This window comes from Pedobacter psychrodurus (genome assembly GCF_004331735.1).
Taxonomy (GTDB): domain Bacteria; phylum Bacteroidota; class Bacteroidia; order Sphingobacteriales; family Sphingobacteriaceae; genus Pedobacter; species Pedobacter psychrodurus.
Map to the genome: position 1 here is coordinate 1 of NZ_SJSO01000033.1, position 45,746 is coordinate 45,746.

Genomic DNA, 45,746 nt, shown 5'->3' on the forward strand with positions numbered 1-45,746 from the left:
TTGAAACATCAATCCCAATAAAAAAATTTGTAGAGACAATCATCCTGTTATTTTTTATGTTTGTAATAGTTACCTAATTTTTACCCCATCGATCCTAGTCCTTAATAATGGGTATTGCCCTAATTGTTATCTGGTCACTAAGGGAAAAAACGGTAGCGGATTGCATCATGCTATAGGTATAAAAACCTTGACGAAATATTAATGTGCCGCTACCGCTTTAGGTAATCTGATAATTAAGCTAAGTAAAATAAATATTAGATTTTCTTAAATAATATATCAAAACAAATCTAAAGGACGATGTGACTTAAGAAATAGTATAAAAAAAGTCAGTCGGATTCCTCCAAACTGACTTAAAATTAACTAAATAAACGAAAATTACTCTGCCGTTTTAACGGGCTCAAGGTCTTTTAGTTCTTCTTCAGAGAATAGTCTGTAATGAATTTTAAACGTTTTTTGTAGCGGGGTTTCCAAGGAAAAACCGCCCACGCCAAATCCATCCAGCACATCTAAAGTAAAATGTGAAAATTTCCAATACTCGAAAAGATCTCTATCTACCCAAAACTCGCAGCCTTCTATTTCACCTAAACAAACATCGCGCATCCGCAAGTAATAGCCTCCTTTCTCGAAACATTGCGGTTGTGTCCCTTCGCAACATCCACCAGCTTGGTAAAACATCAGTTCTCCATGCTTTTCTTTAAGTACGGTTATCAGCTCTTTTGCTTTTTCTGTACTGTCTATTCGTTGAATCATGATCGTTATTTTAGGTTTGAAATGGGTCTTTAGAAAGAAGATGTATAGAGTCAAATTCAACCCGAATTGTCACGTTGAGCTTGTCGAAACGCTTTGACAAGGTCATTTAATTTAGTCCTTCTACAGGCTCTCCGTAGGAGTCCTTTGGACAGGATGACAATTCTATACTTATGATACAGCCCCTTGTTCAACGGACTAAAAGAAACCTAATTTATTTTTATCGTAAGAAATAAGCATGTTTTTAGTCTGGCGATAATGGCCCAACATCATTTTATGGTTTTCTCTGCCCACACCCGATTGTTTGTAGCCACCAAAAGGTGCGCCTGCAGGATAAGCATGATATTGGTTTACCCAAACTCGACCCGCTTGAATAGCTCTTGGAACCTGATAAAGTTCATGGGCATCACGTGTCCACACACCAGCACCTAAACCATATAAAGTATCGTTTGCAATTTCAATGGCTTCTTCGACTGTTTTAAAAGTAGTAACGGCCAATACCGGGCCGAAAATCTCCTCCTGGAAAATCCTCATTTTGTTATGGCCCTTAAAGATGGTTGGTTTGATGTAATAGCCACCACCAAGTTCACCAGGTAGCTCGTTTACCTCTCCGCCAGTTAATACTTCGGCACCTTCTTCTTTACCTAACTTAATGTAAGCGGCAATTTTTTCGAACTGAATCTTGGAGGCCTGAGCACCCATCATCACGGTTCTATCCAGCGGACTTCCAATTTTTATCGCTTTGGTTCGCTCAATTACCTTTGCAATAAATTTTTCGTAAATATCTTCCTGGATCAATAAACGAGATGGGCAGGTACAAATTTCGCCTTGGTTTAAAGCAAACATTACGGCCCCTTCTACCGCTTTATCTAAAAAGGCATCATCTTCGGCCATTACAGAGCTGAAAAATATATTTGGCGATTTCCCACCAAGTTCGAGTGTAACCGGGATAATATTTTCGGTTGCATATTGCATTACCAATCTGCCTGTAGGAGTAGAGCCTGTAAATGCTGCTTTCGAAATTTTAGGATTAGTCACTAAGGCACGTCCAAGTTCAGCGCCGAAGCCATTTACCACATTTATTACGCCTGGAGGCAATAAATCGCCAATTAATTCCATTAAAACCATAATCGAAACTGGCGTGCTTTCTGCAGGTTTTAAAACCACACAGTTCCCTGCTGCTAGGGCAGGGGCTAATTTCCAGATACCCATTAATAATGGGAAATTCCAGGGAATAATCTGCGCCACCACACCAATCGGCTCATGTACAATTAACGAAACTGTATTTTGATCGAGTTCTGAAAGCGAACCTTCTTCTGCGCGGATTACGCCAGCGAAATACCTGAAATGGTCTACACCTAAGGGTAAATCGGCTGCTAAGGTTTCTCTAACCGCTTTACCGTTATCGATGGTTTCAACCGTTGCCAGGTATTCGAGGTTATCTTCCATCCGCTGCGCAATTTTGTTTAAAATGATGCTTCTTTCGGTAGAAGAGGTTTTGCTCCAGGTTTTAAATGCTTCATGTGCGGCATCAACGGCTAATGCTATATCCTCTTTGGTAGAGTGCGCGGCTTTTGTAAATACTTTTCCATCAATCGGTGAAATATTATCGAAGTAAGCACCTTTAACCGGTGCTACAAATTTCCCTCCGATATAGTTATCGTAATTAGGTTTGAATGATGGTTTCTCAATTAAATTTTCCATAATTATTATTGATTATTAAATTTTTAAAAGCCATCATGAGCAGTTTAGGTATAGGATTTTAATAGGATTGCTCATCATGATTTTTGCAGTTATAAGATTTGGTTAATACAAACCTAATGGCAAAGCAGATGGAGCAGATAGTATAATCGGATCAACTGATAGCACTATCGTTTCAGGTTGTGTAACCATATCGTGCTCTGTAGCCGATAAATGGAGATTGAGCCGTGTATCAGCTATAATAGGTTTTTGCCGTTACAATATAACTAGATGAAATAATTATATTTGATTCATAGCAGATATTTCTAACCAGATTATTTCGGTTTATGCAACATACATTAGATCAGGTAAAGCTAAGTGCTTCGGAAACGTTGCAAACTTTAGTAGAGAATAGAACCTCTTATACCTTAGAGCGCTGCGAATTAAACGTTTTCGAAACTTACACCGAATCTTATAAAGTTCCACTTACTTTTAACGATTTTGTAATTACGAGTATGTTAAGAGGTAAAAAAGTGATGCATTTATTTGATAAGAAAGGTTTTGATTATTTTCCTGGCCAAACCGTTATTGTTCCTCCTGCTGTTACCATGGAAATTGATTTTCCGGAGGCTACTAACCTTAACCCTACCCAATGTATTGCCCTGGCTATCGATCAGGAGCAGATTCAAAAAACAATTGCTTATTTAAACGAATTTTTTCCGAAAGAGGGAAGCAATGAGAAATGGCTGTTAAATTACGATGAATATCATTTTTATAACAATGAAGAAATTGCCTACCTGATTAATAAGGTGATCAGGATTTGCTCTGAACGAACAAAGGAAAAAGATGTTTTGGCTGATTTAACACTGAAAGAATTGCTGGTTCGCATTATGCAGACCCAGAACCTTAAAACCATTAGCGATGATGGCTATAACCTGAACCAAAACCCACTGGCATTTGTATTGAATTATATTAAAACTAACCTAAACGAAAAGATCAGCATAAACAGTCTAAGCGATAAGGCTTGCATGAGCAAAGCCACATTTTATCGATTGTTTAAACGCGAACTCGGTATCAGTCCAAATGATTTTATTTTAACCGAAAAGATTAACAAAGCCAAGCTTTTACTAGCACAGCCTGGAACTAAGGTAGCCTCAATAAGTTACGAGCTTGGTTTCAGTGATGCAAATTACTTCATTAGGGCATTTAAAAAGATGGTTGGTATTACGCCTGGGGCATATCAATTGCAGGTGGCCAATCAGTTAATCCATTAAATCGTTTATCTTTTCGTTAAGTTCTTTTAAAGGCTTAGCAAATATGCTGTCGTTCATTTTTTTTCCGATGTAGATAAACGGTATGCCAATTAGGATAAGCAATACCATCTGTATAAAAAAATGGGGTAAACTGAATACTTTTTCAAAAGTTTCATATACGTATAGTTTATATGCTAACCAGCCTGTTGGTCCGGCAAGTGGCAAAAAAATGTATCCATAAATGGTCTCACCTCTTAAAATTCTTTTAATTGCCTTTAGGTTATCGGTAAGTACTTGTTTGGTATTTGCATTATAATCTATACCGGTTTTAATTTTTCTGAAGCTGTTTACTCCCAAAGTCCTTGAAATTTCATAAGTGATAAATACAAAAAGCAAGAGGAATTTTAAATCTCCTTTTATAAAAAAGGCCATGGCCAAAATTGGTAAATCGATAATTCTGATCCACCTTAATTTCCATCTTAATTTAAATAATAAGTCCTGCAGAAGACTGTGCGATTTTTCATCGATTGTGATATTCGAAATATTTATTTTGTCTACCTTTGAGTCAAATTCTCCACTCAAATTTTGCCATTCTTGTTCTAAATTCATTTTACTTACGGGTTAGCAGTGTGGTTAATTGTTGTTTAATCCGATGTAACTTAACATTGGTGTTGTTTCTGGATATTCCTGTCATTTCGCTTATTTCTGTATTATCGAAACCATCGAGATGGAGCATAATTATACTCCGGTCGATTTCTGTTAATTGTTTGATACAGCGATACAGCCAATCGGCCCGTTCTGATAATTCGGGCGGTTCGAAGTAATGCTCAAATTGCCCCCGGTCTTTAACCTGGCTATGCTTTTTCTGTTTGCTCAAAAATGAAAGTGATACATTTAAACTGAGTTTATAAAGCCAGGTAGAAAATTTAGCATCGCCTTTAAACCGGCCATAAGCATTCCAGCTTTGAAAAACGATTTCTTGATACAAATCTTTGCGGTCCTCTTCATCATCTGCATAAAGGTTTACCATTTTATAGATAATGCCTTTATGTGCTTCCAGTTTGTCGAGATAAGATTTTTCAATCATATGCTATAGCTTATCTGCCTTTCGATAATTGATCCGCTTTGAATGCTTTCTGGTACTGATAAATTCCGATGATTAACGAGATCAATGCCACCGTTAATAAGAAATATTTGGTATAGCCTTGAACGCCCGTTGTATGAGCTACAATGCTTAAAAATGCAGCGATACCTAATTTTGAATTGTTGTTTTCCATTGCTAATTTAATTGATTTGAACAGTTAGTAAGCAGCAGATCGGAAAAATTACAGCATTGGAAAATTAATTTTCTAAATACCTTTTAGAGTAGGTAATCCCCATTAAATCGTAGCGTTTAAACTGTGTTTTTAGCCTTTTTTGAAAATCGGGATAATTCCGTTTTTCTTTCGGACTCCACAAAATTTCGCTTAAAGCATCTAACCGTGGAAAAAGCAGGTATTGTACTTTGGCTGGGTTGGTAATATATTCACTCCACAAACAGCCCTGTGCACCCCATATGTATTTAGCTTGCTTGGCATTTAATTCAGTTGGTATGGGCTCATAATTGTAAACATCAATTAAGGGCGAAAACTTATTTGCGGCTAAGCTATCTTCTTTTACAAACTGAGCATGATTAAAATACATTTTATTTTCGGGTGTCATAATGGCTTTATGATTTTGTTTTGCAGCATCGATACCACCTTTTTCGCCTTGCCAGCTCATCACAACTGCATTGGGTGCCAAGCCACCCTGTAAAATTTCGTTCCATCCAATAATGGTTTTCCCTTTGCTATTTACAAATTTTTCCATCCTGCGGATGAAATAACTTTGCAGCTCACTTTCATTTTTCAAACCATTTGCTTTCATAATCTGCTGTGAAACGGCAGATTGTTTCCACCATACTTTAGAAGCTTCATCACCGCCAATGTGAATATATGGTGAGGGGAATAGGTTCATTACTTCTGTTAACACATTTTCTAGAAATTTAAAAGTCGTGTCAGAAGCCTGAAGTACATTATTGTATTTGTTCATCATGCCCCATGTTTCGGCAACCTCGTATTTTTTATCTGGCATTGTACCTAACTCTGGGTAAGCAGCTAATAAAGCCATGCTGTGTGCAGGCATTTCAATTTCTGGAATGATGGTGATATAACGTTTAGCAGCGTAATCGACCACATCTTTAATTTGTTCTTGTGTGTAATAACCACCGTGACGGATACCATCGGTTTTAATAACAGCATCTTTTGGCATAATTTTTACTTCTGTTGGCAATACCTGATATTTTATATGCTCATTTCCTTGTCCGGGCCATAAGCCAATAATGCTGCCATTTCTCCAGGCCCCAATTTCAGTAAGCTTAGGGTATTTTTTGATTTCAATCCGCCAGCCATGGTCATCAGTTAAATGCCAATGGAAATAATTCATTTTATGCAGTGCTAAATAATCGATGTACTGTTTTACAAAGGCTACATCAAAAAAATGGCGACTTACATCCAGATGCATACCACGGTAATCGAAGCGGGGATGATCTATAATTGAAACCGATTTTATACTTAACTTTTCTGCTTTTGAGGTCGGCAAAAGTTGTATTAATGATTGTATACCGTAAAATATCCCGGGTTTTGAGGTGCCGATAATGGATACTCCATCATCTAAAGTGTTTAGAAAATAAGCATCATCAAATTCACTGACACGCGTATTTAAAATTAAGCTAATGAAATTTTTAGTTGGGGTAACACTTGTTATGTTTAGCTTCAGATTATAATACTGTTGAACATAATTAATTAGAAAATTAGCTGAATTCAATAATGAAGAATCAACAATTACAATTTGAGTTTTTGAATCTATCGTAAATGATTTTTTATTTGATTCAACTTTAATATAAACTGGTTGCGGAATGATATTAATTTCCTGCGCAGAAAGTTTGAGGGAAATAATTGTTAAGAACAAAAGGATGATTTTTCTCATGCTGAAAAGGCTTGGTTACGCTTTCCAAAAGTAATAATTATAGGCGGATGAAAGTAAAGGGTTTGGTAGAACGAACTACTTATGTTACATAAACCCGATAGGATGAATGCCGTTTTTCACGGCAGAAAGTATAGCGGGGCTGTAGCCATCCACTGGCTGTTACTTTCGTTTTCTAATTATTATTTACCATTTAAGGCATTTAAGAAAATATAAAAGTATGTTGTAAAACTTAAGTGTACTCAGGTGGTCAAAATCCATTGAGGAGATTGCTTCGTCTCTCAGACTGAAGCAAAGCGTCATCTCGACTGAAACGTAGTGGAATGGAGAGATCTATCACAGTAAGATTTCTCGACTTCGTTGCACTCCGCTCGAAATGACGTTAACTCGAGCACAAAAAAAATCCCGATAACTTTCGCTATCGGGATTAATATGATCAGTTAAAAAGAACTAGCCTTTTTTAGCTTTGCTTTCTTCGCCTTCTAATTGCGATTTCAATTGAGCCAATACGTCTAAATCTCCTAAAGTAGATTTCTCTACAGAATCTTTAACTTTTTTAACAGCAGTTACAGCAGCTTTAGCTTCTTTTTTCTTAGTTGCTCTTTCTTCAGCAACAGCTTCAGCTTTAACCTCTTCCCAGATACGGGCGTGAGATACTACAATGCGTTTTGCTTCTTTGTTGAATTCAATGATTTTGAAGTCATTGGTTTCTTCAGCTTTAACTGATGTACCATCTTCTTTAACCATGTGTTTAGTTGGTACGAAACCTTCTACACCATATGGTAAAGCAATAACAGCACCTTTATCAGTTACTTTAACAACAGTACCTTGGTGAACCGAATCTAAAGTGAAGATCGTTTCGAAAGTATCCCAAGGGTTTTCTTCCAATTGTTTGTGACCTAAGCTTAATTTACGGTTATCAACATCAAGTTCTAAAACAACAACATCTAATACATCACCAACTTTAGTGAATTCGTTAGGGTGGTTTACTTTTTTAGACCATGATAAATCAGAGATGTGGATTAAACCATCAATACCTTCTTCGATTTCAACAAAAACACCGAAGTTAGTCATGTTTTTAACAGTAGCTGTATGCTTGCTTCCAACTGGGAATTTAGCAGCAACTTCTTGCCATGGATCGTTAGATAATTGTTTAATACCTAAGCTCATTTTACGCTCGTCTCTGTCTAAAGTTAAAACTTCAGCTTCGATCTCATCACCAACTTTTAAGAATTCTTGTGGATTTCTTAAGTTTTGTGACCAGCTCATTTCAGAAACGTGGATTAAACCTTCAACACCTGGGATAATTTCTAAGAAAGCACCGTAATCTGCAACAGTTACGATTTTTCCTTTTACTTTAGAACCAACTTGGATGTCGGTGCTTAAGTTCTCCCAAGGGTGTGGAGTTAATTGTTTTAAGCCTAAAGCGATACGTTTTTTCTCATCATCAAAATCTAAAACAACCACGTTGATTTTTTCATCTAATGATAATACTTCTTTTGGATGCTCTATGCGGCCCCAAGAAATATCAGTAATGTGAAGTAAACCATCAACACCACCTAAATCGATGAACACACCGAAATCAGTAATGTTTTTAACAGTACCTTCTAGTACCTGACCTTTTTCTAATTTAGAAACGATCTCTACTTTTTGGCTTTCTAAATCGTCTTCGATTAACACTTTATGAGAAACTACTACGTTTTTAAACTCATGGTTAATTTTAACAACTTTGAATTCCATTGTTTTACCCACGTATACATCGTAATCGCGGATAGGTTTAATATCAATTTGAGATCCTGGTAAGAAAGCTTCAACGCCCATGATATCAACAATTAAACCACCTTTAGTACGGCTCTTAACGAAACCGTTGATGATTCTATCATTTTCAAGAGCCTCGTTAATCGCTTCCCATGATCTTTGGGTTTTAGCTCTTTTGCGAGAAAGGATCAATTGACCGTTAGCGTCTTCTGGTGCTTCAACGAAAACGTCAACTGAATCGCCGATTTTAAGATCTGGTGTATCACGGAATTCTGAAGTAGAAACTAAACCGTCTGATTTGAAACCTACGTTTAATACTACGTCTTTGTTGTTAATTGAAACAACGATACCGCTAATGATTTCACCTTTAGTGATCTGATTGAATGTTCCAGCATACATATCTTCAAACTTTTTACGGTCTGCGTCATTGTAATTACCGAAAACTTTTTCATCTGCATCCCAATCGAAATCTTCGGTTGGTGTTGCTAATGATGATTTGATCGATTCGATCGAAACTGAATCAGCTTCTGATTCAATCGTTTCTTTTTCAGTCAGGCGTCCGCCTTCTCCCTGAAGTTCAGCTGTTTTAGCTGCTAATTCTTTTTCTGCTACTTGTTTTTTAGCCATTAATTAATTATCTCCTTTTTTCCCTATTTAGGGACTGCAAAGGTAAAAATATTTTAATTAATAGAAAAGATTTTTTTAATAAATCTTGCTGATTTTTAGCGCTTTATAATTTCCCTCCCTTGGAGAGCCTGCTCCGATTCCTTCGGAGGGTGCCTGAAAGGCGGGGTGGTTATTTCAATTTGCCACATGTTTTTCCAAAATGTAGCTGGTTTATTTTAGAATTAATCGCCTTGTTATTCATAATTATTTGAAAATGAGCGCCCATATTTCATCGGAAACAGCAGTCCTGCTATCGCTTATAGTCCTCACTACGTTCCGGGCTATTCCGCTCTATCAGGTTTAAAAACAAGGGCTGTGCACAAATGCCTGCCAAACGTTCTTACGGAACGGTTTATTAAATTAAGGCGGAAATAATAAAATATTGTCATCCTGAGGGATAATTTATTGCATAAAAATCAGGATATCACAGAGGATTTTTAGTGCAGTGACAGGTTGCGCGGAATCGTCATTCCCAACTTGATTGGGAATCGTAATGCAATAAGCTTTAAGATTCCCGCCTGCGCGGGAATGACGATCATTCTATTGGATCTGTCAATGATAGCCTGTCGAAGGATAATCTCTTGCCTTTTAAAAAGATTCTGAAACAAGTTCAGAATGACGAATAAATAAAGAGTATCTAAAATGATAAACTTCTATTTTTTCGTAAAAGTCCCTCTGGTAAAACCTTCACCAATTAATGTTTCATCATCTCTGATTAATAGCATTATCGTGTTCTGCTGATCGTAAAGTTTGATCATGTCCCCCTCAATAACGTATTTTGAGGTGAAAATAGAATCGGTATAGGCATCGGTAACAGTCACCGAATCTTTCGATTTAAAATTAAAGGTTTTGTACTGTATATCTTCGTCGCTTGCAAAGGTGCCTGTTACCACTTTTGCCTGTATAAAGGTAATGAAGCAGAAATAGCCAATTACCAAGATTACAACTACAGAAAAACCGATCAAAAATTTATTGCCACTGGCATATTTAATCGAAAAGTATAATATGGTAATCAGTATTAAGGCTACAACCACAAAAAAGATGATGTTCGTATAATCTTTGTTTTCTTGAGGTACCGATGCCGCAATGCTTGTTTTTTCGGCTGCTGCTTTTACCGGAGAAATCCTTACTAAAAATTCTTTACTCACCCATCCTTCTCCATTGGTGACCTTAATTTTATAGAAACTTGTGTTTGATGAATCGATCACGGCAACATTTTCATTTTTAGGCAGGTACCCAACAATTTTGCTTTTCGGATCAGCTTGTTGCCTAACCCGTAAATCGTCGGCAGTTACGCGATATAGGTCGGTGCTTGTTGCCCTTTGTGGGCTGGCATCGGGCTGTGCGGTATTTGCCTGAGGAGTTGATGGTTTAGCTGCCGGTGCAATTTTTTCGATGAAATCTTTGCTTACCCAACCTTCGCGGTTTTTAAACTTTACTTTGTAAAACTTGGCATTGCTTGCATCTAAAACCGTAATATTTTCATTTTGAGCAATATTTCCAATAACCTTACTTTTCGGATCGCTACTTTGCCTTACACGCAATTTGTCAGCTTTAACACGATACAATTCTTGTGCATTTAAACGGTAAGCAAAAATAGAAAGAGCGATTAGGAGGAAGAAAATTCTAGTCATAAGTATAGGATTCTGCGAAACAGTTTTAATAGGTAATTGCAAACACGCTATAAGCAAACACCGTGCTAAGTGTTCAAAATTAGAAAATACTTTTAATAGGTGGGGATAAGATTGAAAAAAAGGTGCTGCTCCTTTCCTTAAAAAATCTTCTTGAGCAAGGTCAAAGCATCTTATAAAATAGATAAGCTGAACTACCAGCTTCCTCCAGAACCACCACCGCTGCTACTGCCACCACCCCAGCTACTCCTTGATGATGAAGATGAAGAGCTGCTACTGGACGAGGAGGAACTTGATGAGGAACTCGATTCAACTAACATGGCAAGTGTTATCCATTTTATAAATTCTGTTTTTTTACAAAAGCCACATTCGTTTATCAGCTTCGCCTGGCCTTCATGACTGTAAGTGGCCTGTTTAACCGTTACGCGTTCATTCAGTTTGTATGTCCTAAAAGCACACCCAGGACATTCAGTATAACTATTGTATTCTTCCGCAGGCCATGCCTTAATAATATGTTCATTATGGTCTGCACTTTCCCAAATATCATAATCGTACGCCAAAACAACTTCTTCCTTACGTTGCCCTGCTGTTAAAAATGGTTTTCCTTCAGTGTTGATATCACGATCTACCCGAATCATTGGCTTCTTTTTACTATCCAAAATTGGCTTGAAACGATCAATTGTTTTAACACGCTTGATGAGGTGGAGTATAATTGCTATTAAAATTATAGGAGAGAATAGTATTAACCACCAGTTCTTTTTGTGGAAAGCCACAACGGCATCAAAGAAATTTTTGTCGTCCTGATGTGCTTTTCTTAATGTCGACAAATAGAAAAGATACCGAAAGAAAAGGGCTATAGCCAGTATAGTAAAAAGAATATAGGGGATATGTGCTAATTTTATCTTTTCGAACAGCTCAAAAGCATCGGTAAAAACAAATATAAAAATAGAAACGAATACAATAAAGAAAACCACCCCACAGCCTTTCGCTATGGTAGTATCATAACTATTTTTATTCTTATCAAAGCCTTTTAGATTTAAGCCATTTTTGGCCTGCCTGTTCACAATTTTGAACACCCCAAAAAATGCCAGTAGGATAATTCCCGTAGGGAGCCAAAAATTTTCGAGTGAACTGTTGCTTTCGTGTTGGGTGAAAAACTGATTGAGCTCTGATTTATGTTCAGGGTTTAAAATAATTACCCCAATGGCATTAATGGTATTGGTAATTCCTGTACTAAAATCGTTTTGTCTAAAAGCAGGTAAGAGATTCTGCTCGGCAATATGTTTAAGTTTTACGTCTGGTAATACACCTTCAGTTCCGGTGCCCGTAATAAAGCGGTATTTGCGGCGATCTTTCGAAATAAACAACAACAATCCGTTATTGCTTGTTTTTTGCCCAATTCCCCAGGTATTAAAGAGTTCATAAGCAAAATCGAAATCTTCTTTGTCATGGTCGAAATCGTTAATAATCACCACTGCCACCTGAACATTGGTTTCACGTTCGAACTGGGCAATGGTATTATTTAAGCCCGAAACCGCACTACTTCCCAAAATGCTGTCAGGATCACTTACATAACCCCCACCATTGTTTTTGGGATCTGGAATATCTTTTACTTTGTAAGCAGTTTGCCCAAAAGTAATATTGGCAACTAAAAGAAAGAATAGTAGGGCAGCGGGTTTAAACAAATAGGTGTTGAGCATCGTATAAATTTAGGTGTAAGGTTTTTACATCATCATTCAACAATTGAGTACCAATATGGTTTACTCTTTTAATATTTTAGCCAATACCTTATCCAGTTTTGCTTTATCTTTCATGTATGCTTCCAAATCGTAAAGTTGCACCGTTTTAAATTCTATCGGGTGACTTTCGCTCTGTAATGAAATATAACCTGAAGTTAATGCTTTGCCATCTATTTTAACTTTTGGATCAAAATTCGAAACGCTACCACCACCAATTTGAGGTTTGGTGTATTCTAAAACCACTTCGCCTGCAATAATGTGTTTTACAACCGAATCACCTAAAACTAAAAATTCCGCGGTTACCCATTGGTCGCCAGCATAGGTTTTTGATTTAGAGTCTAAACAGTGTCCGGTAAATAGTTTTCCGTTATAATCAATTAGTGTTCCAGGTGTGCATACGTTACTGGTATGGCGTTCATGTTCACCATCTCCACCCAGAATTTGGGCTTCAATCGAAATCGGGAAATCCTGATCTTTCAACATTGTTGCAGGGTCTTGGCAATGTAACATGGCACCACTATTTCTGGTTGCCCAACCTTCACCACCTTTAGCCTGATCGCCAACAAAACGATAGGTTACTTTTAATAGGTAAGCCGAAAACGGTTTTTTATAGAAAATATGTCCGTATTGTTTATCAAATTCATTGTATCCATCATAACTCACCTTCATCACACCATTTTCTACGCGGAAAGTATTGGCATAATTTTCTTTGTATTCGTGTTTGGCAATTTTAATATTCCAATCTTTTAAATCTTTTCCATTAAAGAGATTGATCCAGCCTTTTTGAGCCTTGGCATTGAGGATAGTAAGCGATAAAAATAATACCGCAAGATAAATTGATTTTAATTTCATAGTAACATTTGGGTTGGGTGCTAAAAATATGAAATTTTTTCTATCTCAGGAAACGGTAGGTTAGTCTGAAGTCTTTAGTCGGGAGTCTGAAGTCGATTTATTTGGAGTTTGAAGCCGATTAGCTATTTTAACAATTAACCAGTTTCGTTTTAAGATTGCTTTGTGCCTCGCAATGACAAATACGGCCATCAACCATCAACTCCTGAACCACTGGCTACTGAATTAATGACGAATAAACCAACAAGCTAATGAACCAAAAACGGCTCTACTCTTTCCATTGCAAAAGCCAATTGTTCTTCTTGGGTAAGGTCGGTATTATCCAGAATAACAGCATCATCAGCTCTAACTAAAGGACTTTCTTTTCTGGTGGTATCGGCGTAGTCACGGTGCGCAAGGTTTTCAAAAACCTCTTCTAAAGTAGTTTCGTTATTACCTTTGCTCTCCAATTCCTTAAATCTGCGTTCGGCCCTGATTTTCGGATCAGCTGTCATAAAAAATTTCACAGGGGCATCAGGGAAAACGGTAGTGCCAATATCACGGCCATCCATTACAATGTTTTTTGATTTGCCCATGCGTTGCTGTTGTTTCACCATTTCATGGCGGACAATTTTGTGTGCTGAAACCTCACTCACATTTTCAGAAACAGGCATTAAACGGATTTCATCTGAAACTTCTTCACCGTTAAGGGTAATGTGCGATTCGTAATCGCGGGAGTGGAAATTTAATTCGATATGTTTTAGTGCATCAACAACTTTAGTATCATCAGCAATATCGATCTTATTTCTTAAGAAATATAGGGTTACGGCACGGTACATCGCTCCGCTATCTACATAAATGAAACCTAATTTTTTAGCTAATGCTTTCGCTAATGTACTTTTTCCGCAAGATGAATAGCCATCTATTGCTATTACTAGGTTTTTTTTCATCGTATAGCAAAGGTAAAAAATAGAAACATAATGCTGAATTTTTTATGGGTATAAAGATAGATTCTAAACAAGATACGGCTAAAACATTGATTTGCTGGATGTGTTTAATTATAAAAATAAATAGAAAATTTATGTTACTATCTGAAAGAATGTTGGAGGCTTTGAATAACCAGGTTAAATTGGAAGCCCAATCATCACAAGTATATTTGGGAATTGCCTCATGGTTAGAAACGCAGCCAGGTTTAGAGGGATATACCGAGTTTTTCTACCGCCAAAGTGACGAAGAACGTCATCATATGCTTAAGCTGATTCATTATATCAATGATCGTGATGGGCATGCGATAATTACAGCCCTTGAAATGCCCAAAAATTCTTTCGGACAGGTAATAGAAGTATTTCAGGATAATGAATTGCTGGTTTCAAAAAGCATTAACGATCTGGTAGAGCTTTCGCTGAATGAGAAAGATTATCTCACATTTAAATTTTTGCAATGGTATTTAGATGAGCAATTGGAAGAAGAAAAAATGGCGAAAACCATGTTAGAGAAACTTCAATTGGTTGGTAGTGATAGGGGAGGAATTTACCAGTTGGATAAGGATATTGTGGGTTTACGTAGCAAGGTAAGCGAATCGAAAGAGGGGGAGTAATCTGTTATTATTAAATTCCAAATTATTACTTTTGCGGCATGTTGCCTACAAGAGATGAAATTTTACGATCAGTTAGCTTTAAAACTTCCCGAAGTGGAGGCAAAGGTGGGCAAAATGTAAATAAAGTTTCGAGTAAGGTAGAATTGATTTTCGACCTCGAAACTGCAGCTTATTTCGACGAAGATGAAAAGATACTATTAAGATCCAGATTGGAAAACCGCCTAGATACCGATGGTTTATTGCATATTGTTTCGCAAGAGGATAGGAGTCAGCTACTGAATAAAGAAAAAACAGTTGCTAAGTTGATTGAATTGTTAAAACGATCGCTTCAGGTTCAGAAGAAAAGAAAAGCAACCAAAATCCCCAAAGGAGTTACTCAAAAAAGATTGAAGAATAAAGCTGTAAATTCAGATAAAAAGGAGAGTCGCAAAAGACCATCAATTGATTAAGTCTACGGTCTGATTTCTATTTTAGTTCCAATGTTTACAGCATAATACAATTCGTCTACTTCGTTATTGGTTAACGCCATACAGCCGTTTGTCCAATCGAAAAGTCGTTGAAACTTGCCAATAAAACCTAGTTTATTTCTAACTCCATGTATTTTAATATCACCACCTGGTAATTTGTTGAGTGTTTTAGCTTTGGCAATATCTTTTTCATTTGGGTAAGATACTCCAAGGTTTTTATGGTACCCACTATGTGGGTTTTTCGCATTGATGATATAAACTCCCTCGGGCGTTTTCTCATCACCTTCAAATTCTTTATGGCCAACTGGGCTGTCGCCCAACGAAATCTGATAAGTTTTAATCAATATCTGCTTTGAATAAGCTAGTAATTGCCGATTTGATTTTTTAACAATGATATAATCGATTTCGGCATTAGTTGGTAATTTCTTTTCAGGATATAGATTGTAGATAACTGCACCAGTAATGAAGAACAAAATGATAAAAAAGATTATTTTTTTCATACTCCACAAATTATTAATTAACCTAACTTTTACCAAACCTATAATACAAACTCAAACCGCCATAATTTTGTGCTTTAGCCACACTTTTAACTTCTTTAGTTTTAAAAATGATGTTAAAATCTGCTGTAAATCTTTTTGAACTATAATTTACACCAAACTGTTGTTCAAAAACAATCGGTTTTACCCCAAAAGTTAATGGACTGTTATCATTAAAAAGACTTCCCTGTATAGTGGCATCGTAGGCAACAAAGTTTAGTTGTGGTTTTACATAAAAGAAAAATTCAGAGTTGTTTAAGCTTTTTGTTTTCGAATTACCGATCACTGCGTTGTGATAAGCAGTGTTGAACAATTGATTTAGTTTACCGGCCCTAAAAAGCACCGATGCACCCAAACCCGAAAAAGTTGTTCCTAAATTGGCATAACCCTGCGCACTAATATCCACAATAGGATCTTCAGGTCTAAGAAGCAACTTGCTATAATTTGCGGCAAGGTTTACGGCCAGTTCATTTTTAATCTGGTAATCCCAGCCTGCAGGCGTATAAAAACCTACTGTTTTATGTAAAAAACGTTGTGCTGTTTGCGCAAGTGAGTTTGGGCCAACTGTTCCCAATTCTACGCTGGTTTTTAAAACACTTTCATTTTTATAGAAAACAGAATATGCTCCTCCAGTATACAGATAACCAGCAAAAGGTCTATCCTGGTCTTCTTTATTCGGAACCTGGCCCCAATAAGGCGTGTACATTCTCTGTCCGGCAGAAATTTCATAGGTCTTTTTCTCTATTTTATCAGATAGCTTTTCAGTATTAATGGTGTGGCGGAAGTAAATAAATAATCCGTTAGTATAATACCGATCGTTTAAAGTAGCCAAATAAGCATCGTTTTCGGTTTTAAAACCGAATTCGTTTTTAAAAGATTGAGCGAAACTGGCTGAAACAACCAAACAAAAAACTATGGTGAATAAAAATGATCTCATAAAAAAGCCCAGGCAATTTACCTAGGCTATAAAAGTATTTATTGTAATTGGATTTTTAATTGTTAATCCAAAAGAATTAGCAATTAGTTTACAATCGGAGCAATTTTAACACTTAAATCTAAAGGTTTTTTTACCTTATTCTTAGTTAAGGCCAATTCAATTACTTCGCTCATTTCGGTTACATAATGGAATTTTAAATCCTTGATGTAACTTTCTTTAATCTCTAAAATATCTTTACGGTTGCTTTTGCAAAGGATAATTTCTTTAATATTTGCCCTTTTTGCTGCAAGAATTTTTTCTTTAATCCCACCAACAGGAAGTACTTTTCCGCGTAAGGTAATCTCACCAGTCATGGCTAAATGCTGCTTTACTTTACGTTGTGTAAATGCCGACGTTAGGGCGGTAAGCATTGTTACCCCAGCAGAAGGTCCGTCTTTTGGTGTAGCACCTGCAGGCACGTGAACATGCACATCCCAGTTATCAAATAAAGTGTAATCTATATCAAATTCTGCTGCGTGCGCGCGTAAATAGGCTAGCGCAATAACCGCCGATTCTTTCATCACATCGCCAAGGTTACCCGTTAAAGTGAGTTTACCCTTTCCGGGACTTAGGCTCGATTCGATAAATAAAATATCTCCCCCAACACTTGTCCAGGCCAAACCCGTTACTACTCCAGCCACTTCATTGCCTTCGTATAAATCTTTATCATAAATTGGGGCACCTAAAATACGTTCTACATCTTCGTTGCTTAAATTTGCATCGTAGGTTTCTTCCATTGCAATTTTGGTGGCCACACCACGTACTAAAGAACCTATTTTTTTCTCCAAACCCCGCACACCAGATTCTCTGGTATAATCTTCAATCACTTTTTCGATCAGCGGAGTTTTTAGGTTAATATCCTTAGTTTGTAAACCATGATTTTCTTTCTGTTTAGGCAACAGATATTTTTTAGCAATTTCTATTTTCTCTTCAATGGTATAGCCATTTACCTCAATAATCTCCATACGATCTAACAACGCAGGTTGTATAGTGCTTAAAGAGTTCGCTGTTGCAATAAACAAGATATTAGATAAATCGTAATCCACTTCAACATAGTGATCGTAGAATGCATTGTTCTGCTCAGGATCTAATACTTCAAGTAAGGCTGATGATGGATCGCCACGGTGGTCTGTTCCTACTTTATCAATCTCATCCAAAACGAAAACGGGATTATCTGCTCCCGCTTTTTTAATAGAAGAGATAATACGGCCTGGCATTGCACCTATGTAAGTTTTACGGTGACCACGAATTTCTGCTTCATCACGGATACCGCCTAAAGCCATACGTACATACTTACGGCCTAATGCTTTCGCAATAGATTTTCCTAAAGATGTTTTACCAACTCCCGGAGGGCCAACCAAACATAAAATCGGCGCTTTCATATTGCGCTTTAATTTTAATACTGCTAAGTATTCTATAATGCGCTGCTTAACTTTTTCTAAGCCAAAGTGATCTTTATCTAAGATACGTTGTGCTCTTTTTAGGTCGAAATTATCTTTCGTAAACTCACTCCAGGGTAAATCCAAAAGGAGTTCTAAATAATTTAACTGAACCGAGTAATCGGGAGCTGCAGGGTTCATTCTGCCCAACTTATCTAACTCCTTATCAAAATGTTCGGCAACTGCTTTGGTCCATTTTTTCTTTTTAGCCTTTTCTTGTAAAGCATCAAATTCTAGATCGGCAGAGTTGCCTCCCAATTCTTCCTGAATGGTTTTTAGCTGTTGATTTAAAAAATAATCGCGTTGCTGTTTATCTAAATCGGTACGTACTTTCGATTGGATCTGATTTCTCAGCTCCAGCATCTGCAATTCAATCATTAAAAGTTCCATTACCTTTTGTGCCCTTTCCTGCAATTTATCCATTTCGAGGATTTTTTGCTTATCGGCCATTTCGGCATTCATGTTTGATGAAATGAAATTGATCAAAAATGAATTGCTCTCGATGTTTTTAAGTGCAATACTGGCTTCGCTTGGAATATTTGGTGACAGCTGGATAATCTGTGCAGACATTTCGCGGATAGAAGCGATTAATGTTTTAAACTCTTTATCTGCCTTGTGCTTTTGTTCTTCGAATTTTTTAACAACTGCTTTAATATAAGGTTCGTTCTGCACCTCTTCAATTAAGCTGAAACGTTGTTTACCCTGGATAATTACCGTAGTATTTCCATCAGGCATCTGTAACAGCTTAATGATGTTTGCAACAGTACCAACTGTGTTAAGTTGCTCAAAAGTAGGGTCTTCAATGGAAACATCTTTTTGAGAAACTACCCCAATAATCTTATTTCCTTTATAAGCTTCCTTAATTAATTTAATCGATTTATCTCTTCCAACCGTAATAGGAATAACTACTCCTGGAAATAAAACTGTGTTTCGCAAAGGCAATATGGCCAACGTTTCGGGCGTTTCCTCATTGTTCATTTCCTCTTCGTCTTGTTGAGACATTAAGGGAAAAAATTCGGTATCCTCGTTTATGATTGGCATTGCTGTATGGAAATCAAATATATCTTGTTTACTCATTATCACATTTTCCGCTAACGACAAACTGGCAGTTTAATCGTATTCACTTTGTTTAATTTTGGTGTTAACTTAATAAATTCAACTCTTGTGCCAAAGTGAAAATAATATTAATCTTATGTTAAAAAGGCAGAGTAATATAAATATTTTCGCCAATATCATATAAAGCATATTTTAGCGTTTAAGCTAATGTTTAGAACATTTGGTTTTGAATGAAAGAAAATTAAAAACTTTTAAATTATCAGAATAGGATTATATTGCAAAAAATTTCTCCTATAAATTTGGTTAGGCGTTAATTTGTTAAACTTATTACTCATACATGAACTATTTTAAAAAGGCGATTTTAGGATTAATTATTTTTACATCAACTAGTAGTTTCGCGCAAAGCAATTATGAAAGAAGCATGCAAGCTATGATGAAAGGTGATTATAAAACTGCCGCTATACAATTAGAAAAAGCTGATACTAAAACGCCTGATAATGCAAATGTGCTCCAGATGCTGGGATATTCTTATTTCCAAAATCGCGAATACGAGAAATGTATTGCAATTTACAGCCGATTATTAAACATCAAACCTACTGAGGTTTCTGCTTATTATTATCGCGGTATAGCAAGGTTAAAAATCGCTAACGATCCTAAAGAATCGTTAAATACCATGCGCGAGAACTTTTATTTGGCATCTCTCAAAGATTTTACAAAAGCCATTGAAATTAGTGGAGATGAAGATGCCCAGATGTTTCAGAACCGTGGCTTAGCTTACAAAGATTATGCAATTTTCAAATCTTTTAAAGCGAAGAAAAAAGAAGATAAAGTGGCTTGTGTAGCTTTGTTTAATAACTCTATCGCTGATTTTCAGAAGGTATTAACCTTGCAGCCATTAAGAAAAGATATTATCGATTGGGTAACCTACGATAAAGCGCAGATTGCGAGCCTAAAATAAAATACAGCCTTTAAAGAAAAATGGGACTTGAATATTTTCGAGTCCCATTTTTTTTATTTCAGCCTTCCAATAACTGAATATTTCTTTTCCTTTAGCAATCTAATTTTCTGTTGTTTTTTGATCGCATATAGGCTATCTGGGCAGTAGATTAAGGTATCTTGAGATTGGTATAAGATATTTTTGTTATCAATAATGATCTCTATTTTACCTGCTTTCTGGCCGTTCCAGGTTATAGAAACCTTCTTAATAGAGATTTTTTTATTATCAGAAGTATAAATATCTACTCCATCTTGTTCTTTTGCTTTAAAACTCCCTTTCCAAGATGTTTTATTGATATCAGCATTAACGAAAATGGCTAATTCTTTTGTCCAGTTAGCAATTTTAGCTATTTTGTTTTCGGCGGCCCCATTTACACTAACGGTTTTATTTACAATAGGGTTTAGCCTTTTTAAACGTGAAATTTCTTTTCCAAAATATCCTTTTATATCAAAATACAGTAAATCAGTATTTGCTTCAGCTTCTTTTCGCTGATTGCAGGAAAATAATGCCAAAGCAAATACCAGGATATAAAGTTTTTTAATCATTATACTAAAACATTTCCTGTCATTTCTTCTGGAATAGCCACACCTAGTATTTTTAAAACAGTAGGGGCAATGTCACCTAATTTGCCATTTGCAATGGTTTTATAATCCTTATCGATTAAAATACAAGGAACCAGATTGGTTGTATGCGCAGTATTGGCAGATCCATCACCGTTTACCATAAATTCGGAATTTCCATGATCGGCCAAAAGAATAAACGAATAACCATGTTCCAAACCTTTGTTTACCACAGTTTCTGCACATTTATCTGCAGTTTCAACTGCTTTTACCACAGCCTCAAAAACTCCTGTGTGGCCAACCATATCTGGATTGGCAAAGTTTAAGCAAATAAAATCGGCCCATCCTGTTTCCATTTCTTTGGTAATGGCATCGGTAATTCCTGCGGCACTCATTTCTGGTTGAAGATCGTACGTAGCTACTTTCGGTGAAGGAATTAAAAGTCGTTTTTCGTTTTGAAATTCAGCCTCCCTTCCGCCAGAGAAGAAGAAGGTTACGTGAGGGTATTTTTCGGTCTCAGCAATGCGGATCTGGTTTTTATTATTATTGGCCAATACCTCACCAATGGTTTGGGTTAAATCATCTTTGGTGAAAATTACATTTACTTTTTCAAAGCTCTCATCGTAAGTAGTCATGGTAACATAATACAAGGGCAGTTTATGCATCTGCTGCTCTGGGAAATCTTTTTGCGTTAATGCAGCTGTGATTTCACGACCTCTATCCGTACGGAAATTAAAACAGATCACCACATCATCGTTTTGAATGGTTGCAACTGGAGCACCATTTGGCTGTGTTAATACAATTGGCTTTAAAAATTCGTCGGTAACACCATCAGCATACGATTTTTTAATCGCTGCCAAAGCATCCTGGGTTTTTTCGCCAATACCATTTACCATTACATCATAAGCTTGTTTAACGCGCTCCCAACGGTTATCGCGGTCCATTGCATAATAACGGCCAATCATAGTAGCCAATTTAGCATTGGTATTTTGGATATGGTTTTCCAGATCAGTAATAAAGCCCAAGCCAGAATTTGGATCAGTATCGCGACCATCTAAAAAAGCATGAACAAACGTATTTGGAACGTTAGCTTCGTTGGAGGCATCGCATAAAGCTTTTAAATGTTCGATATGGGCATGCACACCACCGTTTGAAACCAGACCGATGAAGTGAACCGCTTTGTTATGCTGTTTAGCATAATCGAATGCACTTACCAAAACCGGGTTGCTGTGCAATTCTCTATCGGTAATTGATTTGTTAATTCGTCCAAGCTCTTGGTAAACTACCCGACCTGCACCTAAGTTCATGTGCCCAACTTCTGAGTTTCCCATCTGCCCGGCTGGTAAGCCTACTGCTTCACCTGATGCTTCAAGTTTAGAATTTGGGTATTTCTGTAGTAAAGAATCGAAAAAAGGAGTGTTGGCGGCATATGCAGCATCAGAATTATCTTGTTTTCCGTAGCCCCAACCATCTAAAATTATAAGTGCGAGTTTTTTATCGTTTACCATTTTTATTGTAAAATTTTATTGATCCAAACTAAAACATTTTCATGTATAACATGTTTTAGTGTTTTGTTTATATCGCAAATATAACTTTATTGAGGCTTATACAAACGAAGAAATCCTTTTTTTGATACGCTAATGGCATAATTTTAGCTATAGGGTTCTGTATAAAATACAGAAATGATCCGGAGCTTATTTTTACTCATTATTAGTTTGTCGTCATTATATCACCCTACAGCTCTTCAGGCAGATATTATTGATGATTTATCCTCGTATTTTAAGGCTGGCAACTCAAAAGAAATAGCTAAAAGTTTCGCCTCAACTATCGAACTTATTATTGTTGATGAAGAAGATGTATACTCAAAAGCACAGGGTGAACAGATTTTAAGAGATTTTTTTGTAAAACATCCTCCAGTAAAAACTAGTATTTTTCATAAAATTAATACAAATCCAAATTATCGTTTTGGTGTAATTATTTTAGGTACCGCCAAAGAAACCTTCAGGGTTTCTATCACCATGAAAAAATTCAATACCAGCTTTTCTATTACCGAATTAAGGATTGAGCCTGCAAAGGATTAAGGTAAATAAAAATCAGCTTGGGGAAAAGCGAAAGCAGATTTTCGATGTTTCTAACCGCATGCCAAATTAAATCGCTGATTTAACAAATCACTTTAACCCGTCAGTAAATTGTCTGCTAACAAATAATTCTTATTTTTGCGGCATAAAATCTACATTTTGGATATTCAACTTATACATCAATTCATAAAAAATGCCCTTACCGAAGATGTTGGCGATGGCGATCATACCTCACTTTCAACGATTCCTTCTGGAACACAGGGGAAAGCAAAGTTAATTATCAAAGAAGATGGTGTTTTAGCCGGGATTGAACTGGCTCTTGAAATTTTTAAGGAGGTTGATGCCGAACTGAAAGTTGATGTTTTGTTGCAGGATGGTGCCGAAGTAAAGGTTGGCGATATTGCATTAACCGTTTCAGGTAGCACACATTCCATTTTAATTGCAGAACGTTTGGTTTTAAACTGTATGCAGCGCATGAGTGGCATTGCTACTAAAACCCATCGTATTGTTTCTTTATTGAAAACAACTAAAACCAAGATTTTAGATACCCGCAAAACTACCCCTGGTTTACGTTATTTAGAAAAGTGGGCAGTAAGGATTGGTCGGGGCGTAAATCACCGGATTGGATTGTATGATATGATCTTGATTAAAGACAATCATGTAGATTATGCAGGAGGGATTTCAAATGCCATTACAGCCGCTAAAAAATACTTGATTGATCAAAATAAATCACTTCAGATCGAAATCGAGGTCCGGAATTTGGAAGAGTTATCTCAAGTTTTGGCTATTGGCGGTGTAGACCGTATTATGCTTGATAATTTTAGTTTCGAAAACTTAAGGGCAGCGGTTAAATTAATCGACGGTAAATTTATCACAGAGGCTTCTGGAGGAATTACAGAGGAAAATGTTGCAGAATATGCAGCTTGTGGAGTAGATTTTATTTCGATGGGGGCACTTACACACTCAGTGAAAAGCCTGGATATGAGTTTAAAAGCATACTAAAGTGATTTGCTATAAAATTAAAAGCTTATTTTTTGTATCATTGTAGGCTATGGTTACGGTTTATTCTCTCAGCGCGTTATTAATTGCCTACCTTTTTGGATCTATACCAACAGCTGTATGGCTTGGTCAGGCCTTTTATGGTGTTGATGTAAGGGAGTACGGAAGTGGTAACGCTGGTGCAACCAATACCTTCAGGGTGCTGGGTAAAAAAGCCGGAATTGCAGTAATGATCATCGATATTGCTAAAGGTTATACGGCAACCAATCTAGCCTATTTGATCGGCATGTCGGTAACCGGGCCACAAAATTCAGTTGTTTTTGTTAATTATCAACTTGCACTCGGTGTAACTGCAGTAATGGGACATTTATTTCCTGTTTTTGCCGGTTTTAGAGGTGGAAAAGGCGTTGCCACACTTTTTGGAATGATTTTGGCAGTTAACTTCGAAGCATCTATGCTTTGTGTTCTGGTTTTTGTGGTGGTATTATTGTTAACTAAATATGTTTCATTAAGTTCCATTTGTGCGGGATTTACTTTTCCGCTAAGTGTGGTCTTCTTGTTTCAGGTTTCCATTAAATCTGAAGTGCTTTATGGCATGGTGGTTTGTATTTTGATTTTAGTTACACATCAAAAGAATCTCGAAAGATTGCTGAAAGGCAAAGAATCTAAAGTGTATTTGTTTAGGAAGAAAACTAATTAATTTAACAAAACACATTTCATTAAAACTTATTTGTAGGCTTGCTGTTTAATCTTCGACCTTGCTTATCACTATTTACTAAACATTTAAAATCGCATTTATGAAAAAGTTATTTTTAACAGCAAGTGTTGCTGGAATATTATTATTTAACTCCTGTTCTACTGTTCCTTTAACAGGTCGTAGTCGATTTGATTTAGTGAGTAATGACCAGGTTTTGCCGATGGCATTTCAAGCTTACAGCACTTTTTTAACGGAGAATAAAACGACAGTTTTACCCGCGTCGAATGCGCAGGCTTTGAAAGTTAAAACTGTTGGTAGTAGATTAATTACGGCAGTAAAATCATATATGAACAGCAATAACTATGGTAATCTAATTGCAGATTACCAGTGGGAAGTTAATGTAGTACAGAACAATGAGAAAAATGCTTGGTGCATGCCAGGGGGGAAGATTGTGGTTTATACGGGTATTTTGCCTGTTACCCAAGATGACGCTGGTTTAGCCACAGTAATGGGGCATGAGATTGCCCATGCCATTGCTGGTCACTCCGCAGAACGGATGTCGCAAGAAATGGTTGCCCAGGGTATTGGTGCAGCAGCAGGTGTTGCATTATCTAAAAATCCAAAAACACAATCTATTTTTAATACCCTTTATGGTGTTGGTACGCCAGTGGCAATGTTAAAATTCAGTCGCAACCAAGAATTAGAGGCCGATCGTTTAGGGTTGATTTTTATGGCAATGGCTGGGTACAATCCACAAAATGCTACCAGTTTCTGGAACAGGATGTCGTCGGCATCTGCAGGAGCCCAAAAACCAGCCGAGTTTTTAAGTACCCACCCAAGCGATGCTACACGTATTGCACAGATCCAAAAATATTTACCTGAGGCACAGCAGTATTATAAAAAATAAGGTATAGGGCTTAAGGTTTAAGGTGGAAGGTTTTTGCATGATGCAGAATTTTCCACCTTTTTTGTTTGAAAATACTATTTGGTCTTAGCGTCTCGCTAAGACTTTTTTATTTGAATTAAAGTTTAGGGATATTGATTAAGTCGTAGCGAGACGCTATCACTAGGAAAATATGGCTAGAAAATACTTGTTTTAAAGATTCTTCACTGCATCCGATAGCTATCGGATAAGAATGACAAACTATGTTATGAACAAACAAATGACAAATGAACTAATCAATTACCCAACACTTTCAAAATCGCACTGGCCTTTAACAAGCATTCTTCATATTCTAGTGCGGCATCACTTTGGTAAGTAATAGCACCTCCAACCTGAAACGATAAATATTTGGATTTAGCATGGTATAAGATGCTTCGGATAACCACATTAAAATCGAAATCTCCATCAGGGCTAATGCAGCCAAAAGAGCCAGAATAAATACCTCTTTTGGTAACTTCGTATTCTTCAATCAATTTCATGGCTTTAACCTTCGGTGCACCAGTCATAGATCCCATCGGGAAGGCATTTTTTATGGCATCAATAAAGTGGATCTCTGGATTTAATTCACAGCTAATGGTAGAGATCATCTGATGGACCTGTGGGAAGCTGTAGATGCCGAATAATTCATTAACGGTAACAGAACCCTTAACTGCCGATTTAGTGAGATCGTGGCGCACCAAATCGACTATCATTACATTTTCAGCCTGCTCTTTAATATCGTTTCTTAGCCGCAGCTTTATGGCTTCATCTTCTGCCAGATCAGCACTTCTTTTAGCAGTGCCTTTAATGGGTTGTGAGGTCAATTTTGATCCTCGCTTGCAAAGGAACCTTTCTGGGGTTGCAGATAAAATATATTTATCGTGAACTTTAAAATAACCGGCAAATGGGGTGGGCGAAACTTGATTTAGCGCCTCGAAAGTTTGAACGGGATCTATTTTTATATTTTCGGCAAAAAACTCGTGACAGAAATTAACTTCATAGATATCGCCACGAATAATATGATCTTTTAAGGCTTCTACTTTTTGAACATATTCATCTCTCAACAACCGTTGCGCTATCGTTACTTTTTTAGATTGGATTTCTGGTTTAAACTGAAAGGAATCTATCTCTGCTAAAATTGATTCAGGGCCAATCAGAACCTCGGCATTGCCATTTTTAAAGGCAATTAAGTATTTTGGAACAAAAAAGTACAAATCTGGGAAATTTAAATGATCCGAATTATTAGAATGGAGGTCTTCTATTTCGTTTTTTAAATCGTAGCTGAAAAAGCCAAAAATCCACTGTTTATGAAATGAGTAAAAGCTTTTTAGTTGATCGAAAGCATTACCTGCCGCACATTTTAGTTCATGATGTGCATCGGCCGCGATAATGAAATCGTAAGCCGAGTAGGCATCTCTGTAGTTATTTGAATCTAAAAAGCAACAAACTTCAAACTGGTTGGCCCAATGCAACGCTTTTTGTTTAAAATTAGATATGTTTTGTAGGTTTTTCAAGCTGCGGCAAAGGTAGAAATAGCGTTGATAATTGTAAGAAATTAATTTTTATCTTGAATAATAATTAAGTTATGAAAGTAAAGGATCTATTTTTCCTCTGTATCGTTTTATTAATATTGGGGTGCTCGAGGGTTGGGCAAAGGAAAATTTACTTGTACGAACTCCAAAAAGCAAAAGTAAAAATGGATATAGATATGACAGATGATTCTTGTGCCATAGTAGATATTATAGCATACTTTCCAAACACAGAAAAGTGTGGAGCAAATAAACAATTAGCAAACTTATATATGTGTAGAGAAGATTTAACAGGAGACACACTTTATGTATTTGCTGATTGTGATTCAGAGAAAAGCATTCCTTTTGATAGAGGTGTTTGTATTATGAGGAGTGATATTAAAAGTGAAGTCCCAAAAGAGATAGTGGTTTCTATACCTGATAATTTTATAATACCAAATGGGGCAAAATATGTTTTCTCCAATTTATTTTGGTTAGTGGATTGAAGAGGAAAGCGTAAATTATAATCCCTGTTTGTAACTGTGATTGGTACTAGAGGAGTAACGTCATTTCGACCGTAGTGGAGAAATCTGTTTCGATAGATCTCACCATTTCGCTGTGCTGCAGTCGAGATGACGATTTTTTAATAATAATTAACTAAAAACAAAAAAAGCAACCCGGTTATGGATTGCTTTTACATTATCGGTCGTCACCGTGAATTTATTTCTAGGTGACGGAATTGAATATTTTTAACGTAAAGCTAAAGTTTGTGCTCTATCTGGTCCTACTGAAAGGAATTTAATTGGCACTTCTAGTTCTTTTTCTAAGAACGCAATATAATCATTCAATTTAGCTGGAATTTGATCTACAGAAGTAATTTTAGTTACATCAGTAGCCCAACCGTCAATTGCTTTCAATACAGGTTTTGGTTCGATAGAAATGATATCATATGGCATGTAATCAATCGTTTCACCATTATATTCGTAATGCGTACAAGCATAAATGGTATCAAAAGTATCCAAAACATCAGCTTTCATCATAATTAACTCAGTTACACCGTTTAACATGATGGCATATTTTAATGCAGGAAGATCAATCCAACCACAACGACGGGCACGGCCTGTAGTTGCGCCAAACTCGTGACCTAAAGCGCGTAAATTTTCGCCAACCTCGTTATCTAATTCAGTAGGAAAAGGACCGCCACCAACACGCGTGCAATACGCTTTAAAGATACCATAAACAGCACCTACTTTATTAGGCGCAATACCTAAACCAGTGCAGGCACCTGCTGTTGTTGTATTACTAGAAGTTACAAAAGGGTATGAACCGAAATCTACATCTAATAAAGTTCCTTGTGCACCTTCTGCTAAAACCGCTTTTCCTTCTTTTAAGAAGCCATTCACATAATGTTCGCTATCTACGTGAGGAATGGTTTTTAAGAATTCGATTGCTTCAAAGAATGATGCTTCTTTTTCGGCCAATTCATATTCGAAACCTTCGTAATGAGAAAGGATTTCAGTGTGTTTCTCTACCAATTTAGCGTAACGCTCTTTAAAATCAGGTAGCGTAGTATCGCCAACACGCAAACCATTACGGCCAGTTTTATCCATATAAGTTGGACCAATACCTTTTAAGGTTGATCCAATTTTATTTTTACCCATGCGTGCTTCGTTAGCAGCATCCAATAATTGGTGGGTTGGTAAAATTAAGTGCGCTTTACGGGCAATCACCAATTTGCCATCGGCAACAGGATCATGACCAGCTTTTTTTAAATTATCTAACTCTCTTTTTAGGATAATAGGGTCGATTACTACACCATTACCAATAAGGTTCATGGTTTTTTCGTTAAAAATTCCTGAAGGGATTGTATTTAAAACGAATTTTTTGCCATCAAACTCTAAAGTATGTCCGGCATTTGGGCCACCCTGAAAACGGGCAATAAGATCATATTTTGGACTTAGTACATCAACGATTTTTCCCTTTCCTTCATCACCCCATTGCAGGCCGAGAAGTACATCTACTTGCGTCATTATTTAATAAATTAAGCTGGTTTTATTTGTATTATGATTTAATTTTGTTTGATTTTTTCGGCTGTCGCTGCACTTTCGCTTACTTTTCTGGCCATACTGCAATCAGAGCAGAAGCCATAAAGATTTAATGAATGGTGTTTAACATCAAATTTTAAAAGATCACCAACCATGGTTTGGATTTGGTGTATTCGAGGATCGCAGAATTCTACTACTTTACCACATTCGATACAAATTACGTGATCGTGTTGGCGGTAACCATAAGATTTTTCGAATTGTGCCATGTTTTTACCAAACTGGTGCTTGGTAACTAAATCGCATGAAACCAATAACTCCAATGTGTTATAAACCGTAGCACGACTTACGCGGTACTTTTGGTTTTTCATGTGGATATAAAGGGTTTCTACATCAAAGTGATCATTTCTTGAATATATTTCTTCCAATATAGCGAAACGCTCTGGTGTTTTACGTAGATTTTTGTTTTCTAAATAAGCCTCAAAAATCTTGCGAACGAGCTCATTTGTTTTTTGTTCAGACATAGTTTTTAAACTCCATTCAAAGGTAGGTAAATTGTTTTAAAAAATGATTACACCGATCAAATGATTACACAGATTTGTAATTAGTCGGAGGTTTGGGGTCGGGAGGCAGAAGTTTAAATTGCAAATAACTTGCAACTTAGGCCTCAAAATCCTGACTTCCGACATCGGCCTTCGGACTTTCTGACTGCCTTAGGCATCAAATCTCGTTACTCCGGTAACCCCTCTAACTTTTAATAAATTTCTAATCAGGTTTTCCAGGTGTTCAGTATCGTTTACGAAAATCATGATTGAACCATCAAAAATCCCTTCATTAGTATCGACGGTAATTGATCTCATATTTACTTTAAAGTCGGTCGAAATAACCCTGGTAATGTTATTGATCAAGCCAACATCATCAATACCTACAATGCGTAGGCCAGTTAAGAAAGTTAATTCCTGTTGTTTGTTCCATTTGGCTTTTACCACTCGATAACCATAATTGGCCATCAGTTGTGCGGCATTAGGGCAGTTGGTACGGTGTATTTTAATGCCTTCGCTCACGGTAATAAAACCAAAAACATCATCTCCAGGAATTGGGTTACAACAGGCAGCCAATGTATAATCAATGCGCTGCATATCTTCACCAATGAGTAAAATATCAGATTCTCCACCTTTAATTTTACTTTTAACTCCATCAACTGATAAGTTTTCAGGACGTTCCGGACCACGGTTTTCGACTTCTTTCTCGCTCGATAGATATTCTTTTATATCTTTCAGTTCGATTTTTCCCAGGGCAACATTAACGAATAGTTCTTGTGTAGAAGGCAGTTTAAAGAAATAACTTAGCTTTTGTAAATTATCAGTATTGTAGGTGATTTTTAACGATTTCAGCTTCCTTTCTAAGATTTCTTTGCCATTTTCGGCAATTTTCCGCTTTTCTTCCTTTAAAGATGATTTAATTTTCGATTTGGCTTTAGCAGTAACCACCACGTTTAGCCAATCTTCTTTAGGGGTTTGCTTGCTCGAGGTGATAATCTCTACCTGATCGCCATTTTGCAGTTTGTAAGAGATCGGAACCAGTTTGTGGTTCACTTTAGCGCCGATACAGGTGGCACCCACATCGGTATGGATCTCGAAAGCAAAATCTAATGCCGTAGCACCTAAAGGCAACTGGATCAAAGCACCTTTTGGCGTGAAAATAAAAATCTCATCCGAGAAAAGGTTCATTTTGAAATCATCCAGAAAATCTAAAGCATTCGCCTCAGGGTTACTCAACATTTCGCGAACTTTCTGGATCCATTGATCTAATCCATTATCGTTACTCGATTCTTTGTATTTCCAGTGTGCAGCAAAACCTTTCTCTGCAATTTCATTCATGCGCTGTGTACGGATCTGTACCTCAACCCATTGTCCCCGTGGACCCATTACCGTAGTATGTAAACTTTCGTAGCCATTTCCTTTTGGTGAGGAAACCCAATCGCGTAAGCGGTCTGGATTAGGGCGATACAAATCGGTTACAATAGAATAAGCTTTCCAACAATCTGCCTTTTCATTTTCGGGCGCCGAATCCAAAATAATCCGAATGGCAAAAAGATCATAAACCTCTTCGAAAGGAATGTTTTTCTTTTTCATCTTGTTCCAGATGGAGTGGATTGATTTCGGCCTGCCATACACATCGGCTACTAAACCCTGTTCATGGACGATTTCGTCAATAGGCTCCACAAATTTTTTGATGAAAAGCGCACGTTCTGTTTTTTTCTCGTTTAATTTTTTTGCGATAAATTTGTAAGTGTCGGGGTCAAGATATTTCATCGAAAGATCTTCCAACTCCGATTTTATGGCATACAAACCCAACCGATGGGCTAATGGCGCATATAGATAAATGGTTTCTGAAGCGATTTTAAGCTGTTTGTGACGCGGCATAAAGTCCATTGTACGCATATTATGCAAACGATCGGCAAGTTTGATGAGGATTACCCTCACATCATCTGCCAGGGTTAGCAGCATTTTACGGAAATTCTCGGCCTGTAAAGAGCTATTGGTATCGAAAACGCCAGATATTTTAGTTAAACCATCGATAATTTTAGCGGTTTTCTTGCCAAATTCGCGCTCAATATCTTCTAAAGTGATGTCGGTGTCTTCTACCACATCATGCAATAAAGCGCAAACAATAGAGGTTGTACCCAGGCCAATTTCTTCAGCAGCAATCTGCGCCACCGCAATAGGGTGGTAGATATAAGGTTCGCCAGATTTACGCCGCATATCTTTATGGCTCTCCAATGCCATATCAAAAGCTTTCCTGATTTCTTTTTTATCGCCCTTCTGTAAAGTAGATTTGCTTGCCCGTAATAATGCCCTATATCTTTTTAGAATCTCTTGCTTTTCCGCCTCTAAATCAATCACTAACTCTGTTTTCATTTGTATTTTTTGCGTAAAAATTGCGTCTTATTTATGAATAAAACTTATATTAGTTTTGTGAAACACCTAATATATGAAATAACACCTAACTTTGTAAAAGTATAAATTTATGAAAATTAAAGGGCTCTTTTTTCTTTGTATTGTAATGATTTGTAGCATTTCGCTATGGGCTCAGGATCCTGCAGCACCAATATTCCCAAAATTGGGTAAAAGCGATACAATAAGAGTAGCCTCAACAAACGATAATGGTGTAATGATTCCGTGGATGCAACTTAACGATGTATCCATTTATGCACTAAGAATCTGGAAATCGCCGGCAGAAAGAGCTGCATATAATCGCTTAAGGTATAATGTATTAAAAGTAATGCCCTATGCATTATTTGCTAAACGTAGGTACGAACAACTGGAACAAGATATTGCCCGAACACCTGAGAAAAAGGAACAGAAACAACTGGTTAAACAATGTGATAAAGAAATTAAAGACATGTTTAACCGCGAAATAAAGGATTTGACGATTACTCAAGGTCAGATTTTAACGAAACTGATCGACCGTGAAGTGGGTAGAACAACATACGATATTGTAAAGCAGACCAAAGGCGGTTTTGCTGCATTTTCTTATCAGATTGTTGCTCGTGTGGTAGGACATAATTTAAAAAGCACTTACAATCCGAATGAGGATAGGGATATTGAATCCATTATCCGCACTTCAGGATTTTATCAATAACATATAATGCAGGAACGCATTCCGAATATTTACTCGTTTAAGGTTAAAAAAATCAACGGCGAAGAGCAGCCATTATCAGCCTACCGCAATAAAGTTGTTTTAATTGTAAATACTGCATCAGCGTGTGGTTTTACACCACAATTAAAGGAACTGCAGCAGCTTAAAGATGAAATTAATAGTCCTGATTTTGAAATCCTGGGCTTTCCCACAAACGATTTTGGAAAACAGGAACCATTAAACGGTTCTGACATCTCCTCTTTTTGCGAGATTAACCATGGTGTAAAATTTCCGGTTTTTGATAAGATTATGGTTCGAGGAGCGCATGCTCATCCGCTTTATCAATTCCTGAGCGAGAAAAAGCAAAACACAAAATTAAGTTCGAAACCCCGTTGGAACTTTCATAAATACATCGTGAACAAAAATGGCGAGCTTGAAGATTATTTTTTACCGTTCACCAAGCCATTGAGTTCGAAAATTAAAAAGAAAATTCAGCAACTGCTGAACCAAAATGCCCAATAATTACATCATGAAGTTAGATATTTTAGTGATAGCCGTGCACCCTGATGATGCAGAGCTTTGCTGTTCAGGTACTATTTTAAAACATATTGCCCTTGGTAAAAAAGTTGGAATTGTAGATTTAACCAGAGGCGAACTGGGCACACGAGGTACAGCAGAAACAAGAGATGAGGAAGCGGCAGCCTCCGCTAAAATTTTGGGTTTACATGCGCGTGAAAATTTAAGATTGAGGGATGGCTTTTTTCAGAATGATGAGTTTCATCGATTGGAAGTGATTAAAGCCATTAGGAAATATCAACCCGAAATTATTTTAAGTAATGCTTTAGAAGACCGTCATCCTGATCATGGAAGGGCTGGCGACCTGGTTTACGATTCGGTTTTTTTATCAGGCTTACCAAAAATAGAAACCTCAATTGATGGTATTACGCAAGAAGCACATCGCCCGAGATTGTTATTGCAATACATTCAGGATCGATATTTAAAGCCTGATATTATTGTAGATATATCTGATCACATGGATAAGAAAATAGAATCTATTAAGGCTTTTAAAACACAATTTTATAATCCTGATGTGGATGGATTGCAAACTTATATTTCTTCGCCGGAGTTTTTCGAAAGTGTGATTGGCCGTTCGAGAGAATTCGGTAAAAGCATTGGCGCAACTTTTGGCGAAGGCTTTACTTCGCGAAAATTGTTGGGTGTTGATAATTTATTTGATTTGAGATAGGGGAATTGTCATTCTGAGCGCAGCGAAGAATCTCCAAATTGAAAAGTACTTACTTGATTTGCTGCACAATTATCATTTTGTTCTTTTTTGGCTGTGGATTCTTCGCTACGCTCAGAATGACAGAACCCACCGCCAACAAAACCGCTGCTTATTTGTTATTCTCAAAACGAATAATAATGGCGAATATATTCTCTTCTCTCAAAAACGCGTACAATCTTTTCAAACATGTAGATTTCGATAAGTTAGAAGCTTTATCGAAAAAAGTCGATTTACCCAAAATGGTCGAAACCATATCTAATCTGGATGATAAACAAATCCAGGGGATGATGAAAATGATGGGTGGATCGGGCAAAAAGAAAGAATTACCACCAATTGAAGGCGATTTCTACCATTTAGGTGATGAAGCCCTAAAAGATGAAGACCGTGCGCTTCAGTTAAAAGTACGTGCGTTTTTAGAAAAGGAAGTAAAGCCCATTGTTAATCATTACTGGAACAAAGCCGAATTCCCTTTCGAAATTATCCCAAAACTTGCAGAACTTAATATTTGTGGCTTAACCTATAAAGGTTATGGCTGCCCGGGGAAATCGAATTTGATGGAAGGAATTTTAGCGATGGAAATGGCGCGGATTGATACCTCGATTTCTACTTTTTTTGGTGTACAAAGCGGTTTGGCCATGGGATCAATCTATTTATGTGGCTCAGAAGAACAGAAACAACAGTGGTTGCCACTGATGCAGCAATTTAAAATTATCGGTGCATTTGGACTAACTGAACCTGAAGTGGGCTCGGCTGCTGCTGGAGGACTAACTACAACCTGCAAAAAAATAGATGGCAAATGGGTGTTAAATGGTCAGAAAAAATGGATCGGTAATGCCACCTTCGCCGATATCTTAATTATTTGGGCAAGAGATGAGGAAAGTGGAGAAGTGAAGGGGTTTATTGTGAAAAAAGATAATCCTGGTTTTGCCGTAGAAAAAATGCAGGATAAAATGGCATTGCGGATTGTGCAGAATGGCATTATCACTTTAACCAATTGCGAGGTTGAAGAAGTCGATCGCTTGCAAAATGCAAACTCTTTTAAAGATACTGCTAAGGTGCTACAAATGACAAGGGCAGGGGTTGCCTGGCAGGCTGTAGGTTGCGCTCGGGGCGCTTACGAAAATGCATTGGATTATACGAGGACCCGAGAACAGTTTGGCAAACCTATAGCTTCTTTTCAATTGATCCAAAACCATCTGGTAGAAATGTTGTCGAATTTAACGGCAATGCAAACGCTCTGTTTTCGCTTGTCACAACTGCAGGATCAGGGGTTATTAAAAGATGAACATGCCTCGTTAGCCAAAGTATTCTGTTCGTTAAGAACGCGTGATGTGGTAAGCAGAGCAAGAGAAGTGATGGGTGGAAATGGTATTTTGCTCGAATATAACGTAGCACGATTCGTGGCAGATGCAGAGGCGATTTATTCGTATGAGGGTACAAAAGAAATTAATACGCTGATTGTTGGACGGGCCATAACGGGATTTTCGGCTTTTGTTTAGGGAAGGAGAAACTCACGAAGTTTAAAAGGGCTAATGCGCTGGGGAAACTTCGTGAGTTTACAGTAGGGCTGGAATGGCTAATTAGTAGAAAGTAAAGGCAAGGTTTTTCTTCTTTTTTTGGAAATGAATGTCAGTATTTCTTGGCTGTTGTAGTCCTGCCATTCGCTTTATCCCGATGAAAAATCGGGATGCTCGCTGCTGTCAGGTTTATTTAACAGCGGTTTGTGTTCTGGACACCAACTTTGTGCCTAAACCCGATTGGCATAGATGCCGATTCTTCATCGGCAGAAACAAAAGCGGAACTGTAGTTGCCAAATGCACAGAAACCTTCATTTTCAAATCAATAAGAATTATATCTTTTAGGCAATCAACTTCTGGAATTTTACCCTCTGTTTAATACGGATGTTTATTAAATGCTACCTGACTCATAGCACTTTTTTCGTACAACGCAATGCAGGATTTGTTAAACTTTAGATCAAAATTTATTTCTCCTGGTTGCAATTTTTTTGGAATATTTTCGCTTTGCATGAAAAAGTAAACTTTTGTATTGCCGTATTTGGTATGGGGCATTAAATTGCCATAATCTTCCATTTCTTTCCATACAGAATCTTTAACCGTTACTACATAAATCCGTTGTACAGGGCCAGTGTTATTTGCATTCCTATACTTGACAATTTCTTTAAAACCAGCTTTCATATCCGCAATCCCAGGCTGATCAAAAATATCTTTAACCATAAAAAAAATCAATACTAAAATCCCCGCAACAAAGAAATAAACTAATGATTTTCTATTCATGCCTACAATAAAGGCAATATTTTATTTATAACCGTCAAGCCTTCGTCAATATGTTTTTGTTCGATGCAAAGTGCCGGACGAAAACGTATGGTTTTCTCACCACAGCCCAAAAACATCACATTGTTTTCCAATCCTTTTCCAATAAATGCATTACGCATTTCTTTTGTAGGGAAATCAAAAGAACACAACAAGCCTCTTCCTCGGACATTTGTCATTTGATCAAATTTATGCGATAAGCTTTCTAAGTTATCTCTCAAGTAAGCACCAACATTTGCCGCATTTTCACATAGCTGATCTTCCTTTACAATTTGTAAGATCTGCGTTGAACGGACCATATCCACGAGATTACCGCCCCATGTTGAGTTAATCCGGCTTGGCACTTTAAATACATTGGTTTCAACCTCATCTACTTTATGGCCAACCAGGATGCCACAAACCTGCATTTTTTTTCCAAAAGCCAAAATATCAGGTCTCGCTTTTTCGCTAAAATGCTGGTGGCACCAGAATTTACCCGTTAAACCAACACCAGTTTGCACTTCATCATAAATTAAGAAGGCATCATTTTCATCAGCCAAAGCCTTAAGTTGAATCAAAAACTCTTCCCGTAGGTGATTATCTCCACCTTCAGATTGGATTGGCTCTACAATTATGGCACAGATATCATCTTTGTGATCAACAAAAGCTTTTTTGATCTGAGCTAAAGATGTTTCTTCGGTTTGAACAGCATGACTTAAATTATGTCCAGAAAGTGGAAATTTAACTTCTGGAACAGCAACCCTTGGCCAATCGAACTTAGCAAACCACTTGGTTTTATCGGGCAGGGTATTGGTTAAGCTTAAAGTGTAACCCGTTCTGCCATGAAAAGCCCTTTCGAAGTGTAAAACTTTAAAGCCTTTTTCTTCAGTATATCCTTTTGCAAAGTTTTTCTGAACTTTCCAGTCCATGGCTACCTTAATTGCATTTTCTACCGCTAAGCCACCACCGGCAATAAAAAAAGCATGTGGCAGATAATCGGGAATACCAACTTTAGAAAATGTTTCAACAAACTGAGCATACTGTTGGGTGTAAACATCAGAGTTCGATGGATTGGCTAAAGCAGCGAGGAGAAGATTTTTTTTAAACGCTTCATCATCGATCATTTTAGGGTGGTTATAACCCAAAGGAACGGAAGCAAAACAAGTGAAAAAATCGAGTAAAGTTCTGTTGTATTTAGCATCGTAAATATAAGCACCATGACTCTTTTCCATATCATAAGTCAGGTCGAAACCATCGGCCAAAATGTGCTTACTTAACGATTCGTTAACGCGATCTGCAGGTACTGTTAATTGATACATAAACTTGGATTTGGTATATTCCAAATTTAGTTAAATGTGCCTAAAATCAAAATTTAAGCACTTTTTGTACGCTTTACATAAAAAATAGGTTTAAACTGTTTAAAGTATGATTATAGACAAAATCGGGTTTTGGACTTCACCAATGTGGAAAACTTTTTGTGAAAAAACTTCCCGAAAACGATTTTTAAAGTCAAATTTTAGGGTTATTAAAATTAATATTACGAATCACTGGCGATTAAAGAAATTAATAAATAAATCAGCAGATATTGGTTACCTTTAATTGATTTATCAGACATTTAATGCTGTATCGGTTGATTAGCATATTTTAAAAATATTATCGAATTAAGTATTATGGCAGAAGTTAAATTAAATATCCAAAAGGAAGAGCCTAGCGCATTTGAACTTTATGATGAAGGTGACAAATATGGAGAAATGGTTTTTGATATTCAGGGAGAAAATTTAACGGTTTATCATACCGAAATTGACCCGGAAAAAGAGGGCAAAGGTTATGCAAAACTATTGCTTGATGCGATGGTAAATTATGTACGGACAAATAACCTGAAGGTAATTCCACTGTGCCCTTACGTGCACCTACAATTTAAACGCCACGAAGAACTTTACAGAGAGATCTGGAACAAAGTGTGTGAAAGCGATTAATCGATAAATAATGCTTGAATTAAATTCGGGAAAGCTGCTTAGTCAAGTATTTTGATCTGGATATTTCCAGAAAACGTTTTAGTAATTGTTTTCATGCTATTTCGCTCGAAACCATCGAACAAGGTATTAATGTAGGCGTATCAAAGAAATTAAATATGCTTCAACAGCATTATTCAATGTGTGTAAATAATGCATCTTCATCTATTATTTAGTAGCCTTGCTCTATTTTTATTTCATTCGAAAGAAAATAGCAATACTTTTATAACAAGAATCAAATCAACGGGACGATTTAGAGATCTTATTGGGGTTCCTCAGCAATGAGGACCCTTTTTTTATTCAGGGCCAATAAGATTGATCAGATAGTTAAGCGCATCTGCAAAATGAAGTGGCATCAAAGATGGTATACCAGTTTAAAACTTATCCTTCATGCCAAAGAGGCCCATTAGCCCTCCCGTATGAATAGCTAACACTTTTTCATTTTTACCAATAACTCCTTGTTTTGCTAAGTCCTGGATGGCATAAAACATTTTTGCGGTATAAACAGGGTCTAAAAGCAGTCCGGTTTTTGAAGTAAAGGTTTTGATGAAGCTGATCAGTTCAGGAGTGGTTTTTGCATAGCCTCCAAAATGATAATCGAGGTGAAGTTCAAGATGGTTGGATATAGGTGTATATTTCGCTATTTCCTCTTTGATAAAGGAAGCACCTTTTAACACAGGTATAATATGGAGTTTTGTATTTAAACCATGTTGCTGGATCCCGCTCAATAAGCCTGCTGCTGTGGTTCCTGTTCCGGCAGCGCAAAATATATGATCGTATGGTTCTGTCAGTTCGTCAATTACCTCTGCACAGCCAATAGTGGCTTCAACTGATGCACCCCCTTCGTTTATAAAATAAGCTTGAGTGTCAGACGCAAAATATTGGTCAAACAATTTGTGTTTGTCCCGATAACTTTCTCGGTCGGTAAAAATGAGTTCCATCCCAAATAAACTGCACAGCAATAACATCTCATTTTTTACCTCTTCTCCACGTACAAAAGCAGTAGCAGTTAACCCGGATCTTGATGCTGCTGCGGCAGTTGCCACAAGGTGGTTAGAATAGGCGCCCCCGAAGGTTACCAGATGCGTTTTGTTTTCTGCTTGGGCCTTGGCTAAAATGTATTTGAGTTTACGCCATTTGTTGCCGGAAATATAAGGATCAATAAGGTCATCCCTTTTAACAAACAGGTTATTAAAAGGTGCAAATGTTATTTTATGTACAGGGCTATATATTTCTTCGAACACGTGTAAAAATAAAAAACACCTGAGTATTTCAGGTGTTTTTAAGCATTATTATATTCGAAAATTAATTATTTGCCGATACCAAAACCGAAACCAGCATTAACCATACTGTATTTTGCCGCAGTATATGAACTGTAAAACTTAAAGAAACCAAACTTCAACTGAAAGCCTAAACTTCCTCTTACGCCATCAATATCGGTTTGTTTCACTGAAATTGGATCAATATAAGTGGCATTGCTGGCACCATCTTCAAATTTATAAGTACCAAGCGCCTTTAAATTGGTGTTCGAGGTTTGGTAACCGATGCTGGCAAAAGGGGTGAAAAACAAGATTTTTTTAGAAACGATGGCATCAAAATTTACGCCATTGAATTTGGCATCAATACGCTGATCTGAATTTGCAGTATTATTGATATTCAAAGGTAAATTATATTTGTACTGGGTAAAGCCTCCTGCTATTGCAATATCTACAGGAATTAATTTCTCTGTAGTTGAGCCCATAAAAAGAGGTAAAAGTTCAACTTTTGCACCGAAACCGATCATCGATAAGCTACCTAAATCGCTACCTAATTTAATTTTTGGCATTGCTCTTAAGGTAACATCAATGTTTTTGGGTAAGCCCAAAGTAGCCTGTATCTGCAATGATGGAACAACATGGAAACCTACACCTTGAGGAAGGTTGAAAAACTTACCTGTAGGGATACCACTGCTTGTATAAATTTGCATTTTGCCACCTTCATTATCATCCCCAAATGCCGTCGGACCAATAGATGATGCTCCTGGAGCAGGTTTAATGTTGTTTAACCCTAATGCATTTACATCATAACTTCTGCCTGATTGTGGAACAAAAGCTGCCGATCCCGAAACCCTTAGATCGAACTTTAAAAATCCTTTCGATTTGGCCGTGTTCGACCATCCATCTGTCAATCCTAAGCCTAAACCTTTGTACAAAGGATCAAAATAGGCATTAACCAGTTTGGTTGCATCTGCGGGGCCTCCAACAAATAGGCCTCCAACATCTTGTTGAGCACTCGCTTTTTGAACCATCACCAATAAAAATAAGGCGCATAACGCCTTTAAAGAGTAGCATTTTTTCATATAAATAATTTAGAATGTTTTGATTGAGCGTAAAGATAGCGCTGTTTTTTCGAAAACTGCAATCATTGAAAAATTCTTGGAGTTAAAAGTTTATTTTTGCGCCATGGAAAATGTGGTCGAATTGCAGGAATCAGAAGAGCAGGAATTATATGAACATTTAAAAATAGTTGTCGATAAAGGGCAGTCTTTGCTGCGTATCGATAAATTTTTGATGGTGCGTGTAGAAAATGCCTCCCGAAACCGTATTCAAAATGCAATTGATGCTGGGAATGTACTGGTTAATCAGAAACAGATAAAAGCGAGTTATAAGGTTAAACCTTATGATGAAATATCTATTGTTTTACCTCATCCACCGCGCGATACCGAAGTTTATCCTGAAGATTTACCATTAGACATTATTTACGAGGATAGCGATCTTTTGGTCGTAAATAAAGCTGCCGGGATGGTTGTACACCCTGGTTTTAATAATTATACAGGAACCTTGGTTAATGCTTTGGCATTCCATTTTGAGCAACTCCCCCAGTTGCCCGGTAATGATGGCAGGCCAGGATTAGTTCACCGCATTGATAAGGATACCTCAGGTTTATTGCTGATCAGCAAAAATGAAAAATCGATTACGCACCTCGCACGTCAGTTTTTTGACCACAGCATTACCCGTAAGTATATTGCACTGGTTTGGGGCGATATCGAAAACGATGGAACGGTAACTGGTTACATTGGCAGAAGTGTGAAAGACCGCCGTGTGATGGATATTTACGATGATGAAGAAAAAGGTAAATGGTCTGTAACGCACTATAAAGTATTAAAGCGTTTGGGTTATGTTACCTTGATCAGTTGTGAGCTTGAAACTGGCCGTACGCATCAGATCAGGGCGCACATGCAACATGTTGGTCATCCACTTTTTAACGATGCGATGTATGGTGGCGATAAGATTTTAAAAGGGACTACGTTTAATAAGTACAAACAGTTTGTAGATAATTGTTTCGAATTGTTGCCCCGTCAGGCTTTACATGCGCAAAGTTTGGGTTTTATCCACCCAACTACTAAAGAATACGTGTATTTTGAATCGCCATTGCCGCCCGATTTTAAAGCTGGATTAACCAAGTGGGAAAATTATATCGCTACATCATAAAATATGCTTCAGGAGTACCTTTTATTTAATGATGAATTTCAGGCGGTAGATGCCCCGATTTTAACGGCTTCGAACAGAAGTTTCAAATTTGGCGATGGACTGTTCGAAAGCATGCGGATGATTAATAATAAGCTGCAATTTGCCGACTTACATGCCGATAGGTTAACAGCTGGCATGAAAGCGCTAAAAATAGACGGCCATGCTTTAATGGACGATTATTTTCTGCGCCAAAAAACTGCCGATTTGGCCAAACGCAACAAATGGAATGGCAATGTTCGTTTCCGCCTTTCGGTTTATAGGGGGGGAGCAGGCGTTTACACACCCGAAATCAATAAAGCAGGTTACATTTTAGAAGGCATTCCCTTAAAAGCATCCACCTACGAGTTGAACAGCAAAGGTTTGATCATTGATGTTTTTGATGAAATGACCAAACCCGTTAATAGGCTCTCGAATTTTAAAACAGCCAATGCACTGCTTTATGTAATGGCCGGACTTTTTAAAAGCCAGAACCGCTTAGATGAGGCGATGATCCTGAACCAATATGGTTTTCTTTGCGAAAGCATCAGTGCCAATGTTTTTGTAGTATATAATAAGCACATTTATACACCCTCATTGGCTGAAGGTTGCATTAGTGGTGTAATGCGTACAGCCATTATGCAGTTGTGCAAAATGAACGATATGCCTTTAATCGAAGCGCAGATTAACCCCGAAATATTAAAAGAAGCTGAAGAAGTTTTTATCACCAATGCTACGCAAGGTATTCAATGGGTAATGGGTTACGGCAGGAAACGTTATTTTAACGAGGTGTCGAAATTTTTGATCGATAAACTGAATAATTTATAGCACTATCTCATGGTTTGTTGCTCGCAGATCACCTTGGTAGTCATGCTGAATTTAGTTCAGCATCTATCATGTCCTTAAAAACTGTTCAAATTTTTTGTAAAGCAAAGCTTGTGGTGCTTCGGTACCGATAGTCCCGGCCTTTGCTTAATCCCGATAGAAGGAATCGGGATAACGCTGCCGGTCGGGTTTATTTAACAACGGACAGTTCTACTATGCAATTTAAACCCAAATAATTGCACTTGTGTAGCCACCTAAACCCGATCAAAGCGAGATGCCAATCCTTCATTGGCAGAAGCGGGAGCGGGGCTGCAATAACCCAAAAGCTACTACAATTGCTTTCCAAAAAGAACTGCTGCATATAAAATACTAATCTTCACCCTTACTGGAGTACTGCAAAATGGAGGAGCCATTTTATTATCTTAAAGGAGGCTGTATCATAAATATAGAATTGTCATCCTGAGCCTGTCGAAGGACCTGCTTAAATACCCTGTAAAGCGTTTCGACAAGCTCAACGTGACAAGTTCGAATGGAATCACAATATGATACAGCCTCATTTGACGACCTTTCATAGATAAATTACAACCGCATTCCTCTTAAAAAATCTTCAATCAGCATCCGTTTTTTACCTTCGTACTGGATATCTAAAAGCTTGATAAAGCCATCTTTTGCTGCAAATTTTAAATAAGTTTTTCCATCGGTTAAAAAGCCTCCGGCTGCAATGCCTGGTTCTTTATTTTCTATTTCGGCTTTAAATACCTTTAAATTTTTCTCGTTAAGTGAGGTAAAAGCAGTTGGGTAAGGGCTTAAGCCGCGGATTAAATTATGAATGGTTTGCACCGGACTATTCCAGTCGATCTTGCAATCTTCCTTAAAAATCTTTGGAGCATGTTTTAAATCACCATTTTCTGGCTGCGGTTGCTCCGTTATATTGCCGGCTTCAACAGCATGAAGCGTTTTTACCAAGAGATTTGCGCCAACAATCATCAGTTTATCGTGCAACTCACCCGCAGTTTCGTCGTCGGCAATGGGAACGCTATCGCTAAGGATAATATCGCCCGTGTCAATTTCCTGTTTAAGGAAAAATGTAGTTACGCCGCTTTCTTTCTCTCCGTTTATAATCGCATGGTTAATCGGGGCTGCACCACGGTATTGCGGTAACAGCGAACCATGTAAATTTATGGTTCCTTTAGCTGGCATCTTCCAAACTATTTCTGGTAACATCCTAAAAGCCACTACCACTTGTAAATCGGCTTGATAAGCTCTTAATTCCTCAATAAACTCGATATTCTTTAATTTTTCAGGCTGTAAAACAGGAATTCCTTTTTCTACTGCATATTTTTTTACTGCACTTTCATTCAGTTTTTGGCCACGGCCAGCAGGTTTATCTGGCGCAGTAACCACTGCAACTACATCAAAATTGGCTTGTACCAAGGCATCTAAAGAGGCTACCGCGAAATCGGGTGTGCCCATAAAAACTATTTTCATAAGAAAGTGTTGTGTTTTAAAATAATGCGGCTACCCGCGTTAAAGTTTTGCAAAATAACTAAAAATAAACCCATACTTATAGGCAAAAATGGTACAAGGCAAAGATGTTGTTCGGGCAAGCGGATTGGTATATGTAACTGATGCGCTACCTGGGATTTACCGTAAAGGGAAACCGGGTAAATTTCATTACGAAGATAAAGATGGGAATAAAATCACCGAAGAGAAACACCTCGACCGGATAAAAGCATTAGTTATTCCACCCGCATGGCAAAATGTATGGATTGCCAATAGGCCAAATGCATACCTGCAGGTTACAGGCATTGATGCTGCTGGTAGGAAACAATATAAATATCACGCAAAGTGGACAAGCCGTAGATCGGAGGATAAATATTTTCGTTTATTGGAATTTGCAAAAGCATTGCCCAATGCGCGGAAAAATCTGGATAAAGACCTCCGCAGGAAAGATTTCGACGAACGCAAAGTATTGGCCATTTCGGTAGATGTACTCCAAAAAACATTAATCCGAGTTGGTAATGAAAGTTATAAGCAACTGTATGGTTCTTTTGGTTTAACTACGCTTAGAGATAAGCATGTTAAAATAAATGGCAGTACAATCACCATGGATTTTGTGGGTAAAAAAGGTGTTCAGCAAAAAGTAGAGTTAAATGACCGGTCGCTTGCAAAACTGGTCAAGAAATGCAGGGATATCCCCGGGCAGGAATTATTTCAGTTTTATTCGAATGGGAATGAGCATAAAAGTATCGATTCGGGTAAAATAAACGCTTACATTAAAGAAATTACAGGTAACGATTTTACGGCAAAGGATTTTAGAACGTGGGGAGGAACGTTAGAAGCATTGCGCCAGTTTTCGAAGTGTAGTGCTGATGAGACTTTTAATTTAAACTCCAAAAAAGCTATTGTTACTGTTTTAGATTGTGTGGCGAAAAAATTGGGCAATACCAGAGCTGTTTGCAAGAGTTCTTACGTATATCCATTATTGCTCACTGCTTACGAAAACGATGAGCTTGGCAAATACATAAAAAAAATGAACAACAATAAAGTAACAGGTAAATTGGATTTAGCACACGATGAGAAAGTTTTATTGTCGTTTTTAAAAGCTAATAGTAAATAGTACTATATCATAAAAAATCATTTCAAGTTTTATTTTATTGCATAAAAATCAATATGAATGACGTTTATTATCAGTAACGTGCTGTATATAATTCCCCTCTTTCAGCTAATCTTTACACACATCTTTGTGTTCCATTACTTGTGCATAAACTATAAATTGTTGGTTGAATTTATCTAACCCCTCTTTGATTGTGATATATCCTGGTGGACCATGAGATTTATATCCGCTCCATCCTGCCAGTCTAGCTAATAACCATGTGGCCCAAGCCAGGGTTTGCTTTTTGTATGGATTTTTCTGTAATTCTGTGCCTCCTTCCACTCGTTGTCTTACCATATCTAGATAATCTATTTGGTTCGAACTGAATACATCTGCTGCCTGCATCGATTCAT

At 37.3% G+C, this 45,746-nt stretch carries 42 protein-coding genes and 1 pseudogene; 17 read left to right on the forward strand and 26 right to left on the reverse strand.

The annotated features are described in order from the left end of the window. Positions 1–375: 375 nt before the first annotated feature. Together EZ456_RS23535 and EZ456_RS23540 are read right to left on the reverse strand one after the other, a co-directional pair. On the reverse strand, positions 376–750 hold the full coding sequence (locus EZ456_RS23535; protein ID WP_131534428.1) for a DUF779 domain-containing protein: 375 nt from the start codon (positions 748–750) through the stop codon (positions 376–378). A gap of 195 nt (positions 751–945) precedes the next feature. Beyond that, positions 946–2,451, reverse strand: a complete 1,506-nt coding sequence (locus tag EZ456_RS23540) for an aldehyde dehydrogenase family protein (protein ID WP_131534431.1) — start codon at positions 2,449–2,451, stop codon at positions 946–948. A gap of 323 nt (positions 2,452–2,774) precedes the next feature. On the opposite strand from EZ456_RS23540, the gene EZ456_RS23545 reads away from it, so the two are divergent. After that, on the forward strand, positions 2,775–3,701 hold the full coding sequence (locus tag EZ456_RS23545) for an AraC family transcriptional regulator (protein WP_131534433.1): 927 nt from the start codon (positions 2,775–2,777) through the stop codon (positions 3,699–3,701). Here the strand turns inward: EZ456_RS23545 and EZ456_RS23550 are convergent. From EZ456_RS23550 to cmk, 9 genes are all read right to left on the reverse strand, one after another. Beyond that, the gene (locus tag EZ456_RS23550; protein ID WP_131534435.1) at positions 3,690–4,289 is read right to left on the reverse strand and encodes a hypothetical protein; all 600 of its coding nucleotides are present in this window, start codon (positions 4,287–4,289) and stop codon (positions 3,690–3,692) included. The two genes, EZ456_RS23545 and EZ456_RS23550, sit on opposite strands and share 12 nt — an antisense overlap. Position 4,290: 1 nt before the next feature. Further along, positions 4,291–4,767 (reverse strand): RNA polymerase sigma factor, encoded by a 477-nt coding sequence (locus tag EZ456_RS23555; RefSeq protein ID WP_131534437.1) that lies wholly within the window; start codon positions 4,765–4,767, stop codon positions 4,291–4,293. Between the two features lie 10 nt (positions 4,768–4,777). Beyond that, positions 4,778–4,957 (reverse strand): hypothetical protein, encoded by a 180-nt coding sequence (locus tag EZ456_RS23560; RefSeq protein WP_131534439.1) that lies wholly within the window; start codon positions 4,955–4,957, stop codon positions 4,778–4,780. 64 nt (positions 4,958–5,021) lie between these two features. Further along, positions 5,022–6,686 carry a beta-N-acetylhexosaminidase gene (locus EZ456_RS23565; protein ID WP_131534441.1) on the reverse strand — a complete coding sequence of 555 codons (1,665 nt, stop codon included), beginning with the start codon at positions 6,684–6,686 and terminating at the stop codon, positions 5,022–5,024. A gap of 447 nt (positions 6,687–7,133) precedes the next feature. Beyond that, on the reverse strand, positions 7,134–9,068 hold the full coding sequence (gene rpsA / locus EZ456_RS23570; RefSeq protein WP_131534443.1) for a 30S ribosomal protein S1: 1,935 nt from the start codon (positions 9,066–9,068) through the stop codon (positions 7,134–7,136). 692 nt (positions 9,069–9,760) lie between these two features. Continuing rightward, a complete protein-coding gene (locus EZ456_RS23575) occupies positions 9,761–10,741 on the reverse strand; it encodes an SH3 domain-containing protein (RefSeq protein ID WP_131534445.1) in 981 nt (326 codons plus the stop codon). A gap of 191 nt (positions 10,742–10,932) precedes the next feature. After that, positions 10,933–12,438, reverse strand: a complete 1,506-nt coding sequence (locus EZ456_RS23580) for a TPM domain-containing protein (protein ID WP_131534447.1) — start codon at positions 12,436–12,438, stop codon at positions 10,933–10,935. 60 nt (positions 12,439–12,498) lie between these two features. Then, positions 12,499–13,329, reverse strand: a complete 831-nt coding sequence (locus EZ456_RS23585) for a 3-keto-disaccharide hydrolase (RefSeq protein ID WP_131534449.1) — start codon at positions 13,327–13,329, stop codon at positions 12,499–12,501. Positions 13,330–13,574: 245 nt separating this feature from the next. Next, entirely contained in the window at positions 13,575–14,255 is a 681-nt protein-coding gene (gene cmk / locus EZ456_RS23590) for a (d)CMP kinase (RefSeq protein ID WP_131534451.1), read from the reverse strand. Between the two features lie 131 nt (positions 14,256–14,386). Here cmk and EZ456_RS23595 point away from each other — a divergent pair, with 131 nt between their 5' ends. Together EZ456_RS23595 and arfB are read left to right on the forward strand one after the other, a co-directional pair. Further along, on the forward strand, positions 14,387–14,902 hold the full coding sequence (locus tag EZ456_RS23595) for a ferritin (protein ID WP_131534453.1): 516 nt from the start codon (positions 14,387–14,389) through the stop codon (positions 14,900–14,902). Between the two features lie 38 nt (positions 14,903–14,940). After that, a complete protein-coding gene (arfB, locus tag EZ456_RS23600) occupies positions 14,941–15,351 on the forward strand; it encodes an alternative ribosome rescue aminoacyl-tRNA hydrolase ArfB (RefSeq protein ID WP_131534455.1) in 411 nt (136 codons plus the stop codon). 2 nt (positions 15,352–15,353) lie between these two features. On the opposite strand, the gene EZ456_RS23605 is transcribed toward arfB, so the two are convergent. From EZ456_RS23605 to lon, 3 genes are all read right to left on the reverse strand, one after another. Continuing rightward, on the reverse strand, positions 15,354–15,869 hold the full coding sequence (locus tag EZ456_RS23605; protein WP_131534457.1) for a L,D-transpeptidase family protein: 516 nt from the start codon (positions 15,867–15,869) through the stop codon (positions 15,354–15,356). 22 nt (positions 15,870–15,891) lie between these two features. Then, a complete protein-coding gene (locus tag EZ456_RS23610) occupies positions 15,892–16,842 on the reverse strand; it encodes a lipid A deacylase LpxR family protein (RefSeq protein WP_131534459.1) in 951 nt (316 codons plus the stop codon). Positions 16,843–16,925: 83 nt separating this feature from the next. Beyond that, positions 16,926–19,397, reverse strand: a complete 2,472-nt coding sequence (lon, locus tag EZ456_RS23615) for an endopeptidase La (protein ID WP_131534461.1) — start codon at positions 19,395–19,397, stop codon at positions 16,926–16,928. Positions 19,398–19,713: 316 nt separating this feature from the next. Between lon and EZ456_RS23620 the strand changes: the two genes are divergently transcribed. Beyond that, entirely contained in the window at positions 19,714–20,334 is a 621-nt protein-coding gene (locus EZ456_RS23620; RefSeq protein WP_131534463.1) for a tetratricopeptide repeat protein, read from the forward strand. 53 nt (positions 20,335–20,387) lie between these two features. Here EZ456_RS23620 and EZ456_RS23625 read toward each other — a convergent pair whose 3' ends face one another. After that, positions 20,388–20,918, reverse strand: coding sequence for a hypothetical protein (locus tag EZ456_RS23625; RefSeq protein WP_131534465.1), 531 nt, complete (start codon positions 20,916–20,918; stop codon positions 20,388–20,390). Continuing rightward, complete coding sequence (gene gpmI / locus EZ456_RS23630) at positions 20,918–22,441, reverse strand: 2,3-bisphosphoglycerate-independent phosphoglycerate mutase (RefSeq protein ID WP_131534467.1); 1,524 nt, start codon at positions 22,439–22,441, stop codon at positions 20,918–20,920. Before gpmI ends, EZ456_RS23625 begins: the two co-directional genes overlap by 1 nt. Before the next feature lie 207 nt (positions 22,442–22,648). On the opposite strand from gpmI, the gene EZ456_RS23635 reads away from it, so the two are divergent. From EZ456_RS23635 to EZ456_RS23650, 4 genes are all read left to right on the forward strand, one after another. Beyond that, complete coding sequence (locus EZ456_RS23635) at positions 22,649–23,014, forward strand: DUF4783 domain-containing protein (protein WP_225876611.1); 366 nt, start codon at positions 22,649–22,651, stop codon at positions 23,012–23,014. Between the two features lie 156 nt (positions 23,015–23,170). Beyond that, positions 23,171–24,013, forward strand: coding sequence for a carboxylating nicotinate-nucleotide diphosphorylase (gene nadC, locus EZ456_RS23640; RefSeq protein WP_131534469.1), 843 nt, complete (start codon positions 23,171–23,173; stop codon positions 24,011–24,013). 49 nt (positions 24,014–24,062) lie between these two features. Continuing rightward, the gene (gene plsY, locus EZ456_RS23645) at positions 24,063–24,710 is read left to right on the forward strand and encodes a glycerol-3-phosphate 1-O-acyltransferase PlsY (protein WP_029279402.1); all 648 of its coding nucleotides are present in this window, start codon (positions 24,063–24,065) and stop codon (positions 24,708–24,710) included. A gap of 97 nt (positions 24,711–24,807) precedes the next feature. Next, entirely contained in the window at positions 24,808–25,614 is an 807-nt protein-coding gene (locus EZ456_RS23650) for a M48 family metallopeptidase (RefSeq protein WP_131534471.1), read from the forward strand. A 272-nt stretch (positions 25,615–25,886) separates the two neighbouring features. Here the strand turns inward: EZ456_RS23650 and EZ456_RS23655 are convergent, their stop codons facing one another. Beyond that, a complete protein-coding gene (locus tag EZ456_RS23655; protein ID WP_131534473.1) occupies positions 25,887–27,143 on the reverse strand; it encodes an anthranilate synthase component I family protein in 1,257 nt (418 codons plus the stop codon). Positions 27,144–27,214: 71 nt separating this feature from the next. Between EZ456_RS23655 and EZ456_RS23660 the strand changes: the two genes are divergently transcribed. Then, complete coding sequence (locus tag EZ456_RS23660) at positions 27,215–27,643, forward strand: hypothetical protein (RefSeq protein WP_131534475.1); 429 nt, start codon at positions 27,215–27,217, stop codon at positions 27,641–27,643. Positions 27,644–27,886: 243 nt separating this feature from the next. On the opposite strand, the gene EZ456_RS23665 is transcribed toward EZ456_RS23660, so the two are convergent. The 3 genes from EZ456_RS23665 to EZ456_RS23675 form a co-directional block, all read right to left on the reverse strand. After that, positions 27,887–29,167, reverse strand: a complete 1,281-nt coding sequence (locus EZ456_RS23665; RefSeq protein ID WP_131534477.1) for an adenylosuccinate synthase — start codon at positions 29,165–29,167, stop codon at positions 27,887–27,889. A 38-nt stretch (positions 29,168–29,205) separates the two neighbouring features. Further along, positions 29,206–29,703: a Fur family transcriptional regulator gene (locus EZ456_RS23670; protein ID WP_131534479.1), complete on the reverse strand. Its 498-nt coding sequence runs from the start codon at positions 29,701–29,703 to the stop codon at positions 29,206–29,208. A 189-nt stretch (positions 29,704–29,892) separates the two neighbouring features. Next, entirely contained in the window at positions 29,893–32,100 is a 2,208-nt protein-coding gene (locus tag EZ456_RS23675; protein WP_131534481.1) for a RelA/SpoT family protein, read from the reverse strand. Positions 32,101–32,209: 109 nt separating this feature from the next. On the opposite strand from EZ456_RS23675, the gene EZ456_RS23680 reads away from it, so the two are divergent. The 4 genes from EZ456_RS23680 (at position 32,210) to EZ456_RS23695 (ending at position 35,605) form a co-directional block, all read left to right on the forward strand. Next, positions 32,210–32,824 carry a DUF4294 domain-containing protein gene (locus EZ456_RS23680; RefSeq protein ID WP_131534482.1) on the forward strand — a complete coding sequence of 205 codons (615 nt, stop codon included), beginning with the start codon at positions 32,210–32,212 and terminating at the stop codon, positions 32,822–32,824. A gap of 6 nt (positions 32,825–32,830) precedes the next feature. Then, positions 32,831–33,343: a glutathione peroxidase gene (locus EZ456_RS23685; protein ID WP_131534483.1), complete on the forward strand. Its 513-nt coding sequence runs from the start codon at positions 32,831–32,833 to the stop codon at positions 33,341–33,343. A 7-nt stretch (positions 33,344–33,350) separates the two neighbouring features. Further along, a complete protein-coding gene (bshB1, locus tag EZ456_RS23690) occupies positions 33,351–34,067 on the forward strand; it encodes a bacillithiol biosynthesis deacetylase BshB1 (RefSeq protein ID WP_131534490.1) in 717 nt (238 codons plus the stop codon). A 176-nt stretch (positions 34,068–34,243) separates the two neighbouring features. Next, a complete protein-coding gene (locus EZ456_RS23695; protein ID WP_131534492.1) occupies positions 34,244–35,605 on the forward strand; it encodes an acyl-CoA dehydrogenase family protein in 1,362 nt (453 codons plus the stop codon). Between the two features lie 393 nt (positions 35,606–35,998). Here EZ456_RS23695 and EZ456_RS23700 read toward each other — a convergent pair whose 3' ends face one another. Next, the gene (locus tag EZ456_RS23700; protein WP_131534494.1) at positions 35,999–36,400 is read right to left on the reverse strand and encodes a hypothetical protein; all 402 of its coding nucleotides are present in this window, start codon (positions 36,398–36,400) and stop codon (positions 35,999–36,001) included. 2 nt (positions 36,401–36,402) lie between these two features. Then, positions 36,403–37,734, reverse strand: coding sequence for an L-lysine 6-transaminase (lat, locus tag EZ456_RS23705; RefSeq protein WP_131534497.1), 1,332 nt, complete (start codon positions 37,732–37,734; stop codon positions 36,403–36,405). Between the two features lie 351 nt (positions 37,735–38,085). Here lat and EZ456_RS23710 point away from each other — a divergent pair, with 351 nt between their 5' ends. Then, a complete protein-coding gene (locus EZ456_RS23710) occupies positions 38,086–38,391 on the forward strand; it encodes a GNAT family N-acetyltransferase (protein WP_131534499.1) in 306 nt (101 codons plus the stop codon). Between the two features lie 410 nt (positions 38,392–38,801). Here the strand turns inward: EZ456_RS23710 and EZ456_RS23715 are convergent, their stop codons facing one another. Both EZ456_RS23715 and EZ456_RS23720 read right to left on the reverse strand, forming a co-directional pair. Next, entirely contained in the window at positions 38,802–39,671 is an 870-nt protein-coding gene (locus EZ456_RS23715; RefSeq protein WP_131534501.1) for a 1-aminocyclopropane-1-carboxylate deaminase/D-cysteine desulfhydrase, read from the reverse strand. Between the two features lie 65 nt (positions 39,672–39,736). Then, complete coding sequence (locus EZ456_RS23720; protein WP_131534503.1) at positions 39,737–40,765, reverse strand: DUF6588 family protein; 1,029 nt, start codon at positions 40,763–40,765, stop codon at positions 39,737–39,739. A gap of 103 nt (positions 40,766–40,868) precedes the next feature. On the opposite strand from EZ456_RS23720, the gene EZ456_RS23725 reads away from it, so the two are divergent. Continuing rightward, a complete protein-coding gene (locus EZ456_RS23725) occupies positions 40,869–41,897 on the forward strand; it encodes an RluA family pseudouridine synthase (RefSeq protein ID WP_131534506.1) in 1,029 nt (342 codons plus the stop codon). A gap of 3 nt (positions 41,898–41,900) precedes the next feature. Beyond that, entirely contained in the window at positions 41,901–42,740 is an 840-nt protein-coding gene (locus tag EZ456_RS23730; RefSeq protein WP_131534508.1) for an aminotransferase class IV, read from the forward strand. 576 nt (positions 42,741–43,316) lie between these two features. Here the strand turns inward: EZ456_RS23730 and fmt are convergent. Beyond that, on the reverse strand, positions 43,317–44,225 hold the full coding sequence (gene fmt, locus EZ456_RS23735; RefSeq protein WP_131534510.1) for a methionyl-tRNA formyltransferase: 909 nt from the start codon (positions 44,223–44,225) through the stop codon (positions 43,317–43,319). Positions 44,226–44,313: 88 nt separating this feature from the next. Here fmt and EZ456_RS23740 point away from each other — a divergent pair, with 88 nt between their 5' ends. Next, positions 44,314–45,357, forward strand: a complete 1,044-nt coding sequence (locus tag EZ456_RS23740; protein ID WP_131534512.1) for a DNA topoisomerase IB — start codon at positions 44,314–44,316, stop codon at positions 45,355–45,357. Between the two features lie 105 nt (positions 45,358–45,462). Here the strand turns inward: EZ456_RS23740 and EZ456_RS23745 are convergent. Continuing rightward, positions 45,463–45,746 (reverse strand): annotated as a pseudogene (locus EZ456_RS23745) (hypothetical protein); the annotation flags it as partial.

Coding starts and splice junctions, on each gene's coding strand:
- EZ456_RS23535 (WP_131534428.1), bottom strand. CDS start 750: ATGATTCAACGAATAGACAGTACAGAAAAAGCAAAAGAGCTGATAACC.
- EZ456_RS23540 (WP_131534431.1), bottom strand. CDS start 2,451: ATGGAAAATTTAATTGAGAAACCATCATTCAAACCTAATTACGATAAC.
- EZ456_RS23545 (WP_131534433.1), top strand. CDS start 2,775: ATGCAACATACATTAGATCAGGTAAAGCTAAGTGCTTCGGAAACGTTG.
- EZ456_RS23550 (WP_131534435.1), bottom strand. CDS start 4,289: ATGAATTTAGAACAAGAATGGCAAAATTTGAGTGGAGAATTTGACTCA.
- EZ456_RS23555 (WP_131534437.1), bottom strand. CDS start 4,767: ATGATTGAAAAATCTTATCTCGACAAACTGGAAGCACATAAAGGCATT.
- EZ456_RS23560 (WP_131534439.1), bottom strand. CDS start 4,957: ATGGAAAACAACAATTCAAAATTAGGTATCGCTGCATTTTTAAGCATT.
- EZ456_RS23565 (WP_131534441.1), bottom strand. CDS start 6,686: ATGAGAAAAATCATCCTTTTGTTCTTAACAATTATTTCCCTCAAACTT.
- rpsA (WP_131534443.1), bottom strand. CDS start 9,068: ATGGCTAAAAAACAAGTAGCAGAAAAAGAATTAGCAGCTAAAACAGCT.
- EZ456_RS23575 (WP_131534445.1), bottom strand. CDS start 10,741: ATGACTAGAATTTTCTTCCTCCTAATCGCTCTTTCTATTTTTGCTTAC.
- EZ456_RS23580 (WP_131534447.1), bottom strand. CDS start 12,438: ATGCTCAACACCTATTTGTTTAAACCCGCTGCCCTACTATTCTTTCTT.
- EZ456_RS23585 (WP_131534449.1), bottom strand. CDS start 13,329: ATGAAATTAAAATCAATTTATCTTGCGGTATTATTTTTATCGCTTACT.
- cmk (WP_131534451.1), bottom strand. CDS start 14,255: ATGAAAAAAAACCTAGTAATAGCAATAGATGGCTATTCATCTTGCGGA.
- EZ456_RS23595 (WP_131534453.1), top strand. CDS start 14,387: ATGTTACTATCTGAAAGAATGTTGGAGGCTTTGAATAACCAGGTTAAA.
- arfB (WP_131534455.1), top strand. CDS start 14,941: ATGTTGCCTACAAGAGATGAAATTTTACGATCAGTTAGCTTTAAAACT.
- EZ456_RS23605 (WP_131534457.1), bottom strand. CDS start 15,869: ATGAAAAAAATAATCTTTTTTATCATTTTGTTCTTCATTACTGGTGCA.
- EZ456_RS23610 (WP_131534459.1), bottom strand. CDS start 16,842: ATGAGATCATTTTTATTCACCATAGTTTTTTGTTTGGTTGTTTCAGCC.
- lon (WP_131534461.1), bottom strand. CDS start 19,397: ATGAGTAAACAAGATATATTTGATTTCCATACAGCAATGCCAATCATA.
- EZ456_RS23620 (WP_131534463.1), top strand. CDS start 19,714: ATGAACTATTTTAAAAAGGCGATTTTAGGATTAATTATTTTTACATCA.
- EZ456_RS23625 (WP_131534465.1), bottom strand. CDS start 20,918: ATGATTAAAAAACTTTATATCCTGGTATTTGCTTTGGCATTATTTTCC.
- gpmI (WP_131534467.1), bottom strand. CDS start 22,441: ATGGTAAACGATAAAAAACTCGCACTTATAATTTTAGATGGTTGGGGC.
- plsY (WP_029279402.1), top strand. CDS start 24,063: ATGGTTACGGTTTATTCTCTCAGCGCGTTATTAATTGCCTACCTTTTT.
- EZ456_RS23650 (WP_131534471.1), top strand. CDS start 24,808: ATGAAAAAGTTATTTTTAACAGCAAGTGTTGCTGGAATATTATTATTT.
- EZ456_RS23660 (WP_131534475.1), top strand. CDS start 27,215: ATGAAAGTAAAGGATCTATTTTTCCTCTGTATCGTTTTATTAATATTG.
- EZ456_RS23665 (WP_131534477.1), bottom strand. CDS start 29,167: ATGACGCAAGTAGATGTACTTCTCGGCCTGCAATGGGGTGATGAAGGA.
- EZ456_RS23670 (WP_131534479.1), bottom strand. CDS start 29,703: ATGTCTGAACAAAAAACAAATGAGCTCGTTCGCAAGATTTTTGAGGCT.
- EZ456_RS23675 (WP_131534481.1), bottom strand. CDS start 32,100: ATGAAAACAGAGTTAGTGATTGATTTAGAGGCGGAAAAGCAAGAGATT.
- EZ456_RS23680 (WP_131534482.1), top strand. CDS start 32,210: ATGAAAATTAAAGGGCTCTTTTTTCTTTGTATTGTAATGATTTGTAGC.
- EZ456_RS23685 (WP_131534483.1), top strand. CDS start 32,831: ATGCAGGAACGCATTCCGAATATTTACTCGTTTAAGGTTAAAAAAATC.
- bshB1 (WP_131534490.1), top strand. CDS start 33,351: ATGAAGTTAGATATTTTAGTGATAGCCGTGCACCCTGATGATGCAGAG.
- EZ456_RS23695 (WP_131534492.1), top strand. CDS start 34,244: ATGGCGAATATATTCTCTTCTCTCAAAAACGCGTACAATCTTTTCAAA.
- EZ456_RS23700 (WP_131534494.1), bottom strand. CDS start 36,400: ATGAATAGAAAATCATTAGTTTATTTCTTTGTTGCGGGGATTTTAGTA.
- lat (WP_131534497.1), bottom strand. CDS start 37,734: ATGTATCAATTAACAGTACCTGCAGATCGCGTTAACGAATCGTTAAGT.
- EZ456_RS23710 (WP_131534499.1), top strand. CDS start 38,086: ATGGCAGAAGTTAAATTAAATATCCAAAAGGAAGAGCCTAGCGCATTT.
- EZ456_RS23720 (WP_131534503.1), bottom strand. CDS start 40,765: ATGAAAAAATGCTACTCTTTAAAGGCGTTATGCGCCTTATTTTTATTG.
- EZ456_RS23725 (WP_131534506.1), top strand. CDS start 40,869: ATGGAAAATGTGGTCGAATTGCAGGAATCAGAAGAGCAGGAATTATAT.
- EZ456_RS23730 (WP_131534508.1), top strand. CDS start 41,901: ATGCTTCAGGAGTACCTTTTATTTAATGATGAATTTCAGGCGGTAGAT.
- fmt (WP_131534510.1), bottom strand. CDS start 44,225: ATGAAAATAGTTTTTATGGGCACACCCGATTTCGCGGTAGCCTCTTTA.
- EZ456_RS23740 (WP_131534512.1), top strand. CDS start 44,314: ATGGTACAAGGCAAAGATGTTGTTCGGGCAAGCGGATTGGTATATGTA.